Source organism: Streptomyces maremycinicus (assembly GCF_001184025.1).
Taxonomy (GTDB): domain Bacteria; phylum Actinomycetota; class Actinomycetes; order Streptomycetales; family Streptomycetaceae; genus Streptomyces; species Streptomyces maremycinicus.
Map to the genome: position 1 here is coordinate 622,280 of NZ_BBYG01000010.1, position 45,274 is coordinate 667,553.

The following is a 45,274-nucleotide window of genomic DNA, read 5'->3' on the forward strand; positions in this document are numbered from 1 at the left end:
CGCCGCCGGGGCGCGGGCCGCCCACAGCCGGGGCCGACGCGCCTACTGGCACACGGGGGTGGAGGTGGACTACGGGATCGTCCTCCTGGGCGAGGGCGAGAACGGGATCGAGGACGGCGGCGACGCCGGGAGCGGGTGCGGCGGGAACGAGGGCGGGGCCGGGACCAGGGCCGGGAGCCGCGAGGCCGGCTCACCGTCCGCCGTGTCGTCCGCCCTGCCGTCCGCCGTCCCGTCGGCCTCGGGCAGCGCGCGGACCGGCGTCAGCACGGCGGTGTCGGGACTGGCCGCGGTCGGCGACGCCCGTCGCCTCGCGGACATCGCGCTGGGCATGTGCCCGCGCGCCGGTGGCACCGTCCGGCTGACCGAGCACCTCCCGGCCGCGCTGGTGGTCTCGGCGCCCGACCTGGGTGCGGCGCTGGTCGAGCGGGTGCTCGGACCGCTGAGCGGTCTGGAACCCGCCGACGAGGCCGTGCTGCTCGACACCCTGGCCACCTGGCTGGCCTGTGACGGCTCCGCCCAGCGGGCGGGGGAGCGGCTGTACTGCCACCGCAACACCGTCCTCAACCGGCTGCGCCGCTACGAGCAGTTGACGGGCCGTTCGCTGTCCCGGCCGGCCGATCTGGTGGAGATCAGCCTCGCCCTGACGGCGCGGGGCCTGCGCACCCGCTGATCACGGGCCCTCGGCGTTATGCCGTCACAGGGGTGTGATGCCCGGAATCACCGATCAGTCGGCCATGTGTGACCCGTGCGCCTCGTCCGCCTTGTGAGATGGGTCTGGGTCGTCCCGGATGCCTGTGCGAGGATCGTTTTCGGTCACCCCTGGTGGATCGATGTCTTCACACTTCTGACACAAATTTCACGCTTTCACCAGGTGAGTTATAGTCACCGTCCAAGCATCAACTATTTGGGGGGCGCTCGGACCAGGTGGGGGCTTGGTCCGGTCGGCGTGTGCCTGGCATCGTCTGCGCACCCCGCAGCGGTCTCGTGGGGGATGGGTAAGTGGAACATTGGCTGGATGACGCCCAACCTGAAGGTTCGGACGTTGCATCCGGGCCCGACGGCTCCGTCTTCGCCGGGCGCCGAACCGGCGTGCAGGCGAGAGCGGTACGAGCCGGGAGCTTCTGGGAGACCGCGGAGGAACCCGGTTCCGCGCGCACCGAGGCGACCGCCCCCCTGCCGGCCGGCACCGCGGTGTACCCCGCCTTCACGGACGCCGGTGCGGCGGAACCTCTCCACGATCCCCTTCACGAGCCTCTTCGTGATCCCCTCCGTGACGCCGTCCGTGAACCCGTCCGCGACTCCTTCCGGGGCGCGGACGAGCTGACGGTGCAACTCGCGGGCGTCGACCCGGCGTCCACGACCGCTGCCCCCGGCCACCGGCTCGAACCCCAGGACGGCACCAGCACGCCCGTGTTCGTCGACGAGTCGGGCCGCCGCAGCCGCCGGTTGCGGCTGCTCGGCGTGGCCGTCGGCGTCGCCTGCGCCGTGTACGCCCTCGTCATCGTCGCCACCCTCATGTCCGGCAACTCCAGCGCACCCTGGCTGCCCCTGCCGGGTCTGGGCGGCGACACGCCCGCCGAGCAGGTCGAGACCTCGTCCGGGCCCTCGGCCTCGGCGAGCCCCTCGGGCTCCGACAGCGGCGCCCCGAACGCCGGCTCGTCGGACGCCGCGCAGTCGGCGTCGTCCACCGGCGTTGACGCCACCGCCGCGCCCGGCGCCACCGCGAGCGCGGGTCGGCCGGCGGCGTCCGCGCTGCCGGAGGCGTCCACCGGGGCGACTCCCGTGAACCCCACCGCCTCGGCGCCCGCGGCCAGTCCCGCCGCGTCGGAGTCCGCCGTCGCCTCGCCCGAGGCGAGCCAGCCCGACAGCGGCGTGAGCCCGTCGCCGAGCGTCGTCGACGACACCGGCACGACGGGCGAGGTCGTCGGCGAGGCGAACTCGGTGTCCACCGGCTGACCTCTCCTCCGCCGAGCCCCGCTCGGCCCAGCCCCGTTCAGCTCGCCCGCTCAGCCCCGCTCGACCCTGCCCAGCCCCGCTCGGCACCGCTCACCCCACCTCGGTTCCCTCCGGTCCCATCCGGTCCCCTTTCTGGAGCACACCTTCCGATGGCATTCCCCGCCCGCCGTCGCAGGGCCGCAGCCGCGGCCCGTGACAGTGCCGTCCGGCGCCGCCGCGTACCGATGCGTCTGATGCTGCCCAGCCTCGTACTGGTCGCCATGATGGCGATGCTGATGGTGCGCGGCTACGTCCACAGCGAGATCCTCGCCGACCACCGCGTCCAGCCCGAGGCGTCCGCCGACAAGGTGCCCGAGGAGATCCTGGACGGCGGCCCGGTCATCGACAGCCGGGGCGGCCGCAGCACCAGCCGCGAGGTGCCCGACCACCGGCTGGTCCTGACCTTCGACGACGGCCCCGACCCGGTCTGGACCCCCAAGGTCCTGGACGTGCTCAAGAAGCACCACGCGCACGCCGTCTTCTTCGTCACCGGCACCATGGCCTCCCGCTACCCGGACCTCGTCCGGCGAATGGTGGACGAGGGGCACGAGGTCGGCCTGCACACCTTCAACCACCCCGACCTCTCCTACCAGTCGAAGAAACGTATCTCCTGGGAGTTGTCGCAGAACCAGCTCGCGCTGGCCGGCGCGGCGGGCATCCGCACCTCGCTGTTCCGTCCGCCGTACTCCTCCTTCGCCGACGCGATGGACGACAAGTCCTGGCCGGTCACCGAGTACATCGGCTCACTCGGCTACCTGACCGTCGTCAACAACACCGACAGCGAGGACTGGAAGAAGCCCGGCGTCGAGGAGATCGTCAGGCGCGCCACGCCCCAGGGCGGCAAGGGCGCGATCGTCCTGATGCACGACTCCGGCGGCGACCGCCACCAGACGGTCCAGGCGCTGGACCGGTTCCTGCCCGAGCTGAAGTCCCGCGGCTACGAGTTCGAGAACCTCACCGAGGCCCTAGGCGCGCCCAGCGCCCACACCCCGGTCACCGGTCTCGATCTGTGGAAGGGCAAGGCGTGGATCTTCCTCGTCGGCGCCGCGGAGAACGTCACCGGGGTCCTGATGGTCGGCCTCTCGGTCATCGGCGTCCTGGTCATCAGCCGGTTCGTGCTCATGCTGCTGCTGTCCGCCCTGCACGCCCGCCGGGTGCGCAAGCCCGGATTCCACTGGGGCCCGCCCGTCACCGAACCGGTGTCGGTGCTGGTCCCGGCGTACAACGAGGCCAAGTGCATCGAGAACACCGTCCGGTCGCTGATGGCGAGTGAGCACCCCATCGAGGTGCTCGTCATCGACGACGGTTCCTCCGACGGCACCGCGCGGATCGTGGAGGCCCTGGGCCTGCCGAACGTCCGGGTCGTCCGCCAGCTCAACGCGGGCAAGCCGGCCGCCCTCAACCGGGGCATCGCCAACGCCCGGTACGACCTCATCGTGATGATGGACGGCGACACGGTCTTCGAGCCGTCCACCGTCCGCGAACTGGTGCAGCCCTTCGGCGACCCGAAGGTCGGCGCCGTGGCCGGCAACGCCAAGGTCGGCAACCGCGACTCGCTGATCGGCGCCTGGCAGCACATCGAGTACGTGATGGGCTTCAACCTCGACCGCCGGATGTACGACGTCCTGGGCTGCATGCCCACCATCCCCGGAGCCGTCGGCGCCTTCCGCCGCTCGGCCCTCGAGCGCGTCGGCGGCATGAGCGACGACACGCTCGCCGAGGACACCGACATCACCATGGCCATGCACCGCGACAACTGGAAGGTGGTCTACGCCGAGAAGGCCCGCGCCTGGACGGAGGCCCCGGAGTCCGTGCAGCAGCTGTGGTCCCAGCGCTACCGCTGGTCCTACGGCACCATGCAGGCGATCTGGAAGCACCGCCGGGCGGTCTTCGAGCGCGGCCCGTCCGGCCGGTTCGGCCGCGTGGGCCTGCCGTTCGTGTCGCTGTTCATGGTCCTGGCCCCGCTGCTGGCCCCGCTCATCGACGTCTTCCTCCTGTACGGAGTCGTCTTCGGCCCCACCCAGAAGACGATCGTGGCCTGGCTGGGCGTCCTCGCCGTCCAGGCCGTGTGCGCGGCCTACGCCTTCCGGCTCGACCGCGAACGCATGATCCACCTGATCTCGCTGCCCCTCCAGCAGATCCTCTACCGCCAGCTCATGTACGTCGTGCTGCTCCAGTCCTGGATCACCGCGCTCACCGGCGGCCGGCTGCGCTGGCAGAAGCTGCGGCGCACCGGCGCCGTCGAGGCGCCCGGCGGCCCGGTGCCGCGTCAGCGCACCGGCAGCACCAACGACCGGAGGCCTGTCGCATGACCCAGGGTTACCCGACCGGGACGAACACGGGCCCCGATCGGACGCCGGCCTTCGGCGTCCCCCGGCAGCGGACCGCCCGGACCCTCCCGGAACCACCCGCCGCGGACGAGGCCGGGAGCACGGAGGCCGCGGCCCCGAAGAGGCCGGGACGCGACCGCTACCTCGACCTGCTGCGCACGATCGCCCTGGTCCGGGTGGTCGTCTACCACCTGTTCGGCTGGGCCTGGCTCACCGTGCTGTTCCCGTCCATGGGTGTCATGTTCGCCCTGGCCGGCTCGCTGATGGCACGCTCGCTGAAGCGTCCGCCCCTGGGCGTGATCCGGGACCGCGTCCGGCGACTGCTGCCGCCGCTGTGGCTGTTCGGCGCGGCCGCCCTGACGCTGATGTTCGTGGGCGGCTGGAACCCGCTGGACGACCCCGACCACGGCGGCACCCTGGGCGTCGTCGAACTGCTCAACTACGTCGTCCCGCTCGGCGCGCCCCCGTTCCCCTGGGACATCGGCTCCAAGTCCGGCCTGCTGGAGAACACCTGGGCGGTCCAGGCGGCGGGTGTCCTCTGGTACCTGCGGGCGTACCTGTGGTTCGTCCTCGCCTCGCCGCTGCTGCTGTGGGCGTTCCGCCGGGCGCCCTGGGTCACGCTGTTCGCGCCGCTGGCGCTGACGGCGGTCGTGGGCACGGGCGTGGTGTCCATACCCGGCGAGACCGGCAACGCGGTCAGCGACTTCGCCGTCTACGGCAGCTGCTGGGTGCTGGGCTTCGCCCATCAGGAGGGCGTGCTCGCGCGCATACCCCGCTACGCGGCGGTCTCCGGCTCGGCGCTCGTCATGGCCTTCGGCCTGTGGTGGGCCTCGGGGCACCTGGGACCGGACGGCTGGGACCTCAACGACATTCCGCTGGCCCAGGCGGCCTGGTCCTTCGGGTTCGTGGTGATCCTGCTCCAGTACTCGCCCTCGTGGCACGAACTCCCGCCCCGGCTGGCCCGCTGGGACTGGCTGATCACGCTCTCCAACAACCGCGCCGTCACGATCTACCTGTGGCACAACCTGCTGATCATGGCCACCGTCCCGATCATCGACCTGGCCTACCGGCTCCCCTTCATGGAGAACGGGAGCGCCACGGACTTCCTCGACTCCACGTACATGCTGTGGATGTTCCTGCTGGTCTGGCCCCTCATCGGGGTGATGATCCTCGCGACCGGCTGGATCGAGGACATCGCGGCGAAGCGGAAGCCCCGCCTCTGGCCCGACGGCCGCCGCGCGAACAAGGCGCGACGCGCGAAACACTGACCGCCGGCCGACGATCACGGGTGCCACCGCGTCACGCGGTGGCACCCGTTCCGCTTCCGGCGTCCAGGCCGGCGGCACCTCGTGTCTCCCGCGTCACCTCCCGCACCGCAGGACACCCCCGTCCCTCCCCGACGGGCACCACCGGCCCGCCCGCCTGGGCACCGGCACAACCCCGCCGACCTCCCGTTGGGGCGGCGCAGCGACCCCGCCTCCGCGCCTGTACCGCCCCTCCTCCGTCGTGTTGTCGTGAGCTCCCCTTCCCCAGAAACTCCGTGCCCGCCGGTACGGAACCGAGGAGCCGCGATGCCCGGAGTACCCCCGCAGGAGCGGCCCGCGCTGCACGTCGAGGGTCTCGACGTGACGTACGGGCGGGCCTTGTCAGCCCTGCGCTCCGTGTCCCTGACCGTCCCGCACGGCGCGGTCGTGGCGCTGCTGGGCGCCAACGGCGCCGGCAAGTCCACGCTGCTGCGGGCGGTGTCGGGCACCCTGCGCCTGCACCGCGGCACCGTCACGGCCGGCCTCGTCCGCTACGGCGACACCGTCCTGGACGGCCGCGACCCGGTGGCCGCGGTGCGGGCAGGCGTCGTCCAGGTCCCGGAGGGCCGCCGGGTCTTCGCCGGGCTGACCGTGGAGGAGAACCTGCGCACCGGAGGCCTCGGCCTCGGCCGACGGGCACCCGAGCAGGTCCGGGAGGCCCGCGACCGCGTGTACACGCTGTTCCCGGTACTCGCCGAGCGCGGCCGGCAGGCGGCCGGACTGCTGTCCGGCGGAGAGCAGCAGATGCTGGCCATCGGCCGGGCCCTGATGGCGGCACCGCGGCTGCTCCTCCTCGACGAGCCGTCCCTCGGTCTGGCCCCGCGCATGGTGTTCCGGATCGCCGAGGTGATCCGGGAGATCAACGCGCAGGGCACGGCCGTCCTGCTGGTCGAGCAGAACGCGGGCATGGCGCTGTCCCTCGCCGACCACGCCTACGTCCTGGAAGTGGGCGAGGTCCGGCTGTCCGGTCCTGCCGACGACCTCGCGCGCACGGACGCGGTACGGCGCCTCTACCTCGGTGACGACGCGGGCGACCAGGGGGCCGCGTGAGCCTGCGCCCCACCACCGGCACCACCCCCGGCCGGCTCCCGGCGGCACCCCCGCCACTGCGGGTCCGGGACGTGACCGTGCGCTTCGCCGGCCTGACGGCCCTCGACGAGGTGTCGTTCACCGTCGCCCCGGGTTCCGTGCACGCCCTGATCGGCCCCAACGGCGCGGGGAAGTCCACCTGCTTCAACGTCCTGTCGGGCCTGTACCGCCCGTCGTCCGGGCAGGTCCTGCTCGGCGACGAGACACTGACCGGACGCGCGCCGCACCGGATCGCCGCCCTCGGCGTGGCCCGCACCTTCCAGAACATCGTCACCACCGAGGGCACCGTCGCCGACAACCTCATGGTCGGCCGGCACGTCCTGTCCCGCGCGGGCTTCGCCTCGACCGCCCTGCGCCTGCCCCGGGCGGTGCGCGAACAGCGGGCCCACCTCGCGCGGGCCCGGGAGATCGCCGAACTCACCGGACTGGCCGCCCGCTTCGACACACCCGTGGCCCTGCTGTCGTACGGCGACCGCAAGCGGGTGGAGCTCGCCCGGGCGCTCTGTCTCGAGCCGCGCGTCCTGCTGCTCGACGAGCCCGTGGCCGGCATGAACGGCGCCGAACGCGCCCGTACGGCCGAGGTGATCGACACCGTCCGCGCTGAACTCGGCCTGTCCGTGCTGCTGGTGGAGCACGACATGGGCCTGGTGATGCGCCTCGCCGACGAGGTCACCGTGCTCGACTTCGGCCGGCGCATCGCCCATGGCACCCCCGACGAGGTCCGCCGCCACCCCGAGGTGCTGCGCGCCTACCTCGGCACGCCCGGCGAGGACGCGCCGGGCGAGGACGTCCCCGGCGAGGACACTCCCGCGCGGGACGCGGGCACGCGGGGCACCACCGCACAGGGCACCACCGCACAGGGCACCACCGCTCAGGGCACCACCGCACAGGGCACCGCCCTCGAAGAGGCAACCGACTCCGAAGGGGACCCCGTATGACCGCCTTCCTCGACAGCATCCTCACCGGGCTCGCGCTCGGCGCGGTCTACGCGCTGGTCGCGCTGGGCTTCGTCGTGATCTTCAAGGCGTCGGGCGTGCTCAACTTCGCCCATGGCTCGCTGCTGCTGTTCGGCGGCTACCTCGTCGCCGTCCTCCACGACGACCTCGGCTTCGCCGGCGCCCTCGCGGTGGCCGTCCTGGCGACCGCCGCGCTCGCCGGAGCCCTCGACCGGCTGCTGCTCCAGCGCGGCGACCCCGACCCGCAGGCCGCCCATGTGCAGACCATCGTCACCATCGGCGTGGACATCGTGCTGCTCACCGACCTCTCCCGGCGCATCGGCGGCGATCTGCTGACCCTCGGCGACCCGTGGGGCGATTCGGTGACCCGCCTGGGCTCCGTGACCGTCGCGGACAGCCGGCTCGCCGCGATCGCCGTCTCCGCGCTCGCCATCGGCGCCGTCTTCGCCCTGTTCCGTCACACCTCCTGGGGCCTCTCCCTGCGGGCCGCCGCGGAGGACACGGAAGCGGCCGCGCTGATGGGCGTACGGCTGAGCCGGGTGCGCATGCTCGCCTGGTGCCTGGCCGGGGCCCTGGCCGCCCTGGCCGCCGTGTTCCTCGCCGCGTTCCCGGCCCCCGGGCTGGAACGGACCACTGGCCAGATCGCCCTCAAGGCCTTCCCGGCCGCGATCCTCGGCGGTCTGACCTCCCCGCCCGGCGCCCTGGCGGGCAGCCTGCTGATCGGCCTGACCGAGGCGCTGGCGGCCGGCTACCAGTCCGAACTGCACGTGCTGGGCGAAGGGTTCGGCGACGTCGCCCCCTACGCCGTCATGGTGGCCGTCCTGCTGGTGCGGCCCACCGGACTGTTCGGCGCGAAGGGAGCGGCTCGTGTCTGAGCGGATCCCCAAGGGGGCCGTCGTGCTCCTGGCCGCGCTCCTGCTGTGCGCGCCGCCCTTCTACCTGGACGCCTTCTGGCTGCGCATCGGTCTGTTCTCGATGGCCGCCGCCATCGGCGCCGTCGGCCTCGGCCTGCTCACCGGCACCGCCGGCCAGCTCTCCCTGGGCCACGCCTTCTTCCTCGCCGTGGGCGCCTACGGCTACACCTGGCTGGCCGGAGAACCCGGCCCGGGCCTGCCGACCGGGCTCGCCGCCCTCCTCGCCGTGCTGCTCGCCGGGGCGGCCGGCGGACTGTTCAGTCCCGTCGCCGGGCGGGTGCGCGGCATCTACCTGGGCGTCGCCACCCTCGCCCTGGTCTTCCTGGGCCACCACGTGCTCCTCACCGCCGACTCCGTCACCGGCGGGTTCAACGGCCGCTCCGTGCCCCCGCTGAGCATCGGCGGGTTCTCCTTCACCGACGACGACCCGGGACTCGTCCTGCTCGGCGTGCCGTTCGGCGCCGAGGAACGGCTGTGGTTCCTCGGCCTCGCCCTGCTGGCCGGCACCTGGTGGACCGCCCGCGGCCTGCTGCGCGGACGACCCGGGCGCGCCCTGGCGGCCCTGCGCGACAGCGAGACGGCGGCCGCGGTGATGGGCGTCGACATCGCCCGCCACCGCTCGGCGGCCTTCGTGGTGTCGTCGATGTACGCCGGCCTCGCCGGGGTACTGCTCGCGCTGGCCTTCCGCCGGGTCGTCCCCGACTACTTCGGCCTGGCCCTCTCGGTCGACTACCTCGCGATGATCGTGATCGGCGGCCTCGGCTCGGTGGCCGGAGCCGCCGCGGGCGCCGTCTTCGTCACCGCGCTGCCCCTGCTGATGACCCGTTACGCCGACCAGCTGCCGCTGGTGACCGCCCCCGGCACCACCGACGGCGGAGTGGGCCCGACCGAGGCGGCCCGCTACCTCTACGGCGCGGCGATCGTCCTCATCCTGCTGTACGCCCCCGACGGACTGCGCGGCCTCGTCCGCCGCGTCCGCACCCGTCTGCGCCCCGCCCCGCCGGCCCCGGCGCCCGCGACCCGTCCATCCGCCTCCGCCCTCCGAACCAAGGAGCCCACCCCGTGAACCGCACGCACCACAGACACCGCGTCCCCGGAACCCTTCTCGCCGCCGCGCTCGCGGCCCTGCTCGTCGCGGCCACCGGATGCAGCTCCAAGGCGGACGGCGACAGCGGCTCCGACAGCGCCGACGGCGTCAAGTCCGGCCCGGGGGTGACCGAGAAGACCATCAGGCTCGGTGCCCTCACCGACCTGACCGGCCCCTACGCCACCCTCGGCAAGAGCATCGTGCAGGCCCAGCAGATGTGGGCCGACGAGACCAACGCGGCCGGCGGCATCTGCGACCGCAAGGTCGAGATCGTCGTCAAGGACCACGGCTACGACGTGCAGAAGGCGGTCACCGCCTACGCCGACCTCTCCCCGGACGTCGTCGCGCTGCCGCAGGTCATCGGCTCCCCCGTCGTCGCGGCCCTCCTCGACGACATCGAGAGCGACCACCTGCTCACCTTCCCGCAGGCCTGGGCCGCCTCCCTGCTCGGCAAGGACTCCGTCCAGGTCATGGGCACCACCTACGACGTCGACATGATCACGGCCGTCGACTTCCTCACCCGTACCAAGGGCCTCGCCAAGGGCGACTCCATCGGCCATGTCTACTTCGAGGGCGACTACGGCGCCAACGCCCTGGAGGGCTCGACCTGGGCGGCCGAGAAGGCCGGACTGAAGATCGTCCCGCAGAAGATCAAGGCGACGGACACGGACCTGACCGCCCAGGTGTCGGCGTTGAGCAAGGCGGGCGTGAAGGCCGTCCTGATCAGCGCGGGCCCGGCCCAGACGGCCTCCCTGGTCGGCGTCGCCGCCTCCCGCGGACTGAAGGTGCCCGTCGTCAGCAGCGCGCCCGGCTTCGCGCCCCAGCTGCTGAAGACGCCCGCGGCGCCGGCCCTGCTGGGCCTGCTGAACGTGGTCAGCGCGGCGCCCGCCGTCAGCGCGGACCTGCCCGGTGTGCAGAAGATGGTGGCCGCGTACGGGAAGAAGTACCCGTCCTCCCCGGTGGACTCCGGGGTGCTGTCCGGATACAACGCGGCCCAACTGCTGGGCGCCGACCTCAAGAAGGCCTGCGCGGCCGGCAGCCTCGCCCGGGAGGACGTGGTGAAGGCGCACCGTGCGCAGAAGAGCGTCGACACCGGACTCGGCTCCCCGCAGAACTTCTCCGACGTGTCCCGCCCCGCCTCCCTGTCGACCTACGTGCTCAAGCCGGACGCGAAGGCGGTCGGCGGCCTGGTGGGAGTGGAGGACGCGCACGAGGCGCCGGGGGTGACGGAGTACCTGGCGGGCCGCTCCTGACCCGCACCGCGCCGATTCAGCGGCCGTGCTGCTGAATGCGTTCGCTTATCTCCATTGGACCCGCGGGTGACGGCGGGGTCAGGCTGGAGGACGTCCGGTGCACCGCGATCACCTCCCGGTGCACCGGACTTCGCCCTGCCCGCCCGCATCCGAGAAGAGGTCGCGAGCCCATGCGGACCCGACGTATCGGTGACCTGGACATCAGCGCGATCGGCCTGGGCGCCATGCCCATGTCGATCGAAGGACGACCCGACGAGGCCCGGTCCCTCGCCACGATCCACGCCGCGCTGGACGCGGGCGTCACCCTGATCGACACCGCGGACGCCTACCACCTGCACGCCGACGAGGTCGGCCACAACGAGACCCTCATCGCCAAGGCCCTCGCCGGCCACGCCCGGGGACGCGACGTCCTGGTCGCCACCAAGGGCGGCCATCTGCGCCCCGGCGACGGGAGCTGGACCCTGGACGGCAGCCCCGCCCACCTCAAGGCGGCCTGCGAGGCGTCGCTGCGCCGGCTCGGCGTGGACGCCATCGGGCTCTACCAGTTCCACCGCCCCGACCCGCGGATCCCCTACGAGGACTCCGTCGGGGCCCTACGCGAGCTGCTGGACGAGGGCAAGATCCGCGCCGCCGGCATCTCCAACGCGAACCCCGAGCAGATCACGCTGGCGAACGACATCCTCGGCGGACGCCTGACCGCCGTGCAGAACCAGTTCTCCCCGGCCTTCCGCTCCAGCGAGCCCGAACTGCGGCTGTGCGACGAGCTCGGCATCGCCTTCCTGCCGTGGAGCCCGCTCGGCGGCATCTCCCGCGCCCGCGAACTCGGCTCCTCCTACGCGCCGTTCGCCCATGTCGCCGAGGCGCACGGGGTCAGCCCGCAACGGGTGTGCCTCGCGTGGATGCTCGCCCTGTCCCCGGTCGTGGTGCCCATCCCCGGCGCGAGCCGGCCGGAGACGATCCTCGACTCCCTCGCCGCGACCGAGCTCGTCCTCACCGCGGAGGAACTCGCCGAGCTGGACGCCGCCGTCTGACACGACCACCGGGAGGACCGCCGTCCATGGCGTCGTCGTACGAAAGACCGCTCGACCACCGTTACCGGGGCGAGCACCCGATCCGCACCCTCGCCTACCTGCTGCGCGCCGACCGGCGCAGCCTCGTCGCCGCGGTCTTCGTCTTCACCGTCAAACACAGCCCGGTGTGGCTGCTGCCGCTGATCACCGCGTCCCTCATCGACACCGTGGTCCAGCACCAGCCGATCGCCAGGCTCTGGACCAGCACCGGCGTCATCCTGTTCATCCTGCTGGTCAACTACCCCCTGCACCTGCTCTACGTCCGGCTGCTCTACGGCAGCGTCCGCCGCATGGGCACCACCCTGCGGTCCGCGCTGTGCACCCGCATGCAGCAGCTGTCCATCGGCTACCACTCCCGGGTCAGCGCCGGCGTGCTCCAGGCCAAGGTGGTGCGGGACGTGGAGACCGTGGAGCAGATGGTGCAGCAGACCGCCGAACAGGGGCTCGGCGCACTGACCGTGCTCACCGGCGGACTCGTCATCATCGCCGTGCGCACCCCCGAGTTCGTGCCCGTCTTCCTCGTCGTGGTACCCGTCGCCGCCGTCCTCGTGGACCGCCTCAGAGCCCGGCTGCGCACCCACAACGAGGACTTCCGGCACGAGGTGGAGACGCTCTCCTCACGCGTCACCGAGATGACCCGCCTCATCCCGGTCACCCGTGCCCACGGGCTCGAGGGCAAGGCGCTGCGCCGCATGGACGGCACCCTGAGCCGGCTCCTCACCTCCGGGATGCGCCTGGACCTGCTCAACGGCCGCTTCGGCTCGCTGGCCTGGGTGCTGCTCAACGTGATCGGCGTGCTCGTGCTCACCGGCGCCGCGCTCATCTCGTACTACGGCGTCTGGGGAGTCACCGCCGGTGACGTCGTCATGCTGAGCGCCTTCCTTACCACCCTCACCAACTCCACCACCACCCTCACCGGGCTGGCCCCGGTCATCACCAAGGGCCTGGAGTCGGTGCGTTCGGTCGGCGAGGTCCTCCAGGCGCCCGAACTGGAGGACAACGAGGGCAAGTCCGAACTCACCGCGCTGCACGGCTCCGTGACCTTCGAGGACGTCGGCTACGCGTACGACAGCGGCAGCCCGGCGGTACGCGACTTCACCCTCGCCGTCACACCGGGGGAGACGGTCGCCCTGGTAGGGGCCTCCGGCGCGGGCAAGTCCACGGTGCTCAGCCTCGTGATCGGCTTCATCCGGCCGACCTCCGGCCGGGTGCTGCTCGACGGCACCGACATGAACACGCTCGACCTGCGCACCTACCGGCGGTTCGTGTCGGTGGTGCCGCAGGAGTCGATCCTCTTCGACGGCACGATCCGCGAGAACGTCGCCTACGGCATGGAGGACGAGGCCGACGAGGAGACGGTACGCACGGCCCTGCGCGACGCCAACGCGCTGGAGTTCGTCGAACGGCTCCCGGACGGGCTGAACACCCTCGTCGGCGAGCGCGGGGCCCGGCTGTCGGGCGGCCAGAAGCAGCGGCTGGCCATCGCCCGCGCCCTGATCCGGGACCCCAAGGTGCTGGTCCTGGACGAGGCGACGTCCGCGCTCGACACCCGTTCCGAGGCGCTCGTCCAGCAGGCCCTCGCCCGGCTGCTGCGGGGCCGCACCACCTTCGTGGTGGCGCACCGGCTGTCCACCGTGCGCGGCGCGGACCGGATCGTGGTGATGGGGGAGGGGCGGATCCTGGAGACCGGCACGCACGACGAACTCCTGCGCCGGGGCGGGGCGTACACGGAGCTGCACAGCGGGCAGGTCGCCTGAGGGCGGATGGCCGGATCATGACCCCGGCGGGTGACATTCCCGCTCGGCGTGCATGATTCGCCCAGGTCCGGGCACACGCAGCGCAAACAGGAGAGAGGGGCGCTCGTGATCGTTCCGGACCCGAAGGTCGCCAGGACGTTGCTGACCCGGTACGCGACGCTGAGGATCGCTCAGGCGGAGTGGGACAGGCCGCAGACGGCTCGTGAACTGAAGGACGTGACGTACACCTTGTGCGTGCTGATGGGCACGTCGGACGTCCGCGAGGCGGTCGCCGCGGCGGACGCCCTGCTCGAGTCCGCGGCGGCCGTGCCGGCGCGCGACCCGGACAGCGGACTGTCCCTGGCCGTCTGAGGGCGGCCCCGCGCCGTACCCGGCGCGGCGGTGCGCCCGGCGGCGCCCGCCGTGCCCGGACGTCTCACGAGGCGGTGGAACCGCACCTGTCGGCCTGCCGGGCGGCGCGCTCCGGGGACGGCCCGGCCAGCCACTGCGCGATGGTGCGCGCGATCGGCTGCCCGGTGTCCACCTCCACGAAGCCGAACTGGCCCGACTGGTTGCACTCCAGGAACCACCAGGTGCCGTCCGCGTCCTCCGCGAAGTCGAATGCCCCGTAGGCCAGTTCAGCCTCCCGCAGATATCTCAGCACGGCTTCGGCCAGGCGCGGCGGGACGTCGACGGGACGCCACGGCGTGGTCGAGGGCGAGTAGCGCACGTCGACCACGTCGGGGTCGCCGCCGGGGGCCGTCTCCTTGCGGGCGGCCAGGATGCGGTCGCCGACCGCGGTCAGCCGTATGTCGGCCCGTTTGGCCACCCGGCGCTGGAGCAGCGTCGGACCGTAGGCGACGGCGGCGAAGTCCGCGCCCGGCGGGACCCGGGTGGTGGGCACGGCGCGGGGCGGGTCCTGCGGATGGGCTCCGGACACCGGCTTGACCACCAGGTCCGGATAGCGGTCCGCGAACTCGCGGGCCGCCTGCGGGAACGTGGTGACGATCGTGGCCGGCACGGGCAGCCCGCTGAGCTGCGCGAGCCGTAGCTGCCACGGCTTGTGCCGGGCGCGCTGGGACGCGTCCGGGTGGTTCATCCAGCGTGCCCCGGTGCCGCGGAGCATGCCGTACAGCGCCTGTGAGGCCTCCTCCGTGAGCCACGCGGACGGCTGGGCCGCCCGGGCCGCGGCCGCGCCGGGCCGCCGGACCCACACCGACCGCAGCCCCTCGAGGCTCACCAGCCGTCCGGCGGACGACAGGTGGCCCCGGAAGGTACCGTGCACGAACTCGCCGGAGAGCGCGACGGAGTGGGTCAGGTCGGCCGGGTCCAGCCGGACGACGGGGACGCCCGCGGCGTTCAGGTGCACGACCACCATGTCCGCCGTGACGTCCTCTTCACAGGTAAGGATGAGCACGGTCATTTTCGTCGGCCCGTGTTCAGTCGTCGAAGTGGGTCTTGGAGCCCGCCGTGGAGGTCGTGGTCCCGAGTTCTCTCAGCAGCGCGTGGTCGCGGGCGGCGATCCGGCCGTCGAGAGTGACGTTCAACTGCATTCCGGGGTCATAGGCGTACGGAGTGCTGAACTCCAACTCGGCCGCAGGGCGTGCGTAGTTGAGCGTGAACGGTTGCATCGTCTCTCCCTCGTCGGTACTGCCTCGATCAAGCGGTGCCGCTGTGCGACGTCACTCGGGCCCGCTGCTTGGTGCTGGATAGGTGCGTCCTTCAGTCACTTATACGAATCGAACGGGTGGTTGGTTTCCTTACTCTCCGTGATCATCGCGGGGTTGGGCACCGAACAGGGCGCGGAGCAGGGGAGATCGGGTCGAGCAGGGGTGAAAACCTCTTCCCGGACGGTCAGTCGGGGAGGCGTGCGGGGTAACCGGGAGTACGGCGCAGGGAACGCAGAGCCAGCAGGAGGACGCCGATGTCGTCGAGGTAGACGGGGTCCGGCAGTACGTCGGTGGGCAGCACGAAGTACAGGACCGCGCCCCAGAACACCCAGCGCGGCCCGGTGGGGAGTCCGGCTCGTCTCAGGCCCCGGCGGGCGCGGACCAGGCGCACGAACAGGACGGCGGCCAGGGCGAACACGGCCGCGGCCGCCAGTGCCGCGACGACGACGAGCGTGGTTGGCGCATCCACGGGCCCTCCCATATGGTCCGTCGCGCGGCGTCTGCTCTTACTCGGTTTCCCCGCTTTCGGTCTCCGGATGCCCGATTCCGGCGGGATTACCGCATCGGACGCGGCTCACACGACTGCCGCGTCCGAGTGGCGCGGTGCGCGGGACGGCCCCTGTAATGGGCAGGGTCACGTCGCGTGTCGCATCTCGGGGGTGCAGGGGCGACCGCACCCTCCAGAGAGAGCTCAGCATGATCACCCGCTCCACACGGTCCCTCACGGACCGTTCCGTTCCACCCCTCCCCGACGCCTCCGCCACCATCGCACCGCCACCGGTCCCACCGGCACCACCCGTCGTCCCCGACCACGGGCCCGACGTCGGCCCGCCGAGCGGGTCCGGCCCCGGAGCCGCGTCCGGATCCGCCGCGGAATCCGCCGAACCGGCCGCGGAAACCGCCGGATCCGCCGCCGCGTCCGGCTATCCCGACCCTGTCGACGGTCTCCTCCACGCGGCGGCGGCCGGCCGGTCGCTGGAGGACGTCGCCCGGCTCATCACCCTGCTCGAACAGTCCGAGGGGGCGTGGACGCGGCGGCCGGCGTGCTGCGGGTGGTCGGCACCGACCGGCCCCTGGAGGACGTGCCGCGACTGGTGGCCGTGCTGTCCCGGCCGCCGCACCACACGGAGCACGCCCGTCATATGATCCGCGCCGCGGCCGAGAGCCGCTCCGTCGAGGAGGTCACCCGGCTCATGGCGCTGCTGTACCGCGCGCCGCTCGAGCCGCACTGCGGCGAGGAGGCGGTCCGGACCGCGGCCACCCACCGGCCGGTCGAGGAGGTCGTGGAGCTCGTCGAGCGACTCGCCCGGGACCGGGCAGGGCTGGTGGCGCCCCTGCCGTCCGTCCCGCAGGGGGAGGCGGCGCCCGCGCCGTCCCTCACCGACCCGGCCGGCACCGGACTCCCGACCGCCCCACCGCCACCGGCCCGTGCGCAAGCACAGGCGCAGGCACCGGCGCGGGAAGCGCAGGCGGACCGGCCGGGCGGCGCGATCGTGCCGTGGACGGCGTGGGCCACCGTCGTGGCGCTGGCCCTGTGCGCCGCCGCGTACGTCCCCGTGCACCATGACGGTGTCGCCCCCGGCGTCCTGGCGGCCGCCCTCGCGTCGGCCGCGATCTGCCTCCTGCTGGCCCTGCTGCTGGTCCGCGGGCCCACACGGACGCTGCTCGTGGCGGCCGTCCTGGTGCCGGCGGTGCCGGCCGCCGCCCGGCTGCTCGCCGGGCGCGTCGGGACCGGCGCGCTGTCCGGGATCACGGAGGTGACCCTCGCGCCGGCCTGGCTCGCCCTGCCGGCGGCCGCGGCCGCCGCGCTGACGGCGCTCCTCGCGCTTCTCGTGAGCCTGTCGCGCGGACGGCGGACGCCCCTGGCACCGAGCACCCCGGACCGACGTCCGCCCACCGGCGGCTAGTCAGCCGGTCGGCACCGGCGGCTAGTCAGCCGGTCGGCACCGGCGGCCAGTCAGCCGGTCGGCCGGTCGGCCCGTGCCGGGTGCTGAGGGGCCTCCAGCAGGCCCGTCAGCACCCGGTCGGGGGTGAGCGGCAGTTCGCGGAAGCGGACGCCCGTGGCGTGGTGCACGGCGTTGCCGATGGCGGCCGGCGTGCCCACGATGCCGATCTCACCGATCCCCTTGCCGCCCACGGGGTTGAGATGCGGATCGTGCTCGTCGATCCAGTGCGCCTCGATGTCCGGCACATCGGCGTGCGCGGGCACGTGGTAGGCCGCGAGGTCCGACTCGGTGAAGTCACCGGAGGCGGTGTCCAGGGTGCTGCCCTCGGTCAGCGCCATGCCCAGGCCCATCGTCATCCCGCCGACGAACTGGGAGCGCGCGGTACGGGGGTTGAGGATGCGGCCCGCCGCGTACACCCCGAGCAGTCGGCGCACCCGCACCTCGCCGGTCACCGTGTCCACGGAGACCTCCGCGAAGTGCGCCCCGAACGCGTGGCGCGCGAAGGGACTTTCGGCGTCGGCCGTCCCCTTGGTGTCGGCGCGCGCCTCCAACCCCTCCTCGGGCAACCGGCCCTGACGTTCCGCCAGCCGCGCGGCGAGCGCCGTGCAGGCCTCGTGGACCGCCCAGCCCCAGGAGGCGGTGCCGGCGGAATCGCCCGCCAGCGGGGCCGGCGGCAGATCACTGTTGCCCACCCGGATCCCCACCCGCTCCAGGGGCACCTCCAGGGCGTCCGCGGCGATCTGCGCGAGGACCGTACGGGCACCGGTGCCGATGTCCGCGGCGTTCACCTCGACGAGGAAGGACCCGTCCGGCAGGGCACGCGCCGCGGCCCGCGAGGGACGCGCCTGAACCGGGTAGGTGGCGGCGGCCACGCCCGTCCCGAACAGCAGTGGTCCGGCGGGGTGCGTCCGGGGGCGGGGGTCCCGTGCGGACCAGCCGAACCGGCGGGCGCCCTCGCGCAGGCACTCGACGAGGTGCCGGCTGCTGAACGGCTTGCCGCTGTCCGGCTCGGTGTCCGGTTCGTTGCGGATGCGCAGCTCGACCGGGTCGATCCCGAGCGCCCCGGCCAGCTCGTCCATCGCCGACTCCAGGGCGTACATGCCCGGCGCCTCGCCGGGCGCCCGCATCCAGGACGGCGTCGGCACGTCCAGCCGGACCACGCGGTGCAGGCTGCGCAGGTTCGGGGCGGCGTACATGATGCGGGACGGGATCGCCGCGTACTCGACGAACTCCTTGATCCGGGACGAGTACGTGGTCACCTCGTGCACCAGCGAGGTCAGCCGGCCGTCGGAGTCGGCGCCCAGCCGCAGCCGGTGCAGGGTGGTCGCCCGGTGGCCGACGGAGGTGGGCAGCATCCGGCGGGGGAAGACCACGGTGACCGGGCGTCCGGTGTGCCAGGTGGCCATCGCGGCGAGCACCACGTCCGGCCGGGGTGTGCCCTTGGACCCGAAGCCGCCGCCGACATGTTCGGCGACGACCGTGATCCGCTCGTTCGACAGCCCGAACATCGTGCTGAGCGCGGCGCGCACGGCCGTGGTGCCCTGGCTGGAGGCGTGCACCGTGAGCCGTTCGCCGTCCCAGTGCGCGGTGCTGGCGTGCGGCTCCATGGGGTGGTTGTGCAGGGGCGGCACCCGGTAGCCGGCGTCGATCCGCACCGCCGCGTCGGCGAACGCGCCGTCGGGGTCGCCCAGTTCCCGCAGGCCCGGGAAGGTCCCGCTGACCTTCTCGGGGACGTACGCCCGCGGGTGCGCGGCGGTGAGCGTGACGTCGTGTGCCTCCTCGGCGCAGGTGACCCGTACGGCGGCGGCGCCGGCCCGGGCCGCCTCCGGGCTGTCGGCCACCACCAGGGCCACGAACCAGCCCCGGTTCGGCACCTCGGGGTCCTGGAGCACGGACAGGGTGGCGTCGTCCGCCGGGGCGAGCCGGGGCGCGTTGCGGTAGGTGAGCACGGTGACGACACCGGGCAGTGCCAGCGCCGCGGTGTCGTCGACGTCGGTCACCCGGCCCCGCACGATCGCCGCCGGGACGGGGCGGGCGAACAGCCGCCCGGGAAGGGGCTGTTCGGCGGCGTAACGGGCGGTCCCGGTGACTTTCTCCCGGCCCTCCCTGCGCTCGGCGGGAGCGCCGACGGCGGTCATGAGTCCTCCTCGTGCGGTACGGGCCCGTCCGGCACGAGCCGCGTCAGGACGTCGACGGCGAGGTTGCGGGCCAGCGGCACCTTGTACGCGTTGTCACGCAGCGGCCGGGCCTCGGACAGCTCCAGGTCGGCGGCGCGTTCGAAGGCGGCCGGGGTGGGAGCGGCGCCGAGCAGCGCCTCCTCGGCCCGCCTGGCCCGCCACGGGCGGTGGGCCAGCGCCCCGAAGGCGATCCCCACCCGTGCGACGACACCGTCGGCCACCTCCAGGACCACGGCGACGGAGGCCAGCGCGAAGGCGTACGAGGCCCGGTCGCGCGCCTTGCGGTAAGCGGACGGCAGCCCGGCCGTGGCGGCCGGCAGCACGACGGCGGTGACGATCTCGCCGGGTTCGATCACGGTGTCCCGCTCGGGTTCCTCCCCGGGCAGCCGGTGGAACCCGGCCGCCGCCACCCGGCGTACGCCCGCCGTGCCGTACAGCTCGACCTCGGCGTCCAGCGCGGCCAGGGCCACGGCAAGGTCCGAGGGGTGGGTGGCGATGCAGTGCTCGGAGTGCCCGAGTACGGCGTGGTCGCGGTGCACGCCCTCCCGGGCGGCGCAGCCGTTGCCCGGCTCCCGTTTGTTGCACGGCTTGGAGACGTCCTGGAAGTAGGGGCAGCGGGTGCGCTGGAGCAGGTTCCCGCCGGTCGTCGCGGCGTTGCGCAGCTGGCCGGAGGCGCCCGCGAGCACCGCCTGGGAGAGCGCCGGGTAGCGGTCCCGTACGAGGGGGTGCGCCGCGAGGTCGCTGTTGCGCACGAGGGCCCCGATCCGCAGCGACCCGTCCGGCAGCTCGGTCACCTCGGCCAGCGGGAGCCGGGTGACGTCGACGAGGGCGGTCGGCCGTTCCACACCGAGTTTCATCAGGTCGACGAGGTTGGTGCCGCCGCCCAGATAGCGTGCGCCCGGGTGGGCGGCGAAGGCCTCGGCGGCCTCCGCGAGAGAGCCGGCCCGTACGTAGGCGAAGGTGTCCACCGGATCACGTCCTCTGGTTGCACCGGTCGTGGCCTCGGGCCGCCGGCCCCGTCATGTGCTGCCCGTCCCGGTCACGTCCTGGACCGCGTCGACGATGCGCGGATACGCGCCGCAGCGGCAGAGATTGCCGCTGAGCCGCTCGCGGATCTCGTCCCGGTCCAGCGCGACGGGCCGCCCGGAAGGCGCCCCGGGGTCCGTGACGTGCGAGGGGTGGCCGGACTCCGCCTCGGCGAGCGCGCCCAGCGCCGAGCAGATCTGGCCGGGTGTGCAGTACCCGCACTGGAAGGCGTCGCGATCGAGGAAGGCCCGCTGGAGCGGGTGCGGATCCTCGCCGTCGCCGGACAGGCCCTCGACGGTGGTGACGTCGCTGCCGTCCAGGGCGACGGCGAGCAGCAGACAGCTGTTGACGCGCCGCCCGTCGACGAGGACGGTGCAGGCGCCGCACTGACCGTGGTCGCAGCCCTTCTTCGCTCCGGTGAGGTCCAGATCCTCGCGCAGCACGTCCAGCAGCACGCGCCGGTGGTCGACGGTGAGGGTGTGCGGCTTGCCGTTGACGCGCAGTGTCGTCTCGGATCGGTGGGGCGCCGACCGGGGGCCGTGCTCACTGCCCATGTCCTGGTCCCTTCCGGGGCGGTCCGTGGTGCGGTGGTGCGGTGGTGCCGTGGAGACCGCGTATCCACCGTGGCGCGTCTGACACGTCCTGGTACGAGGTAATTCGCCCGAGGTTCCCGTTCACCACCACCGGTGGAGCCGGCCGACCGGTCACTCGCCGACCTGACACCCGTCCACCAGGCAGTCGTCCGCTTGACACCCGTCCGCCTGACACCCGTCCGCCTGACACCCGTCCGCCGGGCACCCGCCCACCAGGTCCATCGGTCGGTCGCCACCAGGTCTATCGGTCGGTCGCCCCGGGTTCGTCGCCGCCGGTGGCACCCGGGGCGCGGTTCTGCCCCGGCACCTCGGCCCGGGCCGGGGGAGCGGCCGACGCCACCGGGCGCAGGCTCTTGGTCGTCTCCTTGAACCGCTCCAGGGTCCGGCCCAGCTGCTGGAACGGCGAACCGCTCTTCCTGGCGGGCGCCTGCCGGGGTTCCCCGGCCTCGGCGGCCGCCTCCCGGTACGCGGCCAGTGCCTCGTGCGCGTGCTCGGCGGCCTCCCGGTACAGGTCCCGGGACTCCGTCATCGCCTCCAGCGCCTCCTTGTACATCACCACCAGCTTGCGTTCCCGCGCGAGCTCCTCCGCCGGGGTCAGCAGCTGCCACTCCTCCCGCAGCGCGGTGAGCGCGGCGTCGGCCCCCTCCGGCAGCGGCCTGGGCAGCTCCGCGAAGCGCCGCACCGCGTCCAGCAGCTCGGTGGGGTGCGTGCCGTCCAGGAACACGCTGCGCACCGAGTAGTCGGCGGCGTCGTAATCGGCCGGGGCGGGGGCGCCGGGCAGCACCAGTGCCCCGCCGCGCGGTACCTCCACCCCGGACTCCTTGAGGGCCCAGTTCACGGTGCGCAGCTGGTGCGGGGCCGCGCGGTGCTCGACGACCCGGTGGTGCAGGCCGGGCGGCAGCAGCGGGACCAGCGACCGCCGGCCCCGCTCGTCGGGCGTCATGGCCTCGTGCACGACGAGGTGGACGGTCCAGGTGTCCCGCAGGGCGGCCCGGAGCGCGCGCCGCAGCTCCTTGTCGTCCGCCGGGAGCGGGTTGGCGGCGAGGAAGCGCTCACCGGTGACGGTCTCGTTGCCCCACGGGGTGTCCGCATCCCAGGACCAGAACATCGCGGCCGGTGAGGGCCAGCGCTGGTCCCACGGCCGCTCCGCCTCCGCCGTCAGCGTCCACTCCTGGCCCTGGCCCGACCACTCGGCGAGCCGCAGCCGGGCGCGGACGGTCACCTCCTCCGCGACGAGCCACCGGGCCTCGAAGGCCGTCTCCCCCTCGGGAGTGTCGGTGTCGGGCAGCTCGCTGAAGTCCTGGACGGTCTCGGCGTCCTTGAGTGCCTGAAGGTGTGTGCGCAGGACGTCCGGGGCGGTGGGGCCGGTGTGACGGCCACGGGTCTGCCACACCGTGGAGGGCGTCGTGGGCGGAACGGTCGCGGAGATGAGGATGATTCCATTCGTGAGGGCGGTGACGACGTGGCGACGACGTGCGAAGGCCAGTATCGCTCGCCGCGGGGGGTGCGCGATCAAGCGGGTCGGTGGCGCGGGCGCCCGGAGACGCCCTCGCCGGGGTGTGCCTTCCCCGGCGCGCCACAGGTCACGCGTCCCGATTCCGGCCCGTGAGTCCGCGGCCTGTGCGGTGGCCGGGGCGGCGGCACGGGCGGGCGCTGTACGGCGGCACGGGCGGGTGCGGGCGGGGGGCTGTGCGGGGCCGTGCCGAGATCGTCGGTGCCGTGGTCCGCGCGGGGGTGTGCGTCCCTCGTACGGGGTGTGTGCCGTTCACCACGGCCGGGGCCCCCGCACTCGTGGGCCCGGCGGGCTCCCGGCCCCGAGAATCGGGCCGGTGGACAGGGCTCGCCCACCATCCGCGTAGGGGCGAGCCCTGTCCGCGTGCCCGGGCCGCGACCGGCCCCGGACGCCCGGTGACCGACCGGGTCCGCCCTCGCCACGGGGGCCGGGCTTCCTCGGCGGGCACGGCATGGAGAAGATCGTCCATGACCCGTGCGTCCAGTAGAACCTGGAAGGAAGCGACGAGATCATGCGCGTCATCGTGGCCCGCGGCCTGACGGAGGCATCCGGATGAACGACATCGAGGAGCCCGTCCTGCTGCACACCACCGGCCGAGCCGCCCACATCACGCTGAACCGACCCAGGGCGATCAACGCCCTGAATCACACGATGGTGCGGCGGATCGACGCCGCGCTGACGGCCTGGGAGCGCGACCCGGCCGTCGGGACCGTGGTCCTCTCCGGCGCGGGGGAGCGCGGCCTGTGCGCCGGCGGTGACATCCGCGCCGTCCACGACGACGCCCGCGACGGGGACGGCACCGCCGCGGCCGCCTTCTGGCGCGACGAGTACCACCTCAACGCGCGCATCGCCCGCTACCCCAAGCCCTACGTCGCCCTGATGGACGGCATCGTGATGGGCGGCGGCGTCGGTGTCTCCGCACACGGCGGTGTCCGGGTCGTCACCGAGCGGTCGCGGATCGCGATGCCCGAGACCGGCATCGGCTTCGTGCCGGACGTCGGCGGCACCCACCTGCTCGCCCGTGCCCCCGGCGAACTGGGCACCCATCTCGCCCTGACGGGAGCGCAGATCGGCGCCGCCGACGCCGTGGCGTGCGGGCTCGCCGACCACTACGTACCCTCCGCCTCCCTCCGGCAGTTGGCCGACGACCTCGCCGGCCGGCCCGTGCGGGAAGCCCTGGACCGTCACGTACGGCCGCTGCCGGAGGGCGAGTTGGCCGGCCGGCGGGCGTGGATCGACGCCTGCTACGCGGCCGACACCGTCGAGGAGATCGTCCGGCGGCTGTCCGACCACGGTGACCCGGCGGCGAAGGAGACCGCGGAGATCCTCCTGACCAGGTCACCCACCGCGCTCAAGGTCACGCTCGCCGCCCTGCGCCGGGCCCGGCGGATCGGCTCGCTGGAGCGGGTGCTGGAACAGGAGTACCGCGTCTCCTGCGCGGCCCTGTCCACGGCCGACCTGGTCGAGGGCATCCGCGCCCAGGTCATCGACAAGGACCGCGACCCCCGTTGGTCGCCGGCCACCCTCGCCGAGGTGACGGCGGCCGACGTGGAGCGCTTCTTCGCCCCGCTCGGCGAGCGTGAACTCGCGCTGGCCGGCCCCGGCATGACCCTCTGAGGGCTCCGCCGGGCGCGGCCGGCACGGTGATCGGGGCCACCTGGCCGGGGAGAGGGGAATCACGCCAGGCGGGGCGGTATTGGCCAGGGACCCGCCGCGCGGTACCGTCGCTCTGATATCGACGACGGCGAGACGGAAGCCGGTGAGAATCCGGCACGGTCGCGCCACTGTGGACGGTGTACCCCCGAGGGGCGCACCGCGAGTCAGACCCGTGGCCGTCGTCATGTGCACCACCGAGATGGGACGCGAACTCCCAGAGGAGGTCTTGCCATGGCGCAGCATGTCGCCCAGCCGACTACCGATACGCCCGTCGTACCCGCCAAGTTGCCGCTGAAGGACATCGCCCCCTGGGCGGTCTTCTTCGGTGTCCTGATGCTGGTCCTGCTGTACTTCGTCGGCGCGGAACAGGGCGCGACCGCCGTGGTCTCCGGCGAGGACGTCCACGAGTGGGTGCACGACGCCCGCCACCTGCTCGGCTTCCCCTGCCACTGACCGAGGGGAACCCCAGCACACCCATGAACTCCGCAACGGTGCGAAACCTGCTCGTGCGGGGCATGCTCGCCGGCCTCGGTGCCGGCGTGCTCGCCCTGATCGTCGCCTATTTCCTCGGTGAGCCGAACGTCGACAGCGCGATCGGCTTCGAGGAGTCCCATGCCGCCGGTCACGAGCACCACGAGGTGGAACTCGTCTCCCGCGGCCTCCAGTCCACGGCCGGTCTCGCCACCGGCGTGCTGATCTACGGGGTGGCCTTCGGCGGCATCGCCGCCCTCGCCTTCTGCTTCGCCCTCGGCCGGGTGGGCCGCTTCGGCCCCCGGGCCACGGCCCTGCTGCTGTCGGGGACCGCCCTGCTCGCCGTGTACGTCGTCCCCTTCCTGAAGTACCCGGCGAACCCGCCCGCGGTCGGCGACGCGGACACCATCGGCAAGCGCACCACCCTGTACTTCCTGATGATGGTGCTCGGTGTACTGCTCGCGGTCGCCGCGGTGATCCTCGGCAAGCGGCTCGCCCCGCGGCTGGGCACCTGGAACGCGACCGTCGCGGCCGTCCTCGGCTTCGTGCTCGCCGTCGGGGTGGCCTACGCGTTCCTGCCCGCCGTCAACGAGGTGCCGGGCGACTTCCCGGCCGCTCTGCTGTGGCGGTTCCGGCTGTCCGCCCTCGCCATGCAGGTCACGCTCTGGGCAGGCTTCGGCCTGGTCTTCGGCGAACTGGCCGAACGGCTCCTGCACCCCCGGCCCGCCGCCGTGAGCGCGGGCACCGCGGTGGCCGCCCCACGGTGACCCGACCGGCACGACGACCCGACGAGAGGGCCCGCGGAACCGTCCGGGGGCCCTCTCGCGTGTCCGGGCCGACGCCCGATCGGCAACCGGAGCCCCGCGCGAGGACGGTGGCCAGGGCACCGGCCGCCCCGCACCGCCGGAACCCGAGGACCTGGTCGCCGATACGATCAAGCCCGCTGCCACGGCCCGCGTTCCGCTCGCGGGCACCGGCCGAACCCCCCGGGAGGGACTGTGATCGCCGTCGTCGGTGCCGGACTCATGGGCGCGGCCACCGCCTGGCAACTGGCCCGCAGGGGCCACGAGGTCACGCTCGTCGAGGCGTACGACGTCGGCCACCGGCACGGCAGCTCGCACGGCAGCTCACGGATCTTCCGGCGGGCGTACCCCGACCCCTTCTACGTACGGCTGACCGGACAGGCCCACGAGCAGTGGCGCGAGCTGGAGGACGACAGCTCGACCCCCTTGTTGCGCACGACCGGTGGGCTCGACATGGGCGAGCACTACGACCCGAAGGTGATCGCCGACCTCCTGGGCGCGGCCGGAGTGCCCCACGAGATCCTCGGACCGGAGGCCGCCGCGGAGCGCTGGCCGTACATCCGCGTCACCGGCCCGGTGCTCCACCACCCGGACGCGGGCGTGGTCGACGCCGACGAGACCGTCCGGGCGTGCGTACGGCGGGCGGTCGACCACGGAGCGCGGTTGATCACCGGCACCCGCGTCACCGGCATCGACGTCCGCGGGAGCGGGAAGACGCGCCTGCACACCGACGGGGGCCACGAGATCGTCGCCGACACCGTGGTGATCGCGGCCGGCGCCTGGCTGCCCGAGCTGGAACTGCCCTTCGCCCTGCCGCCGTTGGCGGTGACCCAGCAGCAGGTCTTCCACTTCCGCCAGCGGGATCCGTCCGTCGGCTGGCCGACCCTGATCTGGGACGGGGCGCTGCACCTCTACGGCCTGCCGTCCGGCAGCGACGGCGGTCCGCTCCCCGCCGTCAAGGTCGCCGAGCACGACCGCGGCACCCCGGCCACCGCCCGCACCCGCAGCGGGATCGTCGACCCGTCGTCGCGGACGCGGGTGAGCGGCTTCGTGCGCGACCGACTCCCGGGCCTCGAGCCCGACCCGGTCGCCGAGGCGACCTGCCTCTACACCACGACCCCGGACGAGGACTTCGTCCTGGACCGCCACGGCCCCTTCGTCGTCGTCTCCCCGTGCTCCGGGCACGGCGCGAAGTTCGCCCCCGTCATCGGGGCGATGGCCGCCGACCTGGCCACCGGTCGCGCCGAGCCGCATCCCCGCTTCCGCCTCGGACGCACGGCATAGGATCACCGGCATGCCACTGCGACCGGTTCAGCTGAACATCAAGGCGCTCGACGCCGCCGCGGTCGGCCGGTTCTGGGCGCGGGCGCTCGGCTGGAGTGCCTGGAGCCCCGGTGTGACCACCTACGTCGGCCCGCCCGGCGACCTCGTCTGGCCGGACCCGGTCGTCGTCGGCGTCGACGTCGTTCCCGTCCCCGAACCCAAGACAGCGACGAAGAACCGGGTACACCTCGACCTCGCCACCACCTCGGCGGCCCACCGGGCGGAGCTGGTCGCGCGCCTGAAGTCGCTCGGCGCGACACCCGCCGACGTGGGACAGGGCGAGGTGCCGTGGACGGTCCTCGCCGACCCGGAGGGCAACGAGTTCTGTGTGCTGGAACCCCGGGAGGTCTACCGGGACACCGGGCCGATCGCCGCGCTGGTGGTCGACTGCGCGGACCCGCGGGCCATGGCCCGGTTCTGGGGCGGCGCGACGGACTGGATCGTGCACGACGTGACCGACGACCACGCGTCGTTGCGCTCCGCCCGGGGCGGCGGGCCGTATCTCGAGTTCCTGCGCACGCCCGGCGTCAAGACCGTGCCGGACCGCCTCCATCTCGACCTGCTGCCCTACCCCGGCGACGACCGGGCGGCGGAGGTGGACCGGCTGCGCGCCCTGGGCGCCACCGACCTCGACCTCGGCCAGGGCGAGGTGCCGTGGACGTGCCTGGCCGACCCGGAGGGGCACGAGTTCTGCGTCCTCGCCCTGCCCTGACGCGGAGCCTCCCTCCGACGGCGCCGGCCGCCCGGCCGGCCGTCACGTGCCCGGGGACGTGCTCAGGACCGGGGGCGGAATTGTTCAGGCCTCTCACGTGCTGTTGTATCCACAGAAGCTGGGACGTCGAGGTGTGCGAGCGAGCGGCGCACGTGGCCGAGACGAGAGATACGGAAGGTGCTGAGATGGCAGCGCAGACGCAGAGGGCCGTGCTGGCGGGCGGATGCTTCTGGGGGATGCAGGACTTGATCCGCAAGCTCCCGGGCGTGACGGCGACCCGGGTCGGATACTCCGGCGGTGACGTCCCGAACGCGACGTACCGCAACCACGGCACCCACGCGGAGGCCATCGAGATCCTCTTCGACCCCGAGAAGACCGACTTCCGCACGATCCTGGAGTTCTTCTTCCAGATCCACGACCCGAGCACCAAGAACCGTCAGGGCAACGACATCGGCCTCAGCTACCGCTCGGCGATCTACTACGTGGACGACGAGCAGAAGCGGATCGCCGAGGACACCATCGCGGACGTGGACGCCTCCGGCCTGTGGCCGGGCAAGGCCGTCACCGAGGTCGAGCCGGTCGGCCCGTTCTGGGAGGCCGAGCCGGAGCACCAGGACTACCTGGAGCGCTACCCCGAGGGCTACACCTGCCACTTCCCGCGCCCGGGATGGCGGCTCCCCGCCCGCACCCAGGGCTGACCCCCCGGGGCTGACCACCGCGCGCCGAGGCCCGGGGCCGCGTTCCCGGGCCTCGGCGCTGCCGCGAGCGGTGGCTTCCGGGTGTCCGGCAGGGGCTACCTTTCGGGTCCGGAAGGGCAGGAACGAGGAAGCTCCGGGGCACCCGGGCGGTGGCCGACGGGCAGGGTGCGGGCGGCGCGCGGGCGCTCAGCCCGGCCGGCGCGCGGGCGCTCAGCCCGGCCGGCTCCGCCCCGGATCCGGCGCCCGGAACAGGGCGACGGCCCCGCGCCCTTCTCCCGTCGCCGTGCGGGTGTCCACCGGTTTCGCGGGGTCCGAGCGGATCTCACGGCGGGGCGGTGGCGCGGGAACGCTCCGCCCGGTCCAACCTTCCCCCGGCGTACAGGAGTTGGCGAGGAACACGAAGGGTGAACCCGTCCGGCATACTTGCGGGCGCGGAACACCGTGCCCACCGGCACGCAAGCCAAGGCCCAGCGCGCGCTTCGAGCGCTGACGCACACTCCCGGGGAACAGTCGCCATGGACAACCTTCAGCCTTCGGACCCGACATCCATCGGCGGCTATCCGTTGCTCGGCCGGCTCGGCGCGGGCGGCATGGGGCAGGTGTTCCTGTCCCGTACGGGTTCGGGCCGACTGCTCGCCCTGAAGACGATCCGCGACGATCTCAGCTCCGAACCGGGGTTCGAGGAGCGGTTCGCCCGCGAGATACGCAACAGCGACCGCGTCCGTTCTCCGTGGACCGTGACCGTCGTGGACTACAGCGCCCCCGGCCGGCGTCCGCAGTGGCTGGCCACCGAGTACGTGCCCGCGCCGTCGCTCGCCGAATGGGTCGCGGCCCACGGCCCGCTGCCGCACGCGGCGCTGCTCTCGCTCGCCGCCGAGCTGTGCGGCGCCCTGCACGCCGTGCATCAGGCCGGCCTGGCACACCGGGACGTCAAGCCCGGGAACGTCCTGCTGGCAGGCGACCGGCCACGGCTGATCGACTTCGGTGTCGCACGGGCCGCCGACGACAGCCGGCACACCCGTCTCGGCGTCTCCGTCGGATCTCCCGGCTACCTCGCGCCGGACCAGGCCGTCGGCAGTGTCGCCGCCGAACCCGCCGACATGTTCTCGCTGGCCGCCACCCTCGTGTACGCCGCGACCGGACGCGGCCCGTTCTCGCGCGCGGGGGAGGAGATCCCGGCGGCCACCCTGCTGTACCGGGTGGTGCACGAGGAGCCCGACCTCTCGGGCGTCCCCCCGGAGCTGGTGCCACTGCTCACCGCGTGTCTGGCCAAGGAGCCGGCCGAGCGGCCGACGGCGGCCCTGCTGGCCGCTTGGCTGGAGGAGAGGGGCGGCAGGACCGGGCGTTGGCCCGAGGAGTGCCCCACGGTCCTGGCCGGAGAGCTGACCGACACCGAGCAGTCGGCGCGCACCCTGGTCGACCTCGCACAGCACGACACCCTGGCCTCCGCCGACCGGCCGGCGACCCCGCCGACGAGGTCCGACACCCTCCTCGCCGCCCCGGCGGAGCCAGGCCGGCGTCTTCGGCCCGCCTGGCTGCTGACCGCGGCCCTCGCGGCGGTCACGGTCGTGGTGGCGGTGGTGGCCGCCGTCCACTTCGGTACGCAGCGTTCGTCGGCCGACTCGTCGCCCTCCGCGTCGGGGCGGACGTCCGGCTCGGCCGCCGCCTCCGAGACGGCGGGGAGGACGCCGTCCGCCGCGGAGTCCCAGCAGACCCGGGAGCCCCTGGGGCCCCAGGACCCGCAGGAGCCCCAGGGCGAGGACACGACACCCAAGGTCGTCCAGGCCCCGCTCGAACTGGCCACCGGGGAGTCCGTGGGGACCACGACCCGGAGTCTGGTCATCCAGGAGGACGGCAACTTCGTCGTCTACGACCAGGACCGCAAGGCGCGCTGGGCCGCGAAGACCAGCGGCGAGGGCAACTCGGCCCGCTTCCAGGCGGACGGCAACCTGGTCGTCTACAACAGCGGCGGGCGGCCCGTGTGGGCCTCGCGGACCTACGGCCACCCGGGAGCGGTCCTCGTGTTCGAGGCCGACGGAAACGTGGTGATCAAGTCCGGCGACACGGTGCTGTGGTCGGCGGGATCGGCGGGCTGACGCGCCGCCGCGGCCGCAGCCCTGCTCCACCCCCGCCCGCCCGGCGCCATCCGCCCGCGCACACCGTCCCCCGGCGCGCGGGGCTCTCCCTGGCTCAGGGCGGCCCCGGGCGGGGCTCTCCCCGGCTCGGGGTTCGCGCCCGCCTCGCGCTGCTCGACGGCTTCGCGGCGGAGGCCGGACGCGGTCGAGGGCGTCCGGCGCGCGCGAGGGAAGCCGGCGCCGGATCGCGGCCGCGTCCGCGTCCGCGGTCAGGTCGCCCGGTTCCGGCGGGGCGGCCGGTCCCCGTCACCTGGTCCGGTGTTCGCTCGCCTCCGGCTGTTCCAGGTGGGAGGCGAGAACGGCGGCCTGGACCCGGCGCTGCACGCCCAGCTTGGCCAGCAGCCGGGAGATGTGGTTCTTGACGGTCTTCTCGGACAGGTAGAGCCTCTTGCCGATCTCACGGTTGGTCAGGCCGTCGCCGATCAGGGCCAGGATGTCCCGCTCGCGCGGCGACAGGCTCGCAAGCTCGGACGGCACGGCCGGGGTCTCGGCCGGGTCGGCCCGCAGCGAGCGCATCAGGCGGGCCGTGGTCGCGGGATCCAGCATCGACTGGCCCGAGGCCACCGTGCGGACCGCCGACACGAGGTCGGAGCCCTTGATCTGCTTGAGGACGTAGCCGGAGGCACCGGCCATGATCGCGTCGAGCAGGGCCTCCTCGTCGTCGAACGAGGTCAGCATCAGACAGGCCAGCTCCGGCATCCGGCTGCGCAGCTCCCGGCAGACGGAGATGCCGTCACCGTCCGGCAGGCGTACGTCGAGGACGGCGACGTCGGGGCGCAGGGCGGGGCCCCGGGCGAGCGCGTGGTCCACGGTGCCTGCGTCGCCGATCACCGAGATGTCGGGTTCGGCGTCGAGCAGGTCCGTCAGGCCGCGCCGGACGACCTCGTGGTCGTCCAGCAGGAACACCCGGATCGGGTTCTGCTCGGTGAAGGCGCGTTGTTCCGGCATGGTGGCGACCCCTCGTTCCCCGGTGGAGGACAGGCTGCGGGCTGTCCATCACGCCGATCATCACGCGCTCGGACCGGTTGCACCAGGGCCGACCGGCCCCATTCTCACGGAGGCGCCGCCGGGACCGGGGACCGGGCGGGTCGCGCGCCGTCCCGGGCGGTTCAGGCGGACTCGACGTGCTCGGTGACGTCCGTGGGCGCGTCGGTCGGCTCCGCGCGCCGGATGAGTTCGAATTCCACGTCGACGACCCCTTCCACCGCGCGGACCAGCCGGGCCGCCACCGGCACCAGGGAGGTGTCCCGGACGTGGCCGGCGAGCTTCACCACGCCGTCGCGCACGTCGGTGCGTACGTTCGCGGTCGGCGCCGGGAACAGGTAGGACACGACCTCGCGCCGCACCTCCTCGGCGATCTCCTCGTCGGTGCGCAGGAAGACCTTGAGCAGGTCGGCACGGCTGACCACGCCTTCGAGCAGCCCCACGGCATCGACGACGGGGAGCCGCTTCACCTTCGCCCGGGCCATGGTCCGGGCGGCGTGGGCGAGCGTGGTGTCCGGGTGGACGGTCAGCGCGGGGGAGGTCATGAGCTCCCGCGCGGTCACGGCGCCGGCCTTCGCGAGGTCGGACAGACGGCGCAGCTGCGTGTACCGGTCGGGGTCGCTGTCGCGGAACTCCTCCTTCGGCAGCAGGTCCGCCTCGGAGACGACGCCGATGACACGGCCCTCGCCCTCGACGACGGGCAGGGCGCTGACCTTCCAGTCCTGCATCAGCCGCACGATCTCCTTGAACGTCGCCCCGCCGCCGACCGCGGCGACCGTGTGGGTCATGACATCGCTGACGATGTGTGGGGTGCCGTGCATGACCATCCTCCGTTGTCCGTTCCTGTGACGGGTGCTTGCCGCGGTGCCGGGGTGCTCGGGTCAGACGGTGCTGCCGGCGCCGTACGGGGCATACAGGTCCAGGAGCCGGGTCCTGGCCGCGTGGAGACGGTGGGCGAGGACCTCGCCGACCCAGCGGGCGACGTCGTTGCCCAGTGCAGGGTCGTCCTCGCACATGGACCGGACGGCCGTGGCGTCGAACTCGTAGGCCCGCACCGGTGTGCTCGCCTCGGCGCCCAGATGCCAGACGTGAGGGGTGAAGAGCCAGGACCAGCCCACCAGTTGGTTGTGCCCGAGACTCTCGATGACAGCCGCCCGGCGGCCCGGCACGTGCATGTCGAGCTCGATGCTGCCGGTGCGGATGATCCAGAACCGGTCGGCCCGCCCGCCTTCCTCGAACAGGCGCGTGCCCTGGGGGACGGACACCTCCCGGGCGATGCCCATGAGCCTCCGGCGGTGTTCGGCGGACAGGGCGCGCAGCATGCTGGGGTTGGGCGTGAGGGGAGCGTTCATGGTGTGCCTCCGCTGCGGGGAGTACGGGCTTCCAAGGCCAGCGTGGGCCGTGTCCCCGGGGCGGACCATGGGCCACCTGGTCCATTGAGCGCGCCGTACGGCACCGGGAGGGCTTTTCGGGTGCTGCGGTGAGAGCCGTCCCGCGCGGCAGGACGGGCACCGGGGTGGTGCCGTGCGGGACGGGCGAGGTCACCGCCGGCGCGGTGGCACGGACGACGAGTGATCGTCTTCTCTCCTGATCGCCGGGCCTTCCTTCCGGCCGAGGCCCGGATGCCGACGGAAGCCCGGTCGACCGCTACGGCCTGGACGGCCTCGAAGTCACCGACGACGTATTCTCCTCACCCGCGTCGATCGTCTTCGACCAGCCCGAGAACCGGCTGCACACCATCAAGGCCGTACTCGTCGCCACTCTGGAGGACCGAAGCCACGCCCCCAGATCGGTCTGCTCGCCGTGGAGAGCGCAAGCGACCCCGCCTTCACCGCCCCCTACCCGCTCCATCGGAGGGCTTCGCGGGCATCGGGGCCCTGGACGCGGCGAACGAGATCGTGCACGACCGGTCCGGCACCCTGGTCCGCCCGGAGCTCGCCGCCGGCTGACGGCCGCCGGGAAGGCGGGGGAAGGCGCGGGGAGCCACCGGGCCGTCCGGCCCCGCGCACGGGGCCGGACGGCCCGCCCGTGGGCGCTGTCCGGCACTCCCCGTGACGATCACGGACGACGAGCATCGAAGTGCACCGACACGTACCGAGGAGAGGAACGGCGATGACCGCAACCGTGACGGCCGGCGACCGGGCCACCGTGGCCTGGCGAGGCTTCGCCGGGACCCGCTGGCGCGAGCTGATCGACGTGCGCGACTTCATCCAGGCCAACTACACCCCGTACGAGGGCGACGCGTCCTTCCTGACCGGCCCCACGGACCGCACCCGGGCCGTCTGGGAGAAGGTCGGATCGCTGTTCCCCGAGGAGCGTGCGCGCGGCATCCTCGACGTGGACCCCGCGACGCCGTCGACGATCACCTCGCACGCGCCCGGCTGGATCGACCGGGACCGCGAACTGATCGTCGGCCTCCAGACGGACGCCCCGCTCAAGCGCGCGATCATGCCCAACGGCGGTCTGCGCATGGTGCAGAACGGCCTCGAGGCGTACGGCTACGAGGCCGATCCGTTCGTGACGAAGGTCTTCGGGACCTACCGCAAGACCCACAACGACGGTGTCTTCGACGCCTACACGCCCGCGATGCGCACCGCGCGCAAGGTCGGCATCATCACCGGACTGCCCGACGCCTACGGCCGCGGCCGGATCATCGGCGACTACCGGCGCGTCGCCCTCTACGGCACCGACCGGCTGATCGAGGCCAAGCGGGCGGAGAAGGCCCTGCTGGACGGCCGGCCGTCGAGCGAGCACGTGATCCGCGACCGGGAGGAACTCGCCGAGCAGATCAAGGCGCTGGGCGAGCTGACCCGGATGGCGGCGACCTACGGCTGCGACGTCTCCCGGCCCGCGGGTACCGCGCACGAGGCCGTGCAGTGGCTCTACCTCGGCTACCTCGCCGCCGTGAAGGAACAGAACGGCGCCGCCATGTCGCTGGGCCGCACGTCGACCTTCCTCGACGTCTACCTCCAGCGGGACCTCGACGCGGGGACCCTCGACGAGTCACGGGCCCAGGAACTGATCGACGACTTCGTGATCAAGCTGCGGATCGTCCGCTTCCTGCGCACCCCCGAGTACGACGCGCTGTTCTCCGGCGACCCGACCTGGGTGACCGAGTCCATCGGGGGCGTCGGCGCCGACGGCCGCACGCTGGTCACCCGCACCTCCTTCCGCTTCCTGCGGACCCTCTACAACCTCGGCCCCGCCCCCGAACCCAACCTCACCGTGCTGTGGTCCCCGCGGCTGCCCGCCGGCTTCAAGACGTTCTGCGCCCAGGTCTCCATCGACACCAGCGCCGTCCAGTACGAGTCCGACGAACTGATCCGCCCCCGCAACGGCGACGACACCGCGATCGCCTGCTGCGTGTCCGCCATGGCGGTGGGCAAGGAGATGCAGTTCTTCGGCGCGCGCGTCAACCTGGCCAAGGCGCTGCTCTACGCCGTCAACGGCGGCCGGGACGAGATGACGGGTGACCAGGTCACCCCCGCGACGCCCGCGCTGACGGGGGAGTACCTGGACTTCGACGAGCTGTCGGCGGCCTACGACCGGGTCCTGGACTGGCTGGCGGAGACCTACGTCGACACCCTCAACGTCATCCACCACATGCACGACAAGTACGCGTACGAGCGCCTCGAGATGGCGCTGCACGACCACCCCGTGCACCGGTTCATGGCCTGCGGCGTCGCGGGGCTCTCCGTCGCCGCCGACAGCCTGTCCGCCGTCAGGTTCGCCCGGGTGAAGGTCGTCCGGGACGCCACCGGGCTGGCCGTCGACTTCCTGACCGAGGGCGAGTTCCCGGCGTACGGCAACAACGACGACCGCGCCGACTCCCTCGCCGTCGGCCTGGTGGAGTCCTTCATGGCGAAGGTCCGCAGGCACCCCACGTACCGGGACGCCGAGCACACCCAGTCGGTGCTGACCATCACTTCGAACGTCGTCTACGGCAAGCACACCGGCAACACCCCCGACGGGCGCCGGGCCGGACAGCCCTTCGCGCCGGGCGCCAACCCGATGAACGGCCGTGACCGGCACGGCGTGGCCGCCTCCGCCCTCTCGGTCGCCAAGCTGCCCTACGAGCAGGCCCGCGACGGCATCTCGCTGACCACCACCATCACTCCCGAGGGGCTGGGACACGCCCCGGCGGAGCGGGCCGGGAACCTGGTGGGCATCCTCGACGCCTATATGACGTCCGGCGGTTTCCACATGAACGTCAACGTGCTGGACCGGGAGGTGCTGGAGGACGCCATGGAGCACCCCGAGAAGTACCCGGAGCTGACCATCCGGGTCTCCGGATACGCGGTCAACTTCGTCCGCCTGAACCGCGAGCAGCAGCTCGACGTGATCAGCCGCACCTTCCACGGAACGCTGTGAGAGCCATGACGGGACCGACGACCGGGCGGATCCACTCCTGGGACCTGTCCACCGGAGTGGACGGCCCCGGGACCCGGTTCGTCCTGTTCGTCAGCGGTTGCCCCCTGCGCTGCCTGTACTGCGCCAACCCCGACACCTGGCACATGCGCGACGGCCGGGAGACGACGGTGGACGAGGTGATGGCGGAGATCGAGAAGTACCGGGCCTTCGTCACCACCGCCGGCGGCGGGGTGACGATCACCGGGGGCGAGCCACTGCTCCAGCCGGCCTTCACGGGCGAGGTCCTGCGCCGGTGCCGGGAAGCCGGTCTGCACACCGCCCTGGACACCTCCGGCTTCCTCGGCGCCCGTGCCTCCGACGAGCTGCTCGCCGACACCGACCTGGTCCTGCTGGACATCAAGGCCTTCGACATCGGCGCCTACCGGAGACTGACCGGCGGCCGCCTCGCCCCCACACTCGGCTTCGCGACCCGCCTCGACCGCCTCGGCGTCCCGATGTGGATCCGCTACGTGCTGGTGCCCGGCCGGACCGACGATCCGGCGGCCGTGGACGGCCTGGCCGACTTCGTCGCGGGGCTGGGCAGGGTCGAGCGGGTCGACGTGCTGCCCTTCCACAAGCTCGGGGCCCCGAAGTACGAGGCCCTCGGCATCCCCTTCCCGCTGCGCGACACCCCGGTGCCCGACCCGGCCCTGACCCGGAGCGTCCGCGAGCGCTTCAGGGAGCGGGGGGTGCCCGCCTACTGACGCGCCGACTGACGCGCCTACTGACGTTGGAGCCACGCGCGGTAGGCGGCCACGGCGGTGGGCAGCGTGGGGAAGATCCGCTCCCCGCCGACCGTGTCCGCGAGGCCGTACGCGACCAGGTCGTCCATCAGGTCCTGCTTCGCCCGCGCGAGGCAGAACACGATGCCGCGGCCGGTCAGTTCACGGCGCAGCTCGTCGACCGCGTCGAGGGCGGTGATGTCGACCTCGACATTGGCCTCGGCGTTGAGGACGAACCAGCGGACGGGACCGGTCTGTTCGTCGACGGCGGCCAGGGCGCGGCGCCGGAAGTCCTCCGCGTTGGCGAAGAACAGGGGCGAGTCGTAGCGGTAGACCAGGAGCCCCGGGATCGTCCTGGCCTGCGGGTAGTCGTCGATGTCGTGCATGCCGGCCACGCCGGGGACCAGGCCCTCCACGGCGTCGTGCGGCCGCGCCACCCGGGTCAGCAGCTCGGCCACCGACAGGCCGACGGCCACGATCACCCCGTACAGGATGTCGAGAGCGAGCACACCGCCGAGGCAGCCGAGCGCGAGGAGCAGTTCCCTGCGGCGGAAGGAGGCGAGCCGCCGGAAACCGGCGAGGTCGATCATGCGGACCGCCGCGTAGACGACGAGCGCGCCGAGCACCGCGGACGGAGTCCGGCTCAGCAGCGGACTGAGGAAGAGCAGCACGGCGAGCACCACCGCCCCGGCCACCAGAGAGTACGCCTGGCTGCGGGCGCCGGCCGAGGAGGCGAGGGCGGTACGGCTGGCACTGCTGCTCACGGGGAAGCCGGCCAGCGCCCCGGCGCCGAGGTTGGCCGCGCCCAGGGCCAGGAACTCCTGGTCGGCGTCGAGCCGGGGGCCTTCGTCCTCGTGGGCGGCGAACGCCCGCGCGGTCAGGATGAAGTCGGTGTAGCCGACCAGCAGGACGCCCAGCGCGGGGAGCGCGAGGTGCGGCACCGCGCCCAGATCCGGGACGGACAGGCTCGGCAGACCGGCCGGAACCTCGCCGATCACCCGGAGGCCGTGTGCGCCGTCGAGGTCCAGGACGACCACGGCGGCGGTGCCGAGGACGAACGCGACCAGCGGACCGGGCACGGCCGGGGCGTGACGGGCCGTCACGAGGAGGAACACGAGGACGACGGCGGAGAAGAGGACGGTCGTCGGGTCCGCCTCGGGCAGGTGGACGAGGAAGGACCACACCTGGGGGAAGAACTCCGCGCCCGTCGTCGGCACCCCGGTGAGCTCGGGCAGCTGATCCACCATCATGATGAGCGCCACGCCGGTGAGATAGCCGATCAGGACGGGGCGGGACAGCAGATCCGCGAGGAATCCCAGCCGCACCGCCCGGGCGACCAGACAGAGCAGCCCGACCGTCACGGCGAGAGCCGCCGCCAGCGACGCGTAGCGCCCGGCGTCCCCGGCCGCCAGCGGCGCGACCACGGCGGCCGTCATGAGGGCGGTCGTGGACTCGGGGCCGACCGACAGCAGCCGCGAGGAACCGAAGACCGCGTACAGCCCGAGGGCCGGGAGGATCGCCCACAGCCCGGTGACCGGCGGCAGCCCGGCCACGCCCGCGTAGGCCATGACCTGCGGCACCAGGTAGGCGGCCACGGTCATCCCGGCGAGCAGATCACCGGTGAGCCACGCGCGCCGGTAGCCCAGGAGCGCGACGAGACCGGGCACCAGCCGGCCCCACCGCGGGACCTGTCTGCCGGACGCCTTGGACATGTGCCGCCTTCCGTCGTCTGCCCTCATGATCCACCGGCCGCGCGAGCCGCAGCCGGAGCGCGCGTGCCCGGCGTGCCACGCCCGGCCCAACGGCCTTGCGGAACGGGGCCGTTCGGCCCTGGGGACGCGGACCTTCGGCATCCGTCGCCGAGCGTCGCCCGCGGCCAGAGTAAGGGGTGTCAGGCACCGACCCGATCATCCCCGAAGGGAACCACGACCATGGCCGTGCACGAGCACCCGCACCGGAGCTCCGGATTCCACCTGCCGTCGCTGCGCAGGAACCGGACCGCCTCCGCATCCGAGTCGGCCGTGTCGGCGGACACCGGCACGCACACCGCGCGGGTCTACGCCTTCGCCTCCCTGCGCCTGCTCACGGCGTTCGTCTTCCTGTGGGCGTTCCTCGACAAGACCTTCGGCTTCGGCTACGCCACCCCGTCCGGCAAGGGCTGGCTCGACGGCGGTTCGCCGACAAAGGGATTCCTCGGTTCCGTCGCCGTCGGACCGATGGAGTCCACCTTCCACTCCTGGGCCGGCGACCCGTGGGCGGACTGGCTGTTCATGCTCGGTCTGCTGGGGATCGGCCTCGCCCTGGTCGCGGGGGTCGCGCTGCGGTTCGCCGCCGTCGCCGGGACCGTGATGATGGCGCTGATGTGGATCGCCGAGTGGCCGCCGGCAAAGCACCTTTCGGACGGCTCGCCGAGCATGTCGACGAACCCCTTCGTCGACTACCACCTGATCTACGCCGTGGCCCTGATCGTGCTGGCCGCCGCCGCCGCGGGCGACACCCTCGGCGCGGGCCGGCTCTGGGCCAGGCTGCCGTTCGTCCGCGACCACAGCTGGCTGCGCTGAAGACCGACCGCGCGGTGGGCCCGGCGCCCGGCCCACCGCGCCGAGCCGTGCGGGGGGGTCGGTCGGCCCCTATCCGGGACCAGTGGCCCCTGCACGAGGAACCGCCCGAAGACGACTCTGGAATCGGATTTCTCGCCCCAGGAGGTGGAGATCATGCTCCGCACGATCGCCGTAGGCCTCGACGGCTCCCAGGAGAGCCGGGCCGCCGCGGAATGGGCGGCTCGCGAAGCGAAGCTGCGCGGCCTGCCGTTGAAGATCGTCCATGTCTGGGAGCCGGTGCCCGAGCCCATGGCGCAGGCGCCGCTGCTCGGCGCCGAGACCCATCAGCACTGGACCGAGCGGATCCCGCGGGAAGCCGCGGAGGGGGTCCGGCTGCGCCACCCGGGCGTCGAGGTGAGCACCGAGCAGGTCTCCGGCTACCCGGGCAACGCGCTGGCCGAGGCGGCGAAGAGCGCCGAACTGCTCGTCCTGGGCTCGCGCGGCCTCGGCGGGATCGGCGGGTTCATGGTCGGCTCGGTCGGCCTCTCCGTCCTCGCGCACGCCGACCGCCCCGTCGTGATGGTGCGGGCGCTGGAAGCGGCCTCCGACGAGCACGAGCCGGACCCGGCAGGAATTCCCTCCGCCGCGACGCCCTTCCTGCCGGTGGTCCTCGGACTCGACGTCGACCACCCGGACGACACGCTGATCGAGTTCGCCTTCGACGCCGCCGAGCGGCGCGCGACCTCGCTGCGGGTCGTCCACGGCTGGAACCCGCCGCCGTACTACGCCTATGGCACGCCCGCGAACCCCGCGCTGCACGAGGCGCTGGCCCTCGGCGACGCCGAGGCGCTGGCCGAGGTGCTGCGGCCTTGGCGGAAGAGGTTCCCGGAGGTGCGGGTCGTCGAGGAGTCCCGCTACGGCAGCGCGGCCGTGCACGTCGTGGACGCCGCCCGCCGGGCTTCCCTCGTCGTCGTGGGCCGGCGTATCCGCCGCAGCCCGTTCGGCGCCCACATCGGGCACGTCACGCACGCCGTCCTGCACCACTCCACCGCGCCGGTGGCCGTCGTCCCCCACGACTGACCCACCCTCGGTCCCCCCATCACTCCCGATCCCCCGATCACCCGCGAGGAGAAGAGAACCATGAAGGCAGCGGTCGTACGAGCGTTCGGTGAGCCCCTGGTCATCGAGGAGCGCTCCGACCCGGAGCCCGGTCCCGGCCAGGTCCGCGTCCGGGTGGAGGCGTCCGGACTGTGCCACACCGACATCCACGCGGCCCACGGCGACTGGCCGGTGAAGCCGACCCCGCCGTTCGTTCCCGGGCACGAGGGCGTCGGCCTGGTGGAGGCGCTCGGCGAAGGCGTCACCCACCTCGCCCTAGGACAGCGGGTCGCCGTGCCCTGGCTGGGCAAGGCGTGCGGGCGGTGCGAGCACTGCCTGTCCGGCTGGGAGACGCTCTGCGAGCAGCAGATCAACACCGGCTACGGCTGCGACGGCGGGTACGCCGAGAAGATGCTCGCCTGGGCCGACTTCGCCCAGCCCGTGCCCGACGGCATCAGCGCCCTGGAGGCCGCCCCCCTGACCTGCGCGGGCGTCACCACGTACAAGGCGCTCAAAGTCGCCGGGGTCCGGCCCGCCCAGCTCGTCGCGATCTCCGGGATCGGCGGACTCGGTCATCTCGCCGTGCAGTACGCGAAGATCGCCGGCGCCACGGTGGCCGCGATCGACGTCACCGACGAGAAGCTCCGGCTGGCCGCCGAACTCGGCGCGGACATCGTCGTCGACGCCCGCAAGGAGAACGTCGGCGAGGTGCTCAAACGGCACGGCGGCGCCCACGCGGCCCTCGCGCTCGCGGTGGACGACGCGGCCTTCGAGGCCGTCAACGCCGGGCTGCGGCGCGGCGGCAAGCTGGTCATGGTGGCGCTGCCGGCGCACGGCACGGTCCGGGTGCCCGTCTTCGACACCGTCCTGAACGGCACCTCGGTGATCGGCTCGATCGTCGGCACGCGGCAGGACCTCGCCGAGGTCTTCCGGCTGCACGCGGCCGGCCGCACCGAGGTCGTCTACGAGGCCCGTCCCCTCGCCTCCGTCAACGACTCCATCGACGAGGTGCTGCGCGGCGAGGTCAAGGCCCGGATCGTGTTCGACCTCGGTGCGGGACGGTGAGCACGATGAACCTACCGATCGTGGCCGGTGTGGACGGCTCGGAGCCGAGTCTTCGGGCCGTCGACTGGGCCGCCGACGAGTGCGCCCTGCGCGGGGCGCCGCTGCGGCTGGTGTACGCCTCCCTCTGGGAGCGGTACGAGGGCGAGTCCCTGGCCGCGGACGTCGGCAGGCCGTCCGAGCAGGTGACGGCCGAGCACATCGTGCGGACCGCCGCGCGGCGGGCCCGGGCACGCCGCCCGGAGGTCGAGGTGTCCACCGACGTGGTGCCCGAGGAGCCCGAGTACGCCCTGGTCCACGAGGGACGCGACGCCGCCGCCCTGGTGGTCGGCACCCGGGGGCGCAGCGGCCTCGTCGAGATGCTGCTCGGGTCGGTCAGCCTGACTGTCGCCGCCCACGCGGCCTGCCCGGTGATCGTGCTGCGCGGCAGCAACGACAACCGGGTGAGCGCCGCGACGCCCGGCCGGATCGTCGTGGGGATCGGAGGGAAGGGGGCGGACTCCGCCGCCGTGCGCTTCGCCGTCCGGGAGGCGCGGCTGCGCCAGGCGACCCTGGACGCCGTACGGGCCTGGCGGTGCCCCGCGCACGAGAGCACCGACCACCCTCTGCTCGCCGGAGAACCCGCCCGCCTGCACGAACAGCACGCTGTCGAGGCCCTCGACGAGGCGCTGAAGGACGTGCCCGCGGAGCTGGACCTGCGCCGGCGGACGGTCGAGGGCCCCGCCCGGCATGTCCTGTCGGCCGCCTCGCGGGAGGCGGACCTGCTGGTGGTCGGGGCCCGGCGCACCCCGGGACACCTGGGGCTCCAGCTCGGGCGCGTCGCCCACGGGGTCCTGCACCACGCGGCCTGCGCCGTCGCGGTCGTGCCCGAGCGGGCGTGACAGCGGTGGCCGGCCGCTCAGAGGAGGCTCGCCGCGTGGTCGGGGACGTAGGTCTGAAGATCCCGCGGCGGGCGCTGATAGCCGGTCGACGGCGGCCGCTCGGGGAGTTCCAGCACCGGCGGCGGCACCTCGCGGTACGGGACGGAGGACAGCAGGTGGGCGATCATGTTCAGCCGTGCCCGGCGCTTGTCGTCGCTCTCCACCACGTACCAGGGCGCCTCGGAGATGTCGGTGTGCACCAGCATCTCGTCCTTGGCGCGGGAGTAGGCCTCCCAGTGGGTGATCGACTCCAGGTCCATCGGCGAGAGCTTCCAGCGCCGCAGCGGATCCTCCAGGCGGCGCCGGAAACGCTCCTGCTGCTCGGTGTCGCTCACCGAGAACCAGTACTTGCGCAGCAGGACCCCGGCCTCGACCAGCATGCGTTCGAAGATCGGGCACTGGCGGAGGAACAGCTGGTGCTCCTCCTTCGTGCAGAAACCCATCACGTGCTCGACCCCGGCCCGGTTGTACCAGGACCGGTCGAACAGCACGATCTCCCCGGCCGCCGGCAGATGCTCCACGTACCGCTGGAAGTACCACTGGGTGCGCTCGCGCTCGGTCGGCTTCGGGAGCGCCGCGATCCGGGCCACGCGCGGGTTGAGGTGTTCGGCGACCCGCTTGATCGTCCCGCCCTTGCCCGCCGCGTCCCGTCCCTCGAAGACCACCACCAGCCGGGTGCCCGACGCCCGCACCCACTCCTGCAACTTCACCAACTCGGTCTGCTGGCGCAGCAGTTCCTTCTCGTAGGCCTTGCGCGGCAGCCCCGCCGCCTTCTTGTCGGCCATGCCGCCTCCACCGCCCGATGACTTCCGGAGTCCCTCATGCCCAAGGTCGAACACCAGGACGCCACCGTACTTTCCGACGACGAGCTGCGCACCCTGGACGCGCACTGGCGGGCCGCCGATTACCTGGCCGCCGGACAGATCTACCTGATGGCCAACCCGCTGCTGTCCGAGCCCCTGCGCCCCGAGCACATCAAGCCCCGGCTGCTCGGCCACTGGGGCACCTCGCCCGGCCTCAACCTCGTGTACACACACCTCAACCGGGTGATCAAGGCCCGCGGGATCGACGCCCTGTGCGTGTGGGGTCCCGGTCACGGGGGACCGTCGATCCTGGCCAACTCCTGGCTGGAGGGCAGCTACAGCGAGACCTACCCGGACGTGCCGAGGGACGCGGCGGGCATGGCACGGCTCTTCCGGCAGTTCTCCTTCCCGGGCGGTGTGCCCAGCCATGTCGCCCCGGAGACGCCCGGCTCGATCCACGAGGGCGGTGAACTCGGTTATTCGCTCTCGCACGCGTACGGCGCCGCCTTCGACAACCCGGACCTGCTGGTCGCCTGTGTGATCGGCGACGGCGAGGCGGAGACGGGTCCGCTCGCCGCCGCCTGGCACTCCGACAAGTTCCTCGACCCGGTGCACGACGGCGCGGTCCTGCCGATCCTGCACCTCAACGGCTACAAGATCGCCAACCCGACGGTGCTCTCCCGCATCCCGGAGGCCGAACTCGACGAGCTGCTGCGCGGCTACGGCCACGACCCGATCCACGTGAGCGGGGACGACCCGGCCCAGGTGCACCGGGCCATGGCGGCGGCGATGGACGACGCCCTGGACCGCATCGCCGTGATGCAGCGGACCGCCCGCGAGGACGGCGTCACCGAGCGCGTGCACTGGCCCATGATCGTGCTGCGCACGCCGAAGGGCTGGACCGGCCCCGCGGAAGTGGACGGCGAACCCGTCGAGGGCACCTGGCGCGCCCACCAGGTGCCGCTGGCCGGCGTCCGCGAGAACCCCGAGCACCTCCGTCAGCTGGAGGCCTGGCTGCGCTCGTACAAACCCGGGGAGCTCTTCGGCGCCGACGGGCGGCCCGTCGCCGACGTCCTCGCCTGCGTCCCCGACGGCGCCCGGCGGCTCGGCGCCACCCCGCACGCCAACGGCGGCCTGCTCGTCCGGGACCTGCCCGTACCGCCGCTCGACGACTTCGCCGTGCCCGTCGACAAGCCGGGCACCACCCTGCACGAGCCGACCCGCGTCCTCGGCGACCTCCTGGCCCGGGTGATGAAGGACACCGGCGGACGTCGGGACTTCCGGCTCGTCGGCCCGGACGAGACCGCCTCCAACCGGCTCCAGGCCGTCTTCGACGTCAGCGGAAAGGCGTGGCAGGCCGGACACCTTCCGGTCGACGAACACCTCGAACACCACGGCCGGGTGATGGAGATCCTCTCCGAACACACCTGCCAGGGCTGGCTGGAGGGCTATCTGCTGACCGGCCGTCATGGTCTGTTCTCCTGCTACGAGGCCTTCGTGCACATCGTCGACTCGATGGTCAACCAGCACATCAAGTGGCTCAAGACCTCGAGGGAGCTGGCCTGGCGCGCGCCCATAGCCTCCCTCAACTATCTGCTCACCTCGCACGTCTGGCGCCAGGACCACAACGGCTTCTCCCACCAGGACCCCGGCTTCGTCGACCACGTCCTCAACAAGAGCCCCGAGGTCGTGCGGGTCTATCTGCCACCGGACGCCAACACCCTGCTCTCGGTGGCGGACCACGTGCTGCGCAGCCGCGACTACGTCAACGTGATCGTGGCCGGGAAACAGCCCTGCTTCGACTGGCTGAGCATGGATCAGGCCCGTGCCCACTGCGCGCGCGGTGCGGGCGTCTGGGAGTGGGCCGGCACCGAGAACGGCACCGGCGAGCCCGACGTGGTCCTCGCCTGCGCGGGCGACGTTCCCACTCAGGAGGTGCTGGCCGCCGCCCAGTTGCTCCGCAGGCACCTGCCGGACCTCGCCGTCCGCGTGGTGAACGTCGTCGACATGACCCGGCTGCTGCCGGGTGAGGAACACCCGCACGGGATGAGCGACTTCGAGTACGACGGCCTGTTCACCACGGACAAGCCGGTGATCTTCGCCTACCACGGCTATCCGTGGCTGATCCACCGGCTCGCCTACCGCCGCACCGGCCACAAGAACCTGCACGTGCGCGGCTACAAGGAGTCCGGTACGACGACCACGCCGTTCGACATGGTCGTGCGCAACGACCTCGACCGCTACCGCCTCGTCATGGACGTCATCGACCGCGTACCCC

General features: G+C 73.0%; 38 protein-coding genes, 2 pseudogenes and 1 riboswitch (1 of these 41 only partly in view). Of the genes and pseudogenes, 28 read left to right on the forward strand and 12 right to left on the reverse strand.

Going from position 1 to position 45,274, the window contains the following annotated elements; genetic code table 11:
• From AOQ37_RS10305 to AOQ37_RS10360, 12 genes and pseudogenes are all read left to right on the forward strand, one after another.
• A protein-coding gene (locus AOQ37_RS10305; RefSeq protein WP_062643460.1) for a PucR family transcriptional regulator crosses the window boundary here: on the forward strand, positions 1–670 show its final stretch. Its footprint begins 716 nt before the window's first position; the window shows 670 of its 1,386 coding nt (coding positions 717–1,386); its start codon lies off the left edge, out of view; the stop codon is at positions 668–670.
• A 419-nt stretch (positions 671–1,089) separates the two neighbouring features.
• Entirely contained in the window at positions 1,090–1,956 is an 867-nt protein-coding gene (locus tag AOQ37_RS10310) for a hypothetical protein (RefSeq protein ID WP_062643462.1), read from the forward strand.
• 149 nt (positions 1,957–2,105) lie between these two features.
• Positions 2,106–4,307, forward strand: a complete 2,202-nt coding sequence (locus AOQ37_RS10315) for a bifunctional polysaccharide deacetylase/glycosyltransferase family 2 protein (protein WP_062643464.1) — start codon at positions 2,106–2,108, stop codon at positions 4,305–4,307.
• Positions 4,304–5,593, forward strand: coding sequence for an acyltransferase family protein (locus AOQ37_RS10320; RefSeq protein ID WP_062643466.1), 1,290 nt, complete (start codon positions 4,304–4,306; stop codon positions 5,591–5,593). The genes AOQ37_RS10315 and AOQ37_RS10320 overlap by 4 nt, the downstream gene beginning before the upstream one ends.
• 303 nt (positions 5,594–5,896) lie before the next feature.
• The gene (locus tag AOQ37_RS10325; protein WP_062643468.1) at positions 5,897–6,679 is read left to right on the forward strand and encodes an ABC transporter ATP-binding protein; all 783 of its coding nucleotides are present in this window, start codon (positions 5,897–5,899) and stop codon (positions 6,677–6,679) included.
• Positions 6,680–6,681: 2 nt separating this feature from the next.
• A pseudogene (locus AOQ37_RS10330) lies at positions 6,682–7,494 on the forward strand (ABC transporter ATP-binding protein); the annotation flags it as partial.
• Between the two features lie 158 nt (positions 7,495–7,652).
• The gene (locus AOQ37_RS10335) at positions 7,653–8,549 is read left to right on the forward strand and encodes a branched-chain amino acid ABC transporter permease (RefSeq protein ID WP_062643472.1); all 897 of its coding nucleotides are present in this window, start codon (positions 7,653–7,655) and stop codon (positions 8,547–8,549) included.
• Positions 8,542–9,654 carry a branched-chain amino acid ABC transporter permease gene (locus tag AOQ37_RS10340; RefSeq protein WP_062643474.1) on the forward strand — a complete coding sequence of 371 codons (1,113 nt, stop codon included), beginning with the start codon at positions 8,542–8,544 and terminating at the stop codon, positions 9,652–9,654. The genes AOQ37_RS10335 and AOQ37_RS10340 overlap by 8 nt, the downstream gene beginning before the upstream one ends.
• The gene (locus AOQ37_RS10345; RefSeq protein WP_062643475.1) at positions 9,651–10,928 is read left to right on the forward strand and encodes an ABC transporter substrate-binding protein; all 1,278 of its coding nucleotides are present in this window, start codon (positions 9,651–9,653) and stop codon (positions 10,926–10,928) included. The genes AOQ37_RS10340 and AOQ37_RS10345 overlap by 4 nt, the downstream gene beginning before the upstream one ends.
• 170 nt (positions 10,929–11,098) lie before the next feature.
• Positions 11,099–11,959, forward strand: a complete 861-nt coding sequence (locus AOQ37_RS10350; RefSeq protein WP_062643477.1) for an aldo/keto reductase — start codon at positions 11,099–11,101, stop codon at positions 11,957–11,959.
• Positions 11,960–11,985: 26 nt separating this feature from the next.
• The gene (locus tag AOQ37_RS10355; protein ID WP_062643479.1) at positions 11,986–13,755 is read left to right on the forward strand and encodes an ABC transporter ATP-binding protein; all 1,770 of its coding nucleotides are present in this window, start codon (positions 11,986–11,988) and stop codon (positions 13,753–13,755) included.
• A gap of 105 nt (positions 13,756–13,860) precedes the next feature.
• The gene (locus AOQ37_RS10360) at positions 13,861–14,106 is read left to right on the forward strand and encodes a DUF5133 domain-containing protein (RefSeq protein WP_062643481.1); all 246 of its coding nucleotides are present in this window, start codon (positions 13,861–13,863) and stop codon (positions 14,104–14,106) included.
• 64 nt (positions 14,107–14,170) lie between these two features.
• Here AOQ37_RS10360 and tgmB read toward each other — a convergent pair whose 3' ends face one another.
• The 3 genes from tgmB to AOQ37_RS10375 all read right to left on the reverse strand — a co-directional run bounded on the left by tgmB (position 14,171) and on the right by AOQ37_RS10375 (position 15,873).
• Positions 14,171–15,157 (reverse strand): ATP-grasp ribosomal peptide maturase, encoded by a 987-nt coding sequence (tgmB, locus tag AOQ37_RS10365; RefSeq protein ID WP_062643483.1) that lies wholly within the window; start codon positions 15,155–15,157, stop codon positions 14,171–14,173.
• 16 nt (positions 15,158–15,173) lie between these two features.
• Positions 15,174–15,365 carry a putative ATP-grasp-modified RiPP gene (gene tgmA / locus AOQ37_RS10370; RefSeq protein WP_020129087.1) on the reverse strand — a complete coding sequence of 64 codons (192 nt, stop codon included), beginning with the start codon at positions 15,363–15,365 and terminating at the stop codon, positions 15,174–15,176.
• Between the two features lie 223 nt (positions 15,366–15,588).
• Entirely contained in the window at positions 15,589–15,873 is a 285-nt protein-coding gene (locus tag AOQ37_RS10375) for a DUF1232 domain-containing protein (RefSeq protein WP_062643485.1), read from the reverse strand.
• A gap of 556 nt (positions 15,874–16,429) precedes the next feature.
• On the opposite strand from AOQ37_RS10375, the gene AOQ37_RS10380 reads away from it, so the two are divergent.
• Positions 16,430–17,311: a hypothetical protein gene (locus tag AOQ37_RS10380; protein WP_062643487.1), complete on the forward strand. Its 882-nt coding sequence runs from the start codon at positions 16,430–16,432 to the stop codon at positions 17,309–17,311.
• 50 nt (positions 17,312–17,361) lie between these two features.
• On the opposite strand, the gene AOQ37_RS10385 is transcribed toward AOQ37_RS10380, so the two are convergent.
• The 4 genes from AOQ37_RS10385 to AOQ37_RS10400 all read right to left on the reverse strand — a co-directional run bounded on the left by AOQ37_RS10385 (position 17,362) and on the right by AOQ37_RS10400 (position 22,539).
• Positions 17,362–19,488, reverse strand: a complete 2,127-nt coding sequence (locus AOQ37_RS10385; protein ID WP_062643489.1) for a xanthine dehydrogenase family protein molybdopterin-binding subunit — start codon at positions 19,486–19,488, stop codon at positions 17,362–17,364.
• Complete coding sequence (locus AOQ37_RS10390) at positions 19,485–20,495, reverse strand: FAD binding domain-containing protein (RefSeq protein WP_062643491.1); 1,011 nt, start codon at positions 20,493–20,495, stop codon at positions 19,485–19,487. Before AOQ37_RS10390 ends, AOQ37_RS10385 begins: the two co-directional genes overlap by 4 nt.
• 51 nt (positions 20,496–20,546) lie before the next feature.
• Entirely contained in the window at positions 20,547–21,107 is a 561-nt protein-coding gene (locus AOQ37_RS10395; protein ID WP_062643493.1) for a (2Fe-2S)-binding protein, read from the reverse strand.
• 280 nt (positions 21,108–21,387) lie between these two features.
• Complete coding sequence (locus tag AOQ37_RS10400) at positions 21,388–22,539, reverse strand: hypothetical protein (RefSeq protein WP_062643495.1); 1,152 nt, start codon at positions 22,537–22,539, stop codon at positions 21,388–21,390.
• 672 nt (positions 22,540–23,211) lie between these two features.
• Between AOQ37_RS10400 and AOQ37_RS10405 the strand changes: the two genes are divergently transcribed.
• The 7 genes from AOQ37_RS10405 to AOQ37_RS10435 all read left to right on the forward strand — a co-directional run bounded on the left by AOQ37_RS10405 (position 23,212) and on the right by AOQ37_RS10435 (position 30,418).
• Positions 23,212–24,276, forward strand: a complete 1,065-nt coding sequence (locus tag AOQ37_RS10405; protein WP_062643497.1) for an enoyl-CoA hydratase/isomerase family protein — start codon at positions 23,212–23,214, stop codon at positions 24,274–24,276.
• Positions 24,277–24,358: 82 nt separating this feature from the next.
• Positions 24,359–24,509: riboswitch (cobalamin riboswitch) on the forward strand.
• A gap of 37 nt (positions 24,510–24,546) precedes the next feature.
• Positions 24,547–24,768 carry a CbtB domain-containing protein gene (locus AOQ37_RS10410; RefSeq protein ID WP_062643498.1) on the forward strand — a complete coding sequence of 74 codons (222 nt, stop codon included), beginning with the start codon at positions 24,547–24,549 and terminating at the stop codon, positions 24,766–24,768.
• A gap of 23 nt (positions 24,769–24,791) precedes the next feature.
• On the forward strand, positions 24,792–25,553 hold the full coding sequence (locus AOQ37_RS10415) for a CbtA family protein (RefSeq protein WP_062643500.1): 762 nt from the start codon (positions 24,792–24,794) through the stop codon (positions 25,551–25,553).
• Between the two features lie 231 nt (positions 25,554–25,784).
• A complete protein-coding gene (locus AOQ37_RS10420; RefSeq protein WP_062643502.1) occupies positions 25,785–26,873 on the forward strand; it encodes an FAD-dependent oxidoreductase in 1,089 nt (362 codons plus the stop codon).
• A gap of 10 nt (positions 26,874–26,883) precedes the next feature.
• Entirely contained in the window at positions 26,884–27,624 is a 741-nt protein-coding gene (locus tag AOQ37_RS10425; RefSeq protein WP_062643504.1) for a VOC family protein, read from the forward strand.
• A 185-nt stretch (positions 27,625–27,809) separates the two neighbouring features.
• Positions 27,810–28,322: a peptide-methionine (S)-S-oxide reductase MsrA gene (msrA, locus tag AOQ37_RS10430; RefSeq protein WP_062643506.1), complete on the forward strand. Its 513-nt coding sequence runs from the start codon at positions 27,810–27,812 to the stop codon at positions 28,320–28,322.
• Between the two features lie 515 nt (positions 28,323–28,837).
• A complete protein-coding gene (locus tag AOQ37_RS10435; RefSeq protein ID WP_062643508.1) occupies positions 28,838–30,418 on the forward strand; it encodes a protein kinase domain-containing protein in 1,581 nt (526 codons plus the stop codon).
• A gap of 285 nt (positions 30,419–30,703) precedes the next feature.
• Here the strand turns inward: AOQ37_RS10435 and AOQ37_RS10440 are convergent, their stop codons facing one another.
• From AOQ37_RS10440 to AOQ37_RS10450, 3 genes are all read right to left on the reverse strand, one after another.
• Entirely contained in the window at positions 30,704–31,405 is a 702-nt protein-coding gene (locus AOQ37_RS10440) for a response regulator (RefSeq protein WP_062643510.1), read from the reverse strand.
• A 161-nt stretch (positions 31,406–31,566) separates the two neighbouring features.
• Entirely contained in the window at positions 31,567–32,262 is a 696-nt protein-coding gene (locus tag AOQ37_RS10445; RefSeq protein ID WP_062643631.1) for a CBS domain-containing protein, read from the reverse strand.
• Between the two features lie 60 nt (positions 32,263–32,322).
• A complete protein-coding gene (locus tag AOQ37_RS10450; RefSeq protein ID WP_062643512.1) occupies positions 32,323–32,793 on the reverse strand; it encodes a Crp/Fnr family transcriptional regulator in 471 nt (156 codons plus the stop codon).
• A 290-nt stretch (positions 32,794–33,083) separates the two neighbouring features.
• On the opposite strand from AOQ37_RS10450, the pseudogene AOQ37_RS38555 reads away from it, so the two are divergent.
• The 3 genes and pseudogenes from AOQ37_RS38555 to pflA all read left to right on the forward strand — a co-directional run.
• A pseudogene (locus AOQ37_RS38555) lies at positions 33,084–33,212 on the forward strand (ornithine carbamoyltransferase); the annotation flags it as partial.
• Between the two features lie 341 nt (positions 33,213–33,553).
• Entirely contained in the window at positions 33,554–35,812 is a 2,259-nt protein-coding gene (pflB, locus tag AOQ37_RS10455) for a formate C-acetyltransferase (RefSeq protein ID WP_062643513.1), read from the forward strand.
• Positions 35,813–35,817: 5 nt separating this feature from the next.
• Positions 35,818–36,555 (forward strand): pyruvate formate-lyase-activating protein, encoded by a 738-nt coding sequence (pflA, locus tag AOQ37_RS10460; RefSeq protein WP_062643515.1) that lies wholly within the window; start codon positions 35,818–35,820, stop codon positions 36,553–36,555.
• Positions 36,556–36,572: 17 nt separating this feature from the next.
• Here the strand turns inward: pflA and AOQ37_RS10465 are convergent, their stop codons facing one another.
• Positions 36,573–38,285: a SulP family inorganic anion transporter gene (locus AOQ37_RS10465; RefSeq protein WP_062643516.1), complete on the reverse strand. Its 1,713-nt coding sequence runs from the start codon at positions 38,283–38,285 to the stop codon at positions 36,573–36,575.
• Positions 38,286–38,504: 219 nt separating this feature from the next.
• On the opposite strand from AOQ37_RS10465, the gene AOQ37_RS10470 reads away from it, so the two are divergent.
• The 4 genes from AOQ37_RS10470 (at position 38,505) to AOQ37_RS10485 (ending at position 42,154) form a co-directional block, all read left to right on the forward strand.
• Entirely contained in the window at positions 38,505–39,134 is a 630-nt protein-coding gene (locus AOQ37_RS10470; RefSeq protein ID WP_062643518.1) for a DoxX family membrane protein, read from the forward strand.
• 153 nt (positions 39,135–39,287) lie between these two features.
• Positions 39,288–40,193, forward strand: a complete 906-nt coding sequence (locus AOQ37_RS10475; RefSeq protein WP_062643633.1) for a universal stress protein — start codon at positions 39,288–39,290, stop codon at positions 40,191–40,193.
• Positions 40,194–40,253: 60 nt separating this feature from the next.
• Positions 40,254–41,276 carry a zinc-dependent alcohol dehydrogenase gene (locus AOQ37_RS10480; RefSeq protein WP_062643519.1) on the forward strand — a complete coding sequence of 341 codons (1,023 nt, stop codon included), beginning with the start codon at positions 40,254–40,256 and terminating at the stop codon, positions 41,274–41,276.
• 5 nt (positions 41,277–41,281) lie between these two features.
• Positions 41,282–42,154, forward strand: a complete 873-nt coding sequence (locus AOQ37_RS10485) for a universal stress protein (RefSeq protein WP_062643521.1) — start codon at positions 41,282–41,284, stop codon at positions 42,152–42,154.
• Positions 42,155–42,171: 17 nt separating this feature from the next.
• Here the strand turns inward: AOQ37_RS10485 and ppk2 are convergent, their stop codons facing one another.
• Positions 42,172–42,978 (reverse strand): polyphosphate kinase 2, encoded by an 807-nt coding sequence (gene ppk2, locus AOQ37_RS10490; RefSeq protein ID WP_062643522.1) that lies wholly within the window; start codon positions 42,976–42,978, stop codon positions 42,172–42,174.
• Positions 42,979–43,014: 36 nt separating this feature from the next.
• On the opposite strand from ppk2, the gene AOQ37_RS10495 reads away from it, so the two are divergent.
• Positions 43,015–45,274: phosphoketolase family protein (locus tag AOQ37_RS10495; RefSeq protein WP_062643524.1), on the forward strand; the 2,260-nt coding region annotated here is incomplete at its 3' end.

Bases quoted from the DNA above. Each gene is read 5' to 3' on its own strand.
- AOQ37_RS10315 (WP_062643464.1), top strand. From the start codon at position 2,106: ATGGCATTCCCCGCCCGCCGTCGCAGGGCCGCAGCCGCGGCCCGTGAC.
- AOQ37_RS10320 (WP_062643466.1), top strand. From the start codon at position 4,304: ATGACCCAGGGTTACCCGACCGGGACGAACACGGGCCCCGATCGGACG.
- AOQ37_RS10325 (WP_062643468.1), top strand. From the start codon at position 5,897: ATGCCCGGAGTACCCCCGCAGGAGCGGCCCGCGCTGCACGTCGAGGGT.
- AOQ37_RS10335 (WP_062643472.1), top strand. From the start codon at position 7,653: ATGACCGCCTTCCTCGACAGCATCCTCACCGGGCTCGCGCTCGGCGCG.
- AOQ37_RS10350 (WP_062643477.1), top strand. From the start codon at position 11,099: ATGCGGACCCGACGTATCGGTGACCTGGACATCAGCGCGATCGGCCTG.
- AOQ37_RS10355 (WP_062643479.1), top strand. From the start codon at position 11,986: ATGGCGTCGTCGTACGAAAGACCGCTCGACCACCGTTACCGGGGCGAG.
- tgmB (WP_062643483.1), bottom strand. From the start codon at position 15,157: ATGACCGTGCTCATCCTTACCTGTGAAGAGGACGTCACGGCGGACATG.
- tgmA (WP_020129087.1), bottom strand. From the start codon at position 15,365: ATGCAACCGTTCACGCTCAACTACGCACGCCCTGCGGCCGAGTTGGAG.
- AOQ37_RS10385 (WP_062643489.1), bottom strand. From the start codon at position 19,488: ATGACCGCCGTCGGCGCTCCCGCCGAGCGCAGGGAGGGCCGGGAGAAA.
- AOQ37_RS10395 (WP_062643493.1), bottom strand. From the start codon at position 21,107: ATGGGCAGTGAGCACGGCCCCCGGTCGGCGCCCCACCGATCCGAGACG.
- AOQ37_RS10405 (WP_062643497.1), top strand. From the start codon at position 23,212: ATGAACGACATCGAGGAGCCCGTCCTGCTGCACACCACCGGCCGAGCC.
- AOQ37_RS10410 (WP_062643498.1), top strand. From the start codon at position 24,547: ATGGCGCAGCATGTCGCCCAGCCGACTACCGATACGCCCGTCGTACCC.
- AOQ37_RS10415 (WP_062643500.1), top strand. From the start codon at position 24,792: ATGAACTCCGCAACGGTGCGAAACCTGCTCGTGCGGGGCATGCTCGCC.
- AOQ37_RS10425 (WP_062643504.1), top strand. From the start codon at position 26,884: ATGCCACTGCGACCGGTTCAGCTGAACATCAAGGCGCTCGACGCCGCC.
- msrA (WP_062643506.1), top strand. From the start codon at position 27,810: ATGGCAGCGCAGACGCAGAGGGCCGTGCTGGCGGGCGGATGCTTCTGG.
- AOQ37_RS10435 (WP_062643508.1), top strand. From the start codon at position 28,838: ATGGACAACCTTCAGCCTTCGGACCCGACATCCATCGGCGGCTATCCG.
- AOQ37_RS10440 (WP_062643510.1), bottom strand. From the start codon at position 31,405: ATGCCGGAACAACGCGCCTTCACCGAGCAGAACCCGATCCGGGTGTTC.
- AOQ37_RS10445 (WP_062643631.1), bottom strand. From the start codon at position 32,262: ATGCACGGCACCCCACACATCGTCAGCGATGTCATGACCCACACGGTC.
- AOQ37_RS10450 (WP_062643512.1), bottom strand. From the start codon at position 32,793: ATGAACGCTCCCCTCACGCCCAACCCCAGCATGCTGCGCGCCCTGTCC.
- pflB (WP_062643513.1), top strand. From the start codon at position 33,554: ATGACCGCAACCGTGACGGCCGGCGACCGGGCCACCGTGGCCTGGCGA.
- pflA (WP_062643515.1), top strand. From the start codon at position 35,818: ATGACGGGACCGACGACCGGGCGGATCCACTCCTGGGACCTGTCCACC.
- AOQ37_RS10465 (WP_062643516.1), bottom strand. From the start codon at position 38,285: ATGTCCAAGGCGTCCGGCAGACAGGTCCCGCGGTGGGGCCGGCTGGTG.
- AOQ37_RS10470 (WP_062643518.1), top strand. From the start codon at position 38,505: ATGGCCGTGCACGAGCACCCGCACCGGAGCTCCGGATTCCACCTGCCG.
- AOQ37_RS10475 (WP_062643633.1), top strand. From the start codon at position 39,288: ATGCTCCGCACGATCGCCGTAGGCCTCGACGGCTCCCAGGAGAGCCGG.
- AOQ37_RS10480 (WP_062643519.1), top strand. From the start codon at position 40,254: ATGAAGGCAGCGGTCGTACGAGCGTTCGGTGAGCCCCTGGTCATCGAG.
- AOQ37_RS10485 (WP_062643521.1), top strand. From the start codon at position 41,282: ATGAACCTACCGATCGTGGCCGGTGTGGACGGCTCGGAGCCGAGTCTT.
- ppk2 (WP_062643522.1), bottom strand. From the start codon at position 42,978: ATGGCCGACAAGAAGGCGGCGGGGCTGCCGCGCAAGGCCTACGAGAAG.